This is a genomic window from Streptomyces sp. SID13031 (assembly GCF_010548305.1).
GTDB lineage: Bacteria > Actinomycetota > Actinomycetes > Propionibacteriales > Kribbellaceae > Kribbella.
The window spans coordinates 1-57215 of sequence record NZ_JAAGLV010000001.1; the positions used below are offsets into that span (position 1 = coordinate 1).

The following is a 57215-nucleotide window of genomic DNA, read 5'->3' on the forward strand; positions in this document are numbered from 1 at the left end:
GTCAGGGAAACACCCAGTCTCCATTCCGAACCTGGAAGTTAAGCCTGACAGCGCCGATGGTACTGCGACCGGTAGGTCGTGGGAGAGTAGGACGTCGCCGGACATTCACACTGTTAAGGGCCACCCAGCAATGGGTGGCCCTTAATGCATTTACCGGCCCTTGCCCGGGAGCGCTCTTAGTGGCTCAAGCGTCGCGTGAGCGCATCCGCAGCCTGACGGGCTCTGCGCGGGCAGAGGGGACTACAGGTCGTCGGGGGAGATTCCTACCAGGGCTGCGGCGGCGCAGATGTGGATAGGGGTCAGGTCCGCGGGGGCTACCGGGGCCTGGAGCAGCGTGCCTCGTTCGAACGGAGTCAGGCCGATGTCTATTCCGTGGGCGCCGGCTACGAGGCCGCGGACATAGGTCAGCCAGCCCATCATCGGGATACCGCGGCGGAAGACGCCGGCGGCTGCGGCCAGTTCGGTGTCGGCGATGCTGGCCCATTCGGGTTCCCAGATCGTGACGACCGCTCGGAGAACCTGAGCGAAGCGCTCTGACTGGATCAGGGCGTCCTCGTCGCTCCAGTGCAGGGTGAGCTGGTCAGAGACCGTCGTAAGGGTGCCGCCCATGGAGAGGTCGAACAGCCAGGGGAGTTCACCGGCGCTCTGCAGGTGCAGGCGGGTGGTGCTCGAACCGTTGGAGAGGACCTTGGTGGTCGCCTCGACCATTTCCTGAAGCGGTGTGGAGGCGTCGGCCTCGAGCACGTGGAAGCCCCAGCGCTCGTCCTGCGTCCACAGGTGGACTTCCGGGAACGCCACGGCGACTGCGGTCAGGGTGCGCCCAACGCGAAGCGCCCGGTGTTCGACCGTTTCGTCGCGGTGAGCCCACTGGGCGCGTAGTAGCCAAGATGCCATCTCACGCCCTCCGCTCAGCTGCCGGCTGGACCTGTCCAACGGACGGTACGCCGAACGATGAGGGCTTGGCCAGAGCTCCGCCTACTCCGTGTGAACAGCGGGAGTGGGCCGGAACGCCCATCTGCTGACACCTCACCACTCCAGTGTGAAGCAGCCGTAGGTCATTCCCTACCACCGGGGTCCCTTTTCCGCAGACTCCTGCCCAAAACCGGTCCCTCGCCGGCACGTCCCGGCGACGGTTCCCGCTGTGAGCGCGCTCAGTCTGCGGCTCCTGCCGCTGTGGCACCTTCGTCCGGCTCGTCGGAGGCGTTGGCGGTGGGCTGCTTGACCGCTTTAGCGGACTTGCGTCGGGTGGCCGGCTTGGTGGCCTTGGCCGAGGTCTCGTCGGCGCCGCCAGCGGTCGAACTGGCGCTGGTATCACCGTTGTCGGAGGCTGCTGAATCGGTTGAGCCCGCGGGGGATGCTTGGGAGTCGGTCGACGGTGGGTCCGTGAGGTCCGTGAGGTCTGCGGTGTCGAGCGTTTGTTCTGCCAATTCGAGGGTGGGGCGGGGGCCTCGGTAGGAGTCGAGCCAGTTTCGGAGGAGCTCGACTCGGGCGGTGTACTCCTCGTTGCCCTTGACGACCGGCGCCTGGTTGTAGGCCATGGTGTCGGAGGAACGACGGAGCTTCACATAGAGACGGGACGAGGACAGGGCGTAGCGCTCCATGTCGTCCTGGAGCGCGCCGATGACCGTGATGTTGCGGTCGCGGCCGATCTGCTCGAACAGGGCCACGGCTTCGCGCCGGTGCTGGGAGCCGAGGTTGCGGCCGAGCTCGTCGAGGATCAGCAGCAGCGGTCGATCGCTACCCCCGGCGAGGGCAGCCGCGCACACGAGCTTGACCGCCTTCTCGTCCATCTGCGCAGTGTTGCCCTTGACGTTGAACGCCGAGAACGGCCCACCCTCAGATCGCCGCCACTTCGGTGTGACGGTCCAGCGCCACGGCTTGTCCGGCTCGGCCGGCGGGTCGGGCTCCGGGTACTCGAGCTTGGCCCCATAACCGCCGTACTGCTGGTCGAGCCGGTCGAACTCCGCCGACACCAGTCGCAGCCGGGCCTTGATGCCATCGGCGAGGGACGAGCGGTGAGCGCGTGCAGTGCTTTCCGACTCGCCGAGCCCCTCTCGGGCGCGCTCCAGAGCGGCGTTGCGCTCGGCGCGCTGGCTGGCGATCTGCTGTTGTTGCAGGCTGTCGAAGGTCTCGTGCTGGGCCAGATGGCTCGCGAGCGTCCGCTGCAAGGCGGGCACCAGGGTCACACGCGCGCCCAGAGTCCCGCTCGACCAGCCGTCGGCGCCGTTGAGGATCTCCCACAGCTCCGACGGGATCTCCTCCCGCGAGCGTGCGTTCGGGAAGCATCGGCGGATGACATCGTCGAGCTGGGTGCAGGCCTGGTGGTTCCAGTCGGCCGTCGTACGGCGCTGGGCCGCGTCGTCCGGCAAGGCGACCAGGAACTCGGAGGCCTCTGCAGCGCTCCCGCCCCAAGCGGTCGTCCTGGTGACCAGGTCGAGGCCGGTCTGCTCCTCCAGGAGCACGAGTCGCCGGCCGGCGAGTTCGTCGAGGATGCGGTCGTGATCCCGGCGAGTGGCTTCGAGGTTCTTCAACCGCTCATCTCGGACAAGCTGCTGCCCGGCCGCGGCCTCGGCTGACTCCTTGGCCGTTTGGAGAGTGGGTGCGAGCGAATCGCGATCGGTCTCATGTTGGTCGTTCGCCTCACGGAGGGCAAGGATCTGCTCCTGTACGTCCGCAGCGGTCCCAAGTGCGCGGGCGGCCGCGGTACGGCGCTCGGCCTGGCCCACGCGAGCGCGAGCCTGCTCAAGCGCGGCCGACGCGGCGGAACGAGCCTCGACGGCTGCCTCGAGTCGGCGACGAGCTGCCTCGATCCGGGCGGTGCGACCGGTGATCGGCTCCTCGAACTGCCCGACAGCAACCACACCGGCCGGATCATCGATGACCTCTTTGGCCGAGCGAGCAGCCAGAGCCGCGAAGAACCCATCCAGCTTGAAGCGCTTGTCCGCCGACGCCGGCCCACCCTTGAACGCGGCAGCATCCGGCCGGTTGGCCAGCACGAGCATGAAGCCCGCGTAGCCGGCATCACTCAGAGCCGACGTAGCGATCGCGACATCCGAGAAGTCGACGACAACCGCTTCCCGGTACGGCGCCAACCGCGGCTCCCACTCGGCACGGTCAGACGACGCGAGCTCGGTGATATCCGTGAGCGCGCCACACTCGATACCCGCGTTCGCGAGCACCTGCTGCTGGGGAGCCGAAACGGTCTGGCCGCTCTCGGCTTCGCGCAGCTCGCCAGTTGCCTGGTCCACGAAGGAACGCGCCGCGTGATCCCGCCCGATGTGCTCCTCGAGCACAGCGCGGGCCTCTTCTTGTTCCTCCGCGGCGGCGGAGAGGTCGCGTCCGTCGGCCGAGCGCCCGGCGTCGAGAAGTCGCCGGTGCTCCTGGCCGAGCCGCTCGAGCTGCTCACGGACCGAACGCTGCGCAAGATCCAGCTCGCGGTCACGGGCGTCGAGCTTGTCGCGCTCCTGCCGGGTCAGCTGGACGTCGCGGAGCAGGTTCTCCTCGCTGCCGAACGCCTCGATCTCGGTGTCGACCGTCTCGCGGCGAGCCTCCTGCTCGGCCACGCGCTCGTCGAGCACGCCAAGCTCCTGCACGATCTCGCTGTTGCGCGCATCGCCGTCGACCAGGTGTCGTGCGCAGCGAGCGCGCCAGGACTCGCGCGCTGCCGCGAGAGCTTCGCGAGCAGCTGCGCGCTGCAGGATGCCCGCCTCGACCGTGGCCATCTCCTGCTCCCAGCGCTGCAGGTCTGCGGCCGCCTGCTTGGTCGCTTCGCGCTGGGTGTGCTCGGCGGAGCGGTGTGCCTGCTCCTGCTCCAGCTCGTGGTCGAGCCCGGTGAGCGTGGCGATCGCGTTGAAGATGCGGGCCGGGCCAAGCTCGTTCAGCGGCTCGGCGAGCAGGTTCGCGGTCGGTGACGACCTGACGGAGGTCGACAGGAACGACACGCAACGGACCTGGCCGCCGTACAGGACTGACGAGAGCTTGTTGGCGTGGAAATCGGTGCGGCCGTTGGAGTGGGGGAGCGCGGCCCAGAGCGCGTCGGCGCCGGCGGCCCGCTCGGCCTCGGTGACGCCGTACGGGACGTGCAGGCCCTGCTTCCAGCGGAGATCCAGGTACGACGCTTTGCGGTTGATCCTGATCCAGACCGTGATGGCGGCCGCTTCGATGTCGGCCAGCTCGGTCAGGTCGGGGTCGGAGAAGACGCCGACGATGTACCCGCGGTCGACGTTGGACCAGGTGCCTTCCTGGCCGGCCGCTTCGGCGGTGAAGAGCAACTCGGCGGCACCGGGGGCACCGCTGGTCAGCCGCCATTGCTCGTCGGCGTGCAGGAGGGACAGCGCGGCGATCCAGGAGGACTTGCCGGCGCCGTTGGAGTCGACCGGGCCCTGGCCGGCGACGGTGACGAGACCCTGGCCGACCATCGGGATCGGGTGCGTCGACAGCCGGGACAGGTCGACGACCTGGACGCCGAGCAGCACCTTCGAGCCGAGGATGTCGAACGGTCCGTCCTCAGCCGGGGTGGGGGTGCTCATGCCGCTCCTTCTTCTGGGGTGCTGCCTTTGCGAGCGCGGATGGCCTCCGCGATCGGGCTCGACGGCGCGGCCGCGAGGATCAGCTGATCCTGCAACCGGCGCCGCGCGGCCGGGGTGAGTCGCTGGAGTTGCGGGCCCGGGATGTAGCTCGGCCCGCCGGAGTGGTCGCCGGACAGCTGGATCAGGCCGGCGGCGCGGAGTCGCTGGAGAGCCAGCCGGCGTTCTTCGGCGCTGATCTTGGTCGTCCGCAGCTCGTCGACCGTCGTCGGGCGGGCGGATTTCCAGCTGTCGCCGGTCAGAATGCCTTCGCTGCGAGGGATCGCGACCGAGTGGACCAGAACAAGGACGAGGACCGCGCGGTCGACGACGGACAACGGCTGCCAACCCTGCGAAGTCAGCGTTTCGGCGATGTCGTCCGCGTAGCCCGCGGTCCAGTGAGTGCCGTCGACGTGAACGAGGGTCCGGCCGATCAGCTTCAGCATCTTCTGGACCTGGCGGCGCAAGGTGACATCGCGGAGACCGGCCAGCTGCACTTCAGCCACCGGGTGAGCGGCGTACTGAACAGCACTGAAGGCTGCCAGTACTTCGTCACGGCTACGGTCGCTCAGGTCCTGCAGTAGAGAGTCGAAGAGAGCATGCTGCTCGGTCATGCGTCCTCCTCGTTCGCAGATTCGGAGGGGAGCGGGTCCGGCTCGACCTCAGGGTCGTGCTTGGGAGCCAGTACTGCGGCAGGCGGGTCGGGCAGGATCCGGCAGACCTCGCGGAGGCCGGTCAATTGGGACGGTCCCCAGGTGATGACTCGGGGGCCCAGCCGGACCTCGCCGGCCTTCTCGTTCCAGATCAGCCAACTGGTGGCGTGGAGGCGACGGAGGCTGCCGATGATGAGAGTCAGGTCGCTCGACTGCTCAGGGCGACCGCGCAGACCCGCGTACACGGCCTTGACCTGAGTCAGCGTCCCGACAACGCCAGGCCAGGCGGTGCCGCTGCGGTCCGGCCAGCAGCAGGCGGCGCAGATCGCGAGCACCCGGGCCGTCTCGTTGGGCATCTCGACCGCCACCGGAGGCATGCCGAGCTCCTCCAGAACGCCATGGCCAGCTCCGTCAGGCAGCGTCGGCAGCATCCACACCGACGAGCCGTCAGGCTCGGCTGCGCGCGTCAACCCCGAGACGGCAGGCGTGTCGGGTGAGACCTGCAGCGGCCCGGCCGACTGCACCTTCGCCCACCACAGCGCGTTGTAGCTGCGCCCGTTCTCCACAACCTCCGTGCTCATCGCGTCACCCGCCGGAAAGAGCCCTCAGTCGCCCACGGCGTCCCGGCCGACGGATCGATCCGCATCCCGTCGCCCCACACCAACTCGTAGTCGAGCTCATCGTGCAGATGAGCCGCGGTCAACTCGGCCAGCACCCGCCGAGCCGTGACCCAGTCACCCGCGTCGTCCACCACGTCCACGATGCTCACCGAAGAACGCCCGGCCAGGATCCGCTCGGCCTCAGCGCGCAGGTCCTCGCGATCCGTCGCGGCGGCTGATTCCGGGGCGTCCATCTCCGATGAAGGCCGAGGCGGCGCCATCCGCGCAGTACCGGTTCGTCGACCGGACTCGACCGCCTCCAGCAGCCCCTCCGGCGAGAAGTCGGGCGCGGCCGCATCAAAGAGCAACCCGTCCAACACGCCGGCCAATACTTCGGTATCGCTGCTGCGCGTGAACGTCAGCCAGGTCTCGATCGGCAGCAACCCCAGCGCCCGCGTCGTACCGGCGCGTTCCACCAACCGCCCGGCCGCAAGCTGAACGGCATCCGCATAAGCAGCCAGCGACATCCGCAGCTGCGTGCACACCTGGTGCAACCCGGGCCACCGCTCGAGCACGATCCGGTGCACCTTCTCGGCCTGCTCGATCAGCCGCTCGTTACCCCAGGCGAGCTGCGCGTTCTCCCGCAGTTGCGCGGTCGTGCTGGTCGACACCAGGATGGACAGCTCGTTCCCCAGCAGCCGGAAGACCTTCGTCAGCCGTTGGATCGACGCCTGCCCTTGCTCGGCAACAGCGCGCGGATCGCTCACGCTGTGTGCCTCGAGCGTCAGCAGCTGGTGCAGCTCGGCCTGCCCGCCCTGCACCGACATCCGCTTGAGGAACATCAACATCACGTACGGCGCGAAGGCCGCCCGGTGCCGTAACTCGTTCGGCCGGTCGACCAGTTTCGTGATCGCGCCGTACTGCCGGAGCACGTCGAAGCGCCGCACGATCACGTCGTGCGGATAGCCGCGACAGGCCAGCGTCGCCTGCTCGACGGTCAGCCCGTCGCTGCCCGCCTCGGCGAACGCGTCCAGGATCGCCTGGTCCACATCCAGCAACTCCGGGTCGACGATCATCGCGCCGGCCTCGCGGGCGAGCACGGCGAAGACCTGCCGGTAGACGCGCAGCACAGCCGCTTCGGCCTCCGCGTCCAGCAATGTCGCATCCATCGTGCTTCTCCTCCCGTGACCTGGCCGCCCCCGAAGACAACCAGACAACGGACTGTATCGACGCGGGCCGACGGATCGAAATCGGCTCTCGACCGACCTGTGGACAAACTGTCCAGGCAGGCCGGTCAAGACAGAAATCGAGCAGACTAGTCCCGCGAGCGGCGGCGGAAGGCCACCAGGGCGAGGGGCGCGAAGACGGCTGTGAAGATGAGCGACCAGGCGATGGACGCGATCACCGGGTGCTGGAGCGGCCACTGGGCGTCCGGTGAGGGTGCGAGGCCGTTGCCCCACAGTTCGCGGCACGCCGCGGTCAGTGCCGAGACCGGGTTCCACTCAGCGATGAGTCGCAGCCAGTTGGGCATGTCCTGGGTCGGCGCGAAAGTGTTGGCGACGAAGGTGAGCGGGAACATCACGGTGAACATGAAGCCGTTCACTGCCTCCACCGAGCGCATCAGCGACCCGACCCAGATGCCCAGCCAGATCATCGAGAAGCCGAAGAGCAGCAGTAGCAGGTAGCCCAGCACGCCGTTGACCAGGCCGTCGCGGATCCGCCAGCCGATCAGCAGGCCGGTCACACTCATCACCACGATGCCGATGCCGGAATGGATCAGGCTCGACAGGCTCCGCCCGACGAGCACGGACGATCGTGAGATCGGCAGCGACTTCAGCCGGTCGACGATCCCCTTCTCCAGGTCGCTGGTGAGCCCGAGGGCCACGATGGCGGAGGAGAAGATGATGGTCTGCGCCATGATGCCCGGCAGAAGGAACTCCCGGTACGACGTACCGGGCACGTCGATCGAGCCGCCGAAGACGTAGGCGAACAGCAGGACGAACATCACCGGCTGGATCGTCACGTCCAGCAGCATCTCCGGCATCCGCCTGATGTGCAGGAGATTCCGCCAGACGACGGTCAGTGACTGCTGCAGCAGGGTGCGCTGGTGGATCGGTGGCCTGGTCATCACGGCGGTCATCGGACGGCCTCCTGCTCGGTCGGAGTCTCGGTGGTGTCTTCCTGTTCGGCCCGGTGACCGGTCAGGTGCAGGAAGACGTCGTCAAGACTCGGCCGTTTCAGGCCGAGATCGTCGATGTCGATCCCACTGCCGGCGAAGACCCCCGCGATCCGGGTCATGTCGGCCAGGCCGCTCGCGGGCGCCGTGAGCCGCCGGCTCACTTCCTCGACGTGCACCTCGGGCGCGTGCTGTCGCAGGAGTTCGGCGGCGCGCGGCAGATCGGTCACCGCCGACACCGTGACGACCACGCTGGCCCGGCCGGCCTCGTCCTTGAGCTGGGTCGGCGTACCAGCCGCGATCACTTTGCCCTTGTCGATCACGACGATCTCGTCGGCCAGATGGTCGGCCTCTTCCAGATACTGAGTCGTCAGCAGCAAAGTGGTGCCGTCCTTGACCAGGCCGCGCAGTACCTCCCACAGGTCCGCGCGGCTGCGAGGGTCGAGTCCGGTGGTTGGTTCATCGAGGAACAACACCGGGGGAGAGGCGACCAGGCTGACCGCGAGATCCAGCCGTCGCCGCATTCCACCCGAGTAGGTCTTGGCTATCCGGTCGGCCGCATCCGTCAGCAGGAACCGTTCGAGCAGTTCGTCGGACAGTTTGTGCAGATACTTGGTCGGCAAGCCGTAGAGCCTGCCGATCAGCCGGATGTTCTCCCTGCCGGTCAGCAGTTCGTCGATAGTGGCGGACTGGCCGGTCAGGCCCATGCTGCGCCGCACCGCCGCGGGTTCCTTGAGTACGTCGTAGCCGGCAACCCGGCCGGTTCCGCTGGTGGGCACACTGAGCGTCGTCAGCATCCGCACCGTAGTGGTCTTGCCGGCGCCGTTGGGACCGAGCAGGCCCAGCACCGTTCCTTCGGGGACGACGAAACTCACCCCGTCGACGGCACGGTTCGTGCCGAACTGTTTCACCAGATCGATCGCTTCGACTGCGGGTCCGTTGGACATGGGTCAAACCCTAGATCGCCGGACCGACAATCTGCCGAGCCTTTTTCGGCGCAGCGGAAAAGCTGATGACGCCGGGCGCCGCGTTCCCTACTATCCGAAGCATGATGAGACTGCTCGGCTAGTGCGTCCCCAAACGCCCTAGCCGACCCCCAGCCAACCAAACCGGTGCGGACGCCCAGACGGCGATCCCCGGAACGGTTCGCTGTTCTCATTCACCGGAGTCACCCCATGGCACCGTCACTTCTCGACGCCTTGGCAGTCGGAGCGCAACACCCACGGGGCCGCGCCCTGCTCGCCGTCCGCAAGGATTCCGTCCCGGGCCGGATCCTGATCGAGGGTAGCTGGGAGCATAGCCAACTGCTCAGCACCCTGACCCGTATCGACACCTTCTACTACTGCCCCGAGGCCTGCGATCAACCTGACACGGCAGAAAAGATCGCTGCTCGGGCCGCGGAGGTGCACCGCATCTCACCGAAGCTGCTGGCGCGAGTCAGCCGCAAGAACAGGTCGGACGGGCTGATCTCGATCGCCCGCCTCCCGAGCTGGCAGCCGAACCAATTGCAACTCACCGACAACGCACTGATCCTGGTCGCTGACGGAGTCGAGTACGCCGGCAACCTCGGCACCCTGATCCGTACGGTCGACGCGGCCAGCGCCGACTGCCTCATCCTGACCAGCCGCAGAGCAAAGCTCACCAACCCCGCCGTGTACGCCGCCAGTCGCGGCATGGTCCTGACGACGCCGGTGCTCGAGTTCCAGGCCATCGGCCAGGCGGCGAGCTGGCTCAAGCAGCACCATTTCGACGTCCACCTGGCCGACCCCGCAGCGACGGGCAGCTACAAGACACCGGAGTACAGGGGAAGAACCGCCTTCGTGGTCGGCTCCGAAGGCGAAGGACTGCATCGAACCTGGCACGAGCAGGGATTCGCCAAGGTCTCGATCCCGATGCTCGGGAAGGCTGATTCGCTCAACGTCGCGCTGTCAGCCGGCATCCTGCTCTTCGAGGCCCGCGCCCGCAAGGAGGGGTGGTGAAGCCGTCGAACCACGCTCGATCAGACGAACGTCCAGCGTGATCGGGTCCGCCGGGTGCTCCTTGCCCTCGACCGTGCCCAGCAGGAGCTGGACGGCGATCGCCGCCTTCCGCGGGATGTCCTGCGCGATCGTCGTCAGCTTCGGCGTCACGTAAGCACTCAGGTCGAGGTCGTCGAAGCCGAGCACGGACACATCGCCAGGAACGGAGAAGCCGCTCTCACCCAAACCCTCCATGATCCCGATCGCCAGGATGTCGGCGGTCGCGAAAACGGCCGTCGCCCCAGGATGCTCGTCCTTCAGCCGCCGCCCGAGCTCGCGACCACCGGCATGGGTCGTGTTCGCGGTGACAAGACGTTCCCGCCAGGACAACCCGGCCTCCGCAAAGGCTGCCCGGAAACCTTCGTATCTCTGGTGCACCACACCGACATCGGAGAACGACGGACCGGCGAAGACGATCTCGCGATGCCCGAGCTCCAGCAGATGCCGAGCGGCCAGCAGGGCACCGGTGAAGTCGTCGGACCGTACGCCGGTGGTCAACGGATTCGCCGAATAGCTGTCGATCGCCAGCAGTGACACCTTGCCGACCGCCCGCGGCGTGAGCCGGTCGATCTCCTCGTCGAGGAACCCGAGCAGCACGGCGCCGTCCAGGCTCCACGACTGCAACGCCTCGGCGACTTCGGCCGGCTGGGCGATCCCGCGCAGCAGTAGGTGGTACCCGCCCTTGCGCAGCTCGCGCTCGATCTGCCCGACGATCGCCACGTTGTGCGGGCTGATCATCAAGCTGTCCTCGTCGGCGGCCGGGACCAGCAGGCCGATCAGCCGCGACGACTTCGCGGCCAGGCTGCGGGCCGACGCGCTCGGCACGTAACCACGCTCGGCGACGATCCGCTGGATCCGCTCGATCGTGTCCTCCGACACCCGGGCGCGCTTGCCGTTCACCACGTTCGAGACCGTCATCATGCTGACCCCGGCCTCGTCGGCGATGTCCTTCAGCGTGACCCGCACAGCGGCTCCTCTCGATTGTCGCGGCCAGGATACGAGGGCGATCCGCCCCGTGACAGCCCATTGACACCTACCCGGAAACAGCCTTACGGTCCCACCAAGGTGGAGCGCTAAACCTACCATGATCGAACGGAGTCCGGGTGAGTACAGAGCAGTGGTGGCGCGACGCGGTGATCTACCAGATCTACCCGCGCAGCTTCGCCGACGGGAACGGCGACGGGACCGGTGACCTGGCCGGTGTCCGGGCACGGCTGCCCTACCTGAGCAGCCTCGGGATCGACGCCATCTGGTTCACCCCGTGGTACCTGTCGCCGCTGGCCGACGGCGGGTACGACGTGGCCGACTACCGGGTGATCGACCCGGCCTTCGGGACCGTCGAAGAGGCCGAGCAGCTGATCGCGGAAGCAGCAGCCCTGAACATCCGGACGATCATCGATGTCGTCCCCAACCACATCTCCAGCGAGCACGAGTGGTTCAAGGCCGCGCTGGAACAAGGCCCGGGATCGCCGGCCCGGGAGCGATTCTGGTTCCGCGGTGGTGAGGAGATGCCGACCGACTGGGTGTCGAGCTTCTCCGGCGACACCTGGACCAGGACGAAGAACCCGGACGGTACGCCGGGGGAGTGGTACCTGCACCTGTTCACGCCCGACCAGCCCGACCTCAACTGGAACCACCCCGACGTCCGCCGCGAACACGAGGAGATCCTCAGGTTCTGGTTCGACCGGGGCGTCGCCGGGATCCGGATCGACTCGGCCACGATGCCGGTCAAGGACCCGAGCTTCCCGCAGTACGGGCAGACCGACGAGCACCCGTACGTCGACCGCGACGAGCTGCACGACATCTACCGATCCTGGCGAGCGGTCGCCGACTCGTACGCCGAACCGCGCGTGCTGGTCGGCGAGATCTGGCTGGCCGACCCCGAGCGGTTCGCCCGCTATCTCAGGCCGGACGAGATGCACACGGCGTTCAACTTCGACCTGATGGGCCGGCCCTGGAAAGCTTCCGAGCTGCGCGAGTCGATCGAGTCCACCCTGGCCGCGCACAAACCGGTCGACGCGCCTGCCACCTGGGTGCTGTCCAACCATGATGTGACCCGGCCGGCCACCCGGTACGGGCGTGAAGACAGCTCGTTCTCGTTCCAGACCAAGCGGTTCGGAGTACCGACCGATCTGGCCATGGCACAGCGGCGAGCGCGGGCGGCGGCGTTGCTGACGGCGGCGTTGCCGGGGTCGCTGTATGTCTACCAAGGCGACGAGCTCGGCCTGCCCGAGGTCGAGGATCTTCCGCTCGCCGCGCTCCAGGACCCGATCTTCCACCGCTCCGAAGGCGCCGACCCCGGACGCGACGGCTGCCGCGTACCGTTGCCCTGGACAACTACCGGTCCAAGCTTCGGCTTCAACTCACAAGGTTTCACGCCCTGGCTGCCGCAGCCGGCGGACTGGGGATCCCACTCCGTCGAGGTGCAGGAACGCGATCCGGACTCGATGCTCGCCCTGTACCGCGCGGCGCTCGCGGATCGCCGCCGGCTCGCCAAGGACTTCGCTTGGCACGAACTGAACACCGCGGACGTCATCGCCTTCAGCCGCGGACCGAACTTCGTCTGCCTGGTCAACCTCGGCGCAGAACCGGCGAAGCTCCCGCAGTACGACGAAATCCTGCTCGCCAGCGCCGCCCTAGTTGGCGATCGCCTTTCCACCGACGCAGCCGTCTGGCTGTCCACAAACACAACCACCACGAACCCGACCACGAAGTTGTAGGAGAACCACGCATGAAGATCACTCCCATCGCCCTCGTGGTCGCCCTGGCCGCGAGCCTCACCGCCTGCTCGGGATCAGCGGAGAAGGCCGCCACCCCCGACGGGCCGGTCACTCTCAAGGTCGCCCGCGACCCCGGTCTCGACAAGGGCGCGATCGCCGCCTTCGACGCGCGGGTCGCGCAGTTCGAGAAGGACAACCCGAAGATCGACGTCGTCCCGCAGGAGTACAACTGGACCGCGACGACGTTCACCGCGCAGCTTGCTGGTGGCACGCTGCCCGATGTCTTCACCGTCCCGTTCACCGACGGCCGCGGCCTGATCGAGCGCAAGCAGATCGCCGACATCAGCGGCCTGGTCTCCGCCCTGCCGTACGCGAGCAAGTTCAGCGAGAACGTCGCCAAGGCGGGCAAGGCCGAGGACGGCAAGATGTGGGCCGTCCCGATCGCGGCGTACGGGCAGGCGCTGCACTACAACCGGTCCCTGTTCAAGCAGGCCGGCCTCGACCCTGACAAGCCGCCGGCGACCTGGGACGAGGTCCGTGCGGACGCCAAGCAGATCGCGGAGAAGACAGGCAAGGCCGGGTACGCCGAACTGACCACCGACAACACAGGTGGCTGGATCCTCACCACACTCGACTACGCCTTCGGTGGCCGCACTGAGAAGCTCGACGGCGACACTGCGACGGCACAGCTCGATACACCCGAGATGACCTCGGTACTGCAGCTCCTGAAGGACATGCGCTGGTCGGACAACAGCATGGGCTCCAACTTCCTCTACGACTGGGGCGGCATCAACCAGGCCTTCGCCTCCGGCCAGATCGGGATGTATGTATCCGGTGGCGGCAACTACGGCTCCCTGGTCACGCAGAACGCGCTCAAGCCTGCTGACTACGGTGTTGCCACCATTCCGCTGGCGTCCGGTGGAGAGGCCGGAGTACTGGGCGGCGGGACGCTGGCAACGGTCAGCGCCAAGTCCAACGAGGCGGTGAAGGCTGCTGCCGTGAAGTGGATCGACTACTTCTACATGAAGAAGCTGGCCGACAAGGACGCCGCAGTACTGGATGCGAAGACTATTGCCGCCTCCAAGCAGCCAGTGGGTGCTCCGCAGTTGCCGGTGTTCGACAAGGCGACCTACGACGAGTCGCTGGGCTGGGTGAAGGAGTACGTGAACGTCCCGCTCGACCAGATGAAGCCGTACACCGACAAGATGTTCGACCAGCCGCTGGTCACCGAGCCGGTCCGGTCGACCCAGGAGGTCTACAAGCTGCTCGACCCGGTGGTACAGGCGGTGCTCACCAACAAGAACGCGGACATCGCAGACCTGCTCAAGAAGGCCGACGCCGAGGCGCAGGCCCTCCTCGACCGGAAGTAACGCCGATGACACGAGGTCGCGGGAGTGGCCCGAGCACGCTGGTCTTCCTGCTACCGCTGTTACTGGTCTTCGGGGTCTTCTCCTGGATCCCGATCCTCAGGGCCGTGGTGATGAGCTTCCAGGAGACCAACCTGGTCACCCCTGCGACCTTCGTCGGCCTGGAGAACTTCCGGGACGTCCTAGCCGACACCCTGCTCTGGACAGCGGTCAAGAACACCCTGTACTTCGCTCTGCTGGCCTTGCTGTTCGGGTACCCGGTACCGCTCATCGCCGCCGTGCTGATGAGCGAGGTACGCCGCTTCAAGGGGCTCTACAGCGCACTGGCGTACCTGCCGGTCGTGATCCCGCCGGTGGTCGCAGTGCTGCTCTGGAAGTTCTTCTACGACGCCAGCCCCAACGGCGTCTTCAACACGATCCTCGGGGCAGTAGGCCTCGGCCCGGTGTCCTGGCTGCAGGACTCGGGCAGTGCGATGCCGGCACTGGTCATAGAGGCGACCTGGGCCGCTGCCGGCGGCACGGTCATCATCTACCTCGCTGCTCTGACCGGTGTCGCCACCGACCTCTACGAAGCAGCCGAGATCGACAGGGCGTCGATCTGGCGCAAGATCTGGCACGTGACGCTGCCGCAGCTCCGAGGCGTCCTGCTGATCACCTTCATCCTCCAGATCGTCGGGACGTCACAGGTCTTCCTGGAGCCGTTCCTGTTCACCGGCGGCGGCCCGGCGAACTCCACGATCACGATCCTGCTGCTCATCTACGACTACGCGTTCGCGAACAGCCTCGGCGGCGAGTACGGCGCCGCCACCGCGCTGAGCATCATGTTGGCCGTTGCCCTGGGCATCCTGTCGGCCATCTACTTCCGCCTCACCCGATCCTGGAGCCGCTCATGAGCAGGGGCATCCTCTCGTCGTCGGACTGGCGCCGCCCCGGCGTCCGGCGTACCGCTCGCTCTGTGCACGTAGTGCTCCTAGGACTGCTGTTCCTGGTCGGCATGGGTCCCATGCTCTGGCTGGCCAAGGCAGCGGTCACCCCGACCCAGGACACCCTGCGCGCGCCGCTGGCGTTGTGGCCGAACGGGATCGACTGGGCCAACCTCTCCACCGCCTGGTCGCGGGTGGAGATCGACAAGTATTTCCTCAACACCGTCGTGCTGGCAGCCGGCTCCTGGTTCGTCCAGTTGCTGGTGGCAACGACGGCCGGTTACGCCTTGTCCGTACTACGCCCGCGCTACGGCAAGGCGCTGACCGGGATCGTGCTCGCCACTCTGTTCGTGCCGTCGGTCGTACTGCTCGTCCCGCTCTACCTCACGATCGTGAACCCGCCGTTGCTGAAGGCATCGTTGATCAACACGTTCTGGGCGGTCTGGTTGCCGGCCGGTGCGAACGCCTTCAACATCCTGATCGTCCAGCGGTTCTTCGACAACCTGCCCCGGGAGGTGTTCGAGGCCGCCCGGGTCGACGGCGCCGGGCCGTACCGGATGTTCTGGTCCGTCGTCCTGCCGATGTCACGCCCGATCGTGGGCGTCGTCTCGGTGTTCGCGATCATCGCGGCCTGGAAGGACTTCCTCTGGCCGCTGCTGGTGCTCCCCGACCCCGATCTGCAACCCCTGTCCGTCCGTCTCCCCGCGCTGCAGCGGTACGTCGAACTCGATGTGTTCCTGGCGGCACTCGCGATCTCGACGGTGTTACCGGTGGCGCTCTTCCTGATCTTCCAGCGACTGTTCCTGAAGTCCAACGCGCTTGGTGGCGCAGTCAAAGGATAGGTAGTTCCCGCCCCGCAATACCCTGACAGAAGGGCTCCACAACCATGCCCAAGAAGAGGTACGCGACCGCCTTGCTGGCCTTCGCGCTGGCCACCACTTTCCTCCGACCGGCGACCGCGGCCGCGTTCACCGCGGCCGCGTTCACCGCGACCGTGCAGGCCGAGAGTGCGACCCTGGCCGGAGGTGCGGTCGTCCAGACCGACCACACCGGCTTCACCGGCTCCGGTTTCGTCGGTGGATTCACCGACGGGAACAAGGGGACCGCAGCCGTCACGGCCGCGGTCAGCATCCCGACCGCCGCTAGCTACGACCTGTCCCTCAGGTATGCGAACGGCACCGGCTCAGACAAGACGCTGTCGCTCTACCGGGCCGGGACGAAGATCCAGCAGGTCACCCTGCCGGCGTCGGCCAACTGGGACACGTGGTCCGATCTTCACACCACGCTGTCCCTGCCCGCCGGGTCGAACCAGCTCAGCTACCGCTTCGACTCGACCGACTCCGGCAACGTCAACCTCGACAAGCTGACCGTGACCGATGTCCCCGGCTCGCCGTCGCCCGTCGGAGCCCTGGAGGCCGAGAGCGCGACGCTGTCCGGGGGAGTGGTCGTTGCCTCTGACCACCCGGGCTACACCGGCGCGGGTTTCGTCGGCGGCTACACCGACGCCAACAAGGGGAATGCGGCAACGACCTTCTCGGTCTCGGCTGCCAAGACGGGGACCAGCACGGTCACCCTGCGCTATGCGAACGGCACCGGTGTCGCGATGACGCTGTCCCTGTACGCCAACAGTGTCAAGGTGAGGCAGATCAGCCTTCCTGCCACGGCCAACTGGGACACCTGGGGCACTGCGGAGGAGGCGGTCCCGGTCACGGCAGGCATCAACTCCGTCGCCTACAAGTTCGACACCACGGATACCGGCAACGTGAACCTCGACCACATCACGGTCTCCGCTCCGACCGACCCGCCACCGGCGTCCGGTGGACCGGAACTGGAGAGCTCCTTCCTGTCCGGCGGCGCCACCACTGGTACGTCGATCTCCGGGTACGCCGGAGCCGGGTACGTCACCGGCTTCACCGCAGTGGGCGCTCGCGCGATCCGCACGGTCAACCTCACCGCCGCAGGCGCCGCCACGACCACTCTCCGGTACAACAACTCGACGGGCAGCACCAAGACGCTGAGCGTCTACGCGAACGGCGTCAAGGCAGGCCAGGTGTCGTTGGCTGCGGGAAGCGGTTGGGGGACGGTCACCCAAACGCTGACGCTGCGAGCCGGACTCAACCTGATCGGCTACCAGTACGACGCAGGTGACAGCGGCAACGTCGCGCTCGACGACCTCGCAGTCGCCGGATCGACCGCTCTCGCAACCCGTGGCGCAACGGTGCCCTACACGGAGTACGAGGCGGAGAACAGCAGTACCAACGGCGTCGTGATCGGCCCCGACCGTACCTACCGCACGGTCGCGTCGGAGTCGTCCGGCCGGCGCGCGGTACGGCTCGACAACGCGGGCAAGTACACGCAGTTCACGCTGACCAAGCCAGCCAACTCGATCGTCGTCCGCTACTCGATTCCCGACAACGCGGGCGGTACCGGAATCACCGCGCCGCTCGGCGTCTATGTCGGCGGCTCGAAGGTCAAGGACCTCACGCTGACGTCGGCGTACAGCTGGGTCTACGGCCTCTACCCCTTCCCCAACGATCCGGGACTGGGCGGCGGCCATCGCTTCTACGACGAGGTCCGCTCCACGCTCCCGTCGTACCCGGCGGGCACAGTCATCAAGCTGCAGAACGACACCTCCACGCCGATCACCGTCGACCTGATCGACACCGAGGTGGTCGCACCGGCGTACACGATCCCGGCGAACTCGGTCGACCTGACGGCGTACGGCGCTGTGTCGGGTTCTGGTGATGACACAGCGGCGTTCAACTCGGCGGTCAGCGCGGCCAAGGCGGCCGGCAAGACGCTCTGGATCCCCACCGGCACCTTCGACCTGACCGCGCGGATCAACATCGACAACGTGACGATCCGCGGCGCGGGCATGTGGTACTCCACGATCCGCGGCAACGCCGGCCGCGGCGGCTTCTTCGCCAACGGCGGCGCCGTGCAACTCGCCGACTTCTACTTCGCCGGCGACGTGCGCTACCGCGACCCGGACGGCTCGGTCACCACCGACGCCGCCCTGGAAGGCAAGTTCGGCCCCGGCTCGCTGATCCACAACGTGTGGCTCGAGCACTCGAAGGTCGGCCTCTGGGCCAGCAGCGGTACCAGCGGCCTGTACGTCGCCGGCGTACGGATCCGCGACATGTTCGCGGACGGGCTCAACCTCAACACCTTCAGCGGCGACGGCAGCCCGGTCAGCAACAGCCGGGTCGACCAGAGCGTCTTCCGCAACACCGGTGACGACGCGATGGCGATGTGGTCGTTCAACAGCGCGGTGGCCAACTGCGCCTTCACGTTCAACACCGCCACCCTGCCCGCGCTGGCCAACGGCGGCGCGATCTACGGCGGCAACGGCAACCGGATCGAGGACAACCTGTTCTCCGACACGGTCTACACGGCGGCCGGGATCACGGTCAGCACCTGGCACTCGTCCCAGCCGTTCAGCGGTAACACGGTCGTCCAGCGCAACACGATCACCCGGGCGGGCGGTTTCAACACCGACTGGAACAGCAGCCAGGGCGCTCTGTGGATCTACGCCGAAGGCCGGGAGATCACCTCGCCGGTGCTGATCAAGGACATCGACATCATCGACAGCTCCTACCAGGGCATCTCGATGAGCTGGCAGAAGAACGTCACCAACCTGACCTTCGACCACGTGAAGGTCCAGAACACCGGTACCTACGGGATCGACATCCAGGTCGCCGGCAGCGCCACCTTCAACTACGTCACCGTCTCCGGCACCCCGTCCGGCGGCCTCAACAACGCCTTCGGCTTCACCCTCATCCGAGGCCCCGGCAACTCTGGCTTCTAACCCACCACCCACTCCAGCCTCCCGCGCCCTGCCCGCCGCGGGAGGCTGGCCCACGCCTCCCAAGGCCGACTTTGTGCACGGCCTGAGTGTTTCAAGGCCGCCCAGACGCTCAGGCCGCGCACAAAGTGGACCAGAGGCCCGGGCCGGGCGGCGGGGGGGTGGGGGTGGGTTGGGAGAATGGGTGGGGTTGCCGGGAGTTGGGAGTGGAGCGGTGGGGTTTGTGGCGGGTGAAGTGGTTGCGCCGGGGGATCCCCGGATCGTGCTGGAGGGGCAGTGGGGGTATCAGCCGGGGCTGGCGATCACGGTGAACTCGGGGTCGCGGATCTCGTTCACGTTCAACGGCACGGCCGCGCAGGCCTTGTTCGACGTCGGCGGGCTGGAGACGCCGCCGCATCTGTGGGTCTCCGTCGACGAGGCTGAGCCCGAATTGCACGTGGTCGACCAGCCGGTCATCGAGTTGACCGCTGAGAAGGCCGGCCCGCACAAGGTCGAGATCGTGGTCAAGGACGTCAACGAGCACGTGAACCGGTGGAATCCGCCGTTCGGGTGTGCCGTCGTCTTCGCCGGGCTGGTGCTCGACAGCGGCACTCGGCTGCGGTTGAGCGGCCGGCCTAGCGGGCCACGACTGGAGTTCTACGGCGACTCGATCACGCAGGGCGTTCGCGCGCTCAGCGCGCACCTCGAGTCGGAGGGTGTCGACGGCAGCAAGTCGTACGCGTACCTGACAGCGCGAGCGCTCGGCGCATCGGCGTACCAGGTCGGGTTCGGCAGTCAGGGCATCATCAAGGCGGGGAACGGTGAGGTGCCGCCCGGGACGGAGTCGTTCGGCTGGAACTTCGCCGGCTCACCCGCCGAACGGGTCGAGCAGCCCGACGTGGTCGTGCTGAACCTGGGAGTCAACGACGAGACGCTCAGCGCTGCGCAGTACGGCGGCTACCTCTCGCTGGTGCGCGCGCAGTACGAGGCCGCGGAGATCGTTGCCCTGAGCCCCTTCAACGGCAAGCACGCGAGCGAGATCGAGGCGGCGGTCAAAGCGGTCACCGCGGCCGGCGATCCGAAGATCCGGTACGTCGGTACGGACGGCTGGATCACCGAGGCCGACTGCACCGACGCCGTCCACCCCTCCGTCGACGGCCACGCCAAGATCGCGGCCCACCTGACCGAAGAGCTCAGCAAGCTCTTGCCTTCGCGGAAGTGAATCGGCGGTCGGCCGCCGATGGTGGCGGGTCTGCTCCCGGCTCCTGGGCGCCCGTCAAACGCGGCCGACCTATTCGCCCCTGGTCGAATGTCTGGTGATTGCCGTGCCGCCCGCCGCCCGGCACGATGGGGTGATGGCGACCAGCGATTTCCAGAGCGTCGACGAGTACATCGCGTCGTTCCCGGCCGAGGTCCAGGTGATTCTGGAGCAGGTACGCCAGACGATCCACGGCGTCGTGCCGGCCGCGGGGGAGAAGATCAGCTACCAGATCCCGACGATCACGCTGGACGGGAAGCAGTTGATGTACTTCAGCGGCTGGAAGAAGCACATCTCGGTGTACCCGATCCCGCCGGTCGAGGGCGAGCTGGCGGCCGCGCTCGAGCCGTATCTGGCCGGCAAGGGCACGCTCAAGTTCCCGCTCGCGGAGCCGATCCCGTACGACCTGATCGCGCGCCTGGCCGAGGCGTTCGTCGCGTCACGGGCGGCCGAGTAGCTCCGCGGGATCCGGCGACGGTGGGGCGCTCAGCATCCAGTCGTTGAACTGTTTGGTGAACAAGTACCAGAGCCCGTCGGGTGCGAGTCTCAGTTGGGCCCGGTCGGCGGTGATCCGGTTGCCGTCCACTACTCCGTCAAGCACCTCCAGCCCTTCCGCCAGGGCGCTTGGGTCGATGTCGTCAGGCAGCTCGGCAGCCGCGGCGAGTCCACCGGCTCCGCCCTCGCGCCAGGCAACCGCCCAACTCGTCAACTGCCTCGCAGTGAGCCCGGCCCGATGTGCCAGGTCGGCCAGGCCCGGCGTACCGAGCAGGCCTGCTGCTCTCCGCGCCAGATCCTGATCGCGGGTGAGGGCCAGCCCGCCATCGCCGTCGCCCGCCGCCAACTCCCAGGCCCGTCGCGCCGCATCGGTCGCCAGCGCGACCAGATCCTTGCCATCGACCCCCGATTGTCGCGGTGGCTCCAGTACCAGTACTGCGGTAGGCGCGCCCGGCTGGTTGAGCGGACGCACCGGGAGCGGGATTGGTCCTAGCGTCCGCGCGAAAGCCGTCTTGGCCACGAGCCCAACTGGTTGCGGCTTGATGGCGAGCGGCTCTGCGCTCACCGAACGGCGGGCTCGGAGTGCCGACAGCAGCTCATCCTTCTGCTTGCCGCGGAGCAACAACAACTCGAACGGATCCTCATCCAACGCGTCTGCGATCAAGTAGCAGACGGCCGCCGAATGCTTGCAGGGAACGGCGAAGTCCGGGCAGTTGCAGTCCGTCCGCACCTCACCCGCGTCGGGCAGCAGCTCAAGACCAACCGCCTGCGCGTCATCTACCAACTCCGGCGGCAACTCTCCGTCGAGCAACGCGGCGACCCGCCCGATCTGCGCCGACACGACGTCGAGCACCGCATCCCACTCGGCATCGTTGAACGCACGGATCTTGACCGTCACCTCGTACGGCGCCACGCGGCTGCCCTGCACACTCGCGCGCACGACACCGGGGTCGACGTTCAGCGCCAGCACGCTGCCCCGCCGCGCATACGACCGCCCACGCCCGAGCCGATTCGGATCAAGCCGAGCCCGATGCTCCAACGCCTCCAGCCATGCCTTCCCCCACCAGGTAGCCCCGAACGGCCGCCGACTCCCCGCCCCCTTCGCCGCCGGCAACCCAGCATTCTCAGCCTCTCGCTCCCGCCACCCCTGCCAGGGCGTCCGCTCATTCATCAGCCATCCCAGGTGCGGGTGCGGGGGTACGGCCAACGGTTGACGGGTTGTAGGCACTGGCGGCGCCCGACTTAGCGGGCGTTGTCGACAGCTCGACCAGCTCTGTCAGTTGGTGGTCCGACAGCTCGCTCAGCCAGGCCTCGCCGGAGCCCACCACGGCATCGGCCAGTTGCCGTTTGGCGGCGATCACGGCGGAGATGCGATCTTCGAGGGTGTTTTCGGTGACCAGGCGATGCACTTGAACTGGGCGGTCCTGGCCGATTCGGTAGGCGCGGTCTGTTGCCTGGTCTTCGACGGCTGGGTTCCACCAGCGGTCGTAGTGCACGACATGTGTCGCCTTCGTCAGCGTCAGCCCGACACCGCCGGCCTTCAGCGACAGCAGGAACACCTGCGCCTCACCCGCCTGGAACTGCTCGACCAACTGCTCCCGCTTCCGCACCCCGACACCACCGTGCAGGAACAACGTCCGCACCTGCCGCGCGGCCAGATGCGACTCGATCAACCGGCACATCTCGACGTACTGGCTGAAGATCAGCACCGACTCGCCCTCGGCCAGGATCACGTCGAGCAGCTCATCCAGCGCCGCCAGCTTCCCTGACCGTCGGGGGAGCGGACCGGGCTCGTGCAGGAACTGCGCCGGATGGTTGCAGACCTGCTTCAGCTGCGTGAGCAGACTCAGCACCAGCCCCCGCCGCGCCATCCCTTCCGCTTCCTCGATCTTGGCGAGCGTCTCCTTCGCCACCGCCTGATAAAGCGTGGCCTGCTCCGAGGTCAGCGGTACGACGACGTCGTGCTCGGTCTTCTGCGGCAACTCCGGCGCGATCCCCGGATCACTCTTCTTCCGTCGCAACAGGAACGGCCGGGTCACCCGCGCCAGCCGGGCCGTCGCCTCCTCATCGTGATACCGCTCTACCGGTACTGCGACGTCGTGCCGGAACCGATCCAGCGTCCCGAGCAACCCCGGCGCAGCCCAGTCCAGGATCGACCAGAGCTCCGACAACCGGTTCTCCACCGGCGTACCGGTCAACGCCAACCTGGTTGCTGCAGGCAACGTCCGCAACGCGCGAGCCGTCCGGGACAAGGGATTCTTCGCATGTTGCGCCTCATCCGCGACCGCGAGCCCCCAGAAGATCTCGCCCAGCACCCGATGGTCCTGACGCACCACTCCGTATGTCGTCAGCACCACCTCGTCGGGAGCGATCTCCGACAAGGACCGCCCAGCCCCGTGGTACCGCCGTACCGGAACGTCAGGCGCGAACTTCATCAGCTCCCGCTCCCACGTCCCGAGCAAGGTCGACGGGCAGACCACCAGCGTCGGCCCCCGACCGCGCTGCGACAGCTGGAGATGCAGCGCGATCACCTGGATCGTCTTGCCCAACCCCATGTCATCCGCCAGGCACCCGCCGAACCCGAGCTCGGCCAGTTGCGCCATCCACGCGACTCCTCGGCGCTGGTAGTCGCGCAACGTCGCGCGCAATCCCACCGGCTCGGCCATCGGCTCCGGCTGCTCGGCGGCGCGGAGTCGCTCGACCATCAGCTGCAACGAACCGTCCGCGTCGAAGGCGACCGGCTCACCGTCGACCTCCAGCGACCCCGTCAACGCAGCCCCGAGCGCCTCGGCACCACTGAGCTTCCGCGATCCACCGCGGCGCAACTTGCGGACCAGCTCCTGATCGATCCGCACCCACCGCCCGCGCATTCGGATCATCGGCCGCTTCGCCTCGGCCAGCGCAGCGACCTCCGCCTCGGTCAGCTCCTGCCCATCGAGCGTCGGCCGCCAGCGGAAAGCCAGCAGATCGGTCAGGCTGAAGTCAGGACCGGTCACCGCACCCGGCGTCGGCGTCGCCTGCACAGCACCGCGCAGCGCGAGCTCACCCGCGAACAACTCAGCCGGCCACAACACCTCGATCCCAGCCCCGTCGAGCGCGTCACTGTCGCCGGCCAACTCGTCCAGCGCCTCATCGCCGACCGGCACCTCAGCCGGAGCGGCATCCCTCAGCGCAGCCCCGAGCGGTGGCCAAACCCGAGCCCCGCGACGCAAAGCCAGCAAGAGATCCGTCTCGGCTCGCTCACCCAACGCGGCCAGTACTGCGGGCGGCGCGTTCCACACGTCGGCGACATCGACTAGCAGACTCGGATCCACGCCGCTGCGCAGTTGCAGCACGGCCCTGAACTCGGAGTCATCCTCAGGTGGCTCGATCCGCAGCACCAGTCGCGCGCCGGCCTGCTCGCTCCGCGCAGTCTCCTCGAGCCATGCCGTCGACCCGGTCAACTCGATCGGCTCGACATCGGCAAAAGCAGCCGCACCACCCCGTACTGCGACTGCCGCGGCGGGCGTTCGCACCAACGTGTCGGCCAGCGCGTCCCAGAAGGCACGGACGAGTTGCTCCGGGTCGACCAACCGGAGCGGCCGTGACCCTTCGATCGCCAGTGCGTGCCCGTGCGCAGGCATCGCCGCCGCCAGATTCCGCAACCAGCCATGGTCAGCCGGATCCAGCGGCGCCACCCGCCAAGCGCCGTAACCAGCCGGGCTCTTGTCCGGCACCAACCGCCCACGCCCGATCAATCCCACGCCGGCCAACGCAGCGGCCGCCCAGGCCCGCAAACTGGGCGACTCCCCACCAGGTAGTCCGTCGGCCGACCGCAGCAGGAAGGCCAGCCCTTCCTCCACATTGAGGGTCAGCGCCGGCACCTGCGCCCGGCGAATTTGCTCGCCGCGCGGAAGTACCAACTCGACCTTCTCCTGCGCGACCAGGCCGGCGGCGGCGAGGTCGCCGTACAGCACCAAGCGGCCCGCTCGCGGCGGGTCGGCGGGTGAGAACGTGACCTCCAACACCCCACGAACCCTACCGACCACCGCCGACATCGCAGATTCCGTCATCCACAGGCCGCCCAGCCCCCTTCCTCCGCAGAACTTTGTGCACGACTTGAGCATCTGGCCGCCCCCGATTTGCTCAGCTGGAGCACAGAGTGGATCCAAGGGGTGAGAGGGGCCGAGCTTGACCTGAACCTTCGTTGAGGTTGCAGGGTCGATTGCAACATCGGCGACGACGAAGGGATGCGGACCCATGCGGGCAGCAGTAGTGACGAAGTTCGGCGGCGCGGACGTCATCGAAGTACAGGATTGGCCGGAACCGGTCGCCGGCCCTGGGCAGGTGCTCGTCGACATCGAGCTGACCGACCTCATCTTCGTCGAGACGGCGATCCGGAAGGGGCTGCACGGCGGCTTCTTCGACGTGAAACCGCCGTATGTGCCGGGCAACTCGTTCGGCGGCGTAGTGCGGTCGGTCGGCCCGGACGTCGACGAGAAGTGGATCGGCCGGACGGTGATCGGCCGGACCGTCGACTTCGGCGCGCATGCGGAAGTAGGAGTCGCGGCCGTCGAGAAGCTCGTCGAAATACCGGCAGACCTGAATCTGGAAGTGGCGGTGGCGGCCGTCGTTGACGGCACCACCACGCTCCTCCTCGAACGGCTGGCGCCGGCCCTGCAAGGCAAAGAGGTCCTGATCACCGCCGCGGCTGGTGGCATGGGCGTCCTGCTGGTCCAGGTCGCGCACAAGGCCGGCGCCCACGTGATCGCCGCGGCGCGCGGCCAGGCCAAGCTCGATCTAGTCAAGGCCCAGGGCGCCGACGTCGTGATCGACTACTCGGTCGAGGGCTGGGAGAAACTGGTGCTAGAGGCAACGAATGACGAGGGCATCAACATCGCGTTCGACGGCGCCGGCGGCGAGCTCGGGGCGACCGCGTTCGGCGTCTTGAAGGATGGCGGCTGGTTCTCCGCGCACGGTGCGCCGAGCGGCGGTTTCGCGGCGTACGACCCGGCAGACGCCGAGCGCCGCGGCATCACCGTGAAGGGGATCGCGGACCTGCGCGTCGACAGGAACAACCTCGCCATCAGCGGCGAGGACGTGCTGGAGCGGGTACTGCGAGGCGACCTCATCCCGGTGATCGACCGGACCTTCGCCCTCGATCAGCTCGGCGAGGCGCACACCGCGGTCGAGTCGCGGTCACTGCTTGGTAAGGCTTTGATCAGGATCCGATGACCTTCGGTTAGACCGATCCCTCCTTGGGGCAGTGGTTCCAGTAATGGCAACCAGCGCCTCGAGGAGGGCTGACCCATGTCGCTCAGTGAGGCAGTACCACGGTCAGTTGTCGCCGACGGGCTGGTCGGCGCGCTCGCCCACGGCCGGCGGGAGCGGTCGCGCGGTGACGATCGTGTTCCGCCCGGTCCGCTTCGCGGTGAGCAGCGCGTTGTCGGCGGCCAGGATCAACTGGTCCATCGTCGCCGCCACCTCTGGGTAGACCGCGGCACCGAACGACGCCGGTACGCCGGTGATGGTCGTCTTCGACGTCCCCGTCGTACTGACCGAGACGGTCAGGGCGGCCAGTCGGTCCCTGATCCGCTCCGCGACCTCCAGCACCTCGGTCTCCGAGGCACCGGGCAGCAGCACGGCCAGCTCGTCGCCGCCTACGCGCGCGACCAGGTCACCCTGGCGCACCTCGGCCCGGACGCTCTCACCGACCGCCTTCAGCGCCTGGTCACCCGCCGGGTGCCCGTAGGTGTCGTTGATCTCCTTGAACTTGTCCAGGTCGAGCATCAGCAGCCCGACCGTACTGCGCAGCGTCTCGGCGCGGGCGAGCTCCACCGGCACCGCGCTGGCCCAGTACGACGAGGTGGCGAGCCCGGTCTTCACATCCGTCGCGGCCGCCCGCTGGTACTGCGGGAGCAGCAGGTCTCGGTGCAGCGCGAGCACGGTCACCATCAGCACGGGGACGACCCATGGGTATGACGTCTGCATCGCGGCGATCGCCACCCCCAGGCCCAGGCCGGCGCAGACGACCAGTTGGTCGGACAGTTCGCCCAGCGCTTGGCGGGCGGTCGCCTCCGGGGAGGCGAGCAGGATCGCGCCGATCACGAGCGCGTAGTTGACCAGCCACCAGGTCGCCGCGGCGGCGATCACGACGAGCAGGGACCAGAGGCCTGTCGGTACGCGCGGCTCGGTGAGCAGGCCGCCGGCGCGCAGTACGGCAGCAGTAGCGGCGCTGGCCAGGACGTAGGTGGCCGTGGAGAAGATCTTGCGGTGGGCAACTGTCCGTCCGTACACGCGGAACCACGAGTACAGGTACGACATGACGATCAGCGGGATCACCAGGGACAGCGGCAGGAGCAGCAGGCTGGCGAAGACCCACAGGCACTTCAGGTTCGTGTGGGGCGAGGTGTTGGCGGCCATCTCCCGGCGCCGCTCGATCCCGCGGGCCGACTCCAGGTGCAGCGTCGAGGCGACGGCCAGGACGGCGAACGCGGCCCACTCCGAGGAGCTGACGCCGGCGTTGGGTCCGGTCAGTGTCGAGCGCACGGCCAGTGTGGTAATTGTGACCGCGATCAAATCAATCGCAATCACATATCCGAGCGCCGCGGGCGGTAACGACCAGAGCTTCCATTGCCGGGGTGGCACGAAGGCACTCCGACCGATCAGAATCATCATGAGCCTCACACAAGTCGACCTGAGCGGTTATGCGTACATCGTAACGGCCTGTTCACGTCAGGTCACCCCTGTGTCCGGATTCATTGAACGGACGAAACCTCCATCGAAGGGTCGAGATCATGAGCAAGGCAGCGCGTCAGACCAGTACCGGCAACGACTGGTTCAGCGGCGGCAACGACTGGTTCCACGGGGGAAATGACTGGTTCACGGGCGGTAACGACTGGTTCACCGGGGGTGGGAACGACTGGTTCACCGGTGGCAACGACTGGTTCGTCCCGGCCGCCGGCGGCGGTAACGACTGGTGACGAAAAGTAAATCTTTACTCTTCCTTTACGGTTGGCCGGGCTGATTTCCCGGCCGAGCTTTCAGGATTCGATTTACCGGGACTTTACGGACCCGACCGGAATTCGGCGGGCGCGCCGCCAGGCAGCGCCCGCCGCGACCGCCACCAATGCGCCGGCAGCGCCCATGACGGCCAATGCCAGCGATGGTTTGAATCGCTCGGCCAGCACCCCGGCGAGCAGGATGCCGAGGCCCTGACTGCTCTTCAGCGCCGTACTCGCGACGCCGAACGCCTGGCCCCGCTGATGGTCGGGCACTGCCTGGACGAAGCTCGCGCTGGCCGGCAGGTGGTAGGCCGAGGCGGCGCCGGACAGCCCCCAGAGCAGCACTGTGATGGGCAAACCTGGCTGGAGGGCGCAAAACACCAACGGAACGCAGGCGGCGACGGCCAGCGGCCCCAGGAATCGCATCCGCCGTTCGGGTGACCACAGGGTGATAAGCCACATGCCGAGGACGGCGCCGGCGGGCTGGGCGGCCAGCAGTAGCCCGGCTGCCTTCGGCCCGCCACCGATCTCGGCGGCGTAGGGGACCGCCAGGCCCTCCACGGTGACGTAGAACCCGGCGACGGTTGCCAGAACCACCAGAGCCCGCAGGCGCGGAGTACGGGCTACTAGGGACGCTCCTGCGACCAGGTCCTTGAAGTAGCTGCGTCTGGGCTCGTCCTCGGCCGCCTGTGCCTGTGCTGGTGCTGGGCGGCTGCGCACGCCGAAAGCGATGAACGCGGCGGACAGCAGGAAGGTCACCGAATCCAGCAATAGGCCACCGGAGGTCCCTACTGCGACCACTACGAGCCCGCCGGTACCGAAGCCGAGCACCTGGCTGAACTGGACGACCATGTCGTTCGCGGCCTTGCCCAGGACGTAATGGTCGCCTGGCAGTACCACCGGGAGGGTGGCGGCTCGTGCGGCGTTGAACGGGGAGCCGAAGGCCTGCAGCGCGACCAGCAGCAGGATGACCGCCAGCAGCGGCAACGCGTTGATCGCCATCGCGGCTACCAGTACTGCCCGCGCCAGGTCCGTGACGATCATTACGCGGCGCCGCGGGTAGCGGTCGGCGAACCCGGCCAGCAGCGGCCCGAAGACCAGATCGGGAACGTAGGTGAGGGCGTAGGTGAGCGCGGTCAGGCCGGCCGACTGGGTTCGATCGAACACCAGCACGGACAGCGCGACCCGGGCGAGCTGGTCGCCGATCACAGACAGCACACCGGCCATGAACAGAGCGCGGAACTCGGCATGCCCGAAGACATCCCGCCAGCGCGCTTTCGCCACCACTCCCACCATGTCGGAGACCATAACCACTATCCGTGGCCTGACACCTCCAGCCCGTGATACCGAGGGTTTCCCTGCACGGGGGATCAGCGCCGGTGTGATCGATCGCACGGTGGTTGGTCAGTACCAGCAATGGCACTGGTGTGCTGCATACAAGGGTTTGAAGGGGCAAATCAGTGCCAAAAGTGGCAACCGGTGAGGCGTCGCTTGTCCGACGCCTCTATCCTGGAGTTGTCTGGTACCGGGGTCTGGGCGGGGCGGCCCCGACCCTGGTGCCGGACTTCTTTTGCGCCCGGGCAATCTGCCCCGGCGGCCTACCGGATCGACGGCCGAACTGACCGGCTGGATCTGTAGCGAAACTGTCGGTGGGGCCCGGTAGCGTTCTTCTTGCCAGGGGCGGCTCCTGGGCGTGCTTCCTTCTCCTTCACCAAGGCATGTAGCGCGTCCGCTCCCCGCCCCTGGCAGCTCTGTCCATGACGGCTTTCGCCCGCGCGCCGGGCAGCTGTCGCCTTCGGGGAGGCCGCGATGCCTGACTTGCTTGCCGCCGTGCTGTTGCGACGCCGGCGCTTGGTCGACGCAAGTCGCCTAACCCCGCCCGTACGCCGCTCCGCCTGGCAATGGTTGCGCCGACCGCTGACGACTCAGGCCGGGCTGGCCGCGTTGCAGGCCGACCTGATCCAGCGTGGACTGCTGCTGTCGGCCGGCCTCTATCGCCACTGCTCCGGGTTGAGCCCATTAGCTCTGGCAGGGCTGGGCAACGCGATGCTCGACCTGCTCGATCAGGAGTCGGGGGCGGACGCTTCGCACGTGCCCCTCTTCCGCGGCTTCCCCGAAAGCGTGCCGGGCAATACCGAGACCTTCTACATCGATCGTGTGTTCGCCCGGCTGCTGCAAGAGCCCGAGCAGCCGTGCGTGCTGTGTGGCGAGGCGAAGACGGTTCATCCGGTATCGCCTTGTGCGCATCTGGTCTGCCGGTCGTGCTGGGACGGCTCCGACTTCAGTGCCTGCCCGCTGTGCTTGCGTCGGATCGATCCCGACGATCCGTTCCTGCAGCCGTCGTTCGACGAGGTGCCGCCGGCGGGTGCTGCAGATCGCTTGCGGTTGCTGGCATTGGCGCCCGCTGACGCTGCGCGGAGTACGGCGACTGATTTGCTCGCTCGACGTGCGGCGTTGTCGGCCGCCGACCGCTCGGATCTCGTCGTCCTGCTGGCCGAGGCGGATCCGAGCTGGCTTCCCCCGAGCATCCCGGTGCGCGAGACTCGTGCGCTGGTGCTCGCCGAGTTGATGCCGCGCTTTCCTGCCCTGGTTGACGAGCTCGTCCAGACAGCGGCCGACGCGCTGCGCCTGCTCTACGCGTTGATGGGCGCCGATCCAGGGCTCCGGACCCCGCCGGTACGACGCCAATCGTTGCCGCGGGCGACTCGGCGTACGGTGCTGGCCAGGCTCGATCGCCTGCCGGTCGAGTTGCTCGTCGAGGACATGTTGCGGCACGAGCGCGAGTGGAAGCGGATCGCGGAAAACCTGCACCCGTTCGAGTTCGCGACCCGCTACCCGGTGGCGGCGTTGGCCTTTGTTGTACTGCGCCGGACCCGGGTGGATGCGACGAGTGCTGTCGGGCGCGCTGTGCTGAGCGAGGCGGCTCGTCAGCCGCTGATCCGGGTGGAGGACGGCCGGCTCAGGATGAACACGTTCGCGAGCCGGGTCGAGGGTGCGTTCACCTATGGCCGGCCGGAGTTGGCGCTCGACCTGTTGCGAGGGCGGCCGGGGGAGTTGCTGCGCCGGCTCGTCCAGCTGGTTCGCGCGTTGCCACCGGAGGCGCACACCACGCTGGTCGACGCTGTCACGACAGCCGTGTCTGACGTGTCGCCCGTCGTGCTGACCGCGGCGCTCGGCCAGGTGCGTACGCCACCAGGGGATCTGCGACTGTTCTTCCCGCGCGGAGGGACAACTCGGATCTGGACCACCGTGGACGAGCGAGACCCGTTGCCAGTCGAGCTGGCCGCGGCGCTGGGCGCAGTACTGGTGGGGGAGTTGTTGCGCCGGGCAACGGCTTTGCCGCGGGTCCGGCGGGCGTTCCTGGACGAGGAGTTGTCCCGGCTGGCGGCGCCCGGGTCGGAGCGGAGTGCGTCCTCGTCGCTGCTGCGGATGACGCGCGGCAGCTCGCAACCGATCCCGCCGGACGACTTGTTGCGGCTGTTCCTGCACTGGGTCGAGCCCGAGGGGCGGCGGGTGGATCTCGATCTGTCCGTTGCAGTGTTCGACGAGGAGTGGCGGTTCGTCGGGCTCTGCGACTACACGCGATACCGGTTCGACCAGGACGCGCTGGTGCACTCAGGCGATCTCACGTCGGCGCCCGGCCCGCTGGGTGCGACCGAGTTCGTCGACCTGGATCTCGTCGCGGTGGCGCGCGTCGGCGGGCGGTACGTGCTGCCAGTGGTGTTCAGCTACAACGATGTCGCTTTCGAGCATCTCGAGCGCGGGTTCGCCGGGGTGATGCGGAAGCCGTCGGGGCTGTTCGATCCGGCGTCGGTCGAGGAGCGGTTCGACCTGACCGGGCCGGCGAAGATCCTGCTGCCGTTCGGCATCGACCTGCGCACGAAGGAGCTGCGCTGGTACGACGTGAACCTCAGCGCCGCCGGGTACGGGCACAACATCGCGCGGTACGGCGGCCACATCGCGCTGATGGCGGCGGCGACGGAAGAGGTCCACGGCGCCGGCGATCGGGTGAGCCTGTGGGAGCTGTCCTGCTGGCACGCGGCCGCTCGTACCAACGAGGTGGTCGTCCGCTGTGCCGACGATTCGATCGTCGGCTACCTACGCGGCGAGACCGAAGATATAGCCGATTTCGCCCGCCGACTGACGGCCCGCCTGGAGCCAGACCGCGACTGGGACCTCGACGCCGCCAACCGCGCCGACTTCGTCGCAGTCATCAACGGCGACATAGACCCCAAATCAGGCGCCGAGGTCTACGCCCTCCACCCCCACCTACTAGACCCATCCAACCTGAACCTCGTAGACGCCCCCCACCTCCTATCAACCCTCACCCCAGACACCCGAGCCCCCCTCCCCACCCACTGACTCAGGCCCCCGACCCGCGGATGGCGCCACGCGGCGTACCGGTCGGTCTAGCTGGCTTGGCGGATCTGCTCGATCAGGGCTGAGGCGACCAGCTCGAACGGTGCCAGGTCTTGTTCGGCGCGGGCCATGACGACTGCTCCTTCGGAGGCGGCGAGTAGCGCGGCTGCGTACTTCGCGCCGTCCTCGGCACTCAACCCGCCTTGCACCAGCAGGTCGGCGAGCCCGGAACGCCAACGGCGGAAGGCATTTGCGGCATGTTCGCGCAGCTCAGGCGAGTCGGTCGCGACAGTCACGGCCAGCAGCGAACACCCCGCCCGAAGCTCCGACCTCACCAGCAACGCCCGCCACCCACCGATGAACAACTCGGCCACCTCCACAGCCGACGCCCCCGCCTTCGTCTGCAGCAGCTCGAGCGCCCGCGTCGTCGCCAGGTCCAGCGCCTCGGCGACCAACTGATCCTTGCCGCCGGGGAAGTGGTGATAAACCGACCCGCGCGGCGCGCCGGTCAGCTCAAGCACCTCCGAGAAGGACGCACCCTGCAGCCCGCGCTGAGCGAGCAGCACGATCGCGCCCTCGATCATCCGGGTCCGGACCTCGTTCGCCATGCCACCTCGTTCCTTGACTATGACGGCCATCATAATCTACCGTCCGCTATGACGATCGTCATAATCCTCCGAAGGAGCCCGCCATGCCCATGATCGACGTCTACGCCCCCGCCGACCTGCTCTCCGCCGACGCGGACAGTCCCCTCGGCGACGAACTGACCCACGCCGTACTCCGCGCCGAAGGCGTCGCAAAGCCGGGCGCCTTCCACCTGGACAACACAGCCGCCTTCATCCACCGACTCCCGAGCGCAGCGGTCTCCGTCGCGAGTTCCGCGTCCGCCCGCGTCGTCCGGGTGCAGATCATCACGCCCCCCGGCTCGCTGAACCGCGACGGCCAGAAGCAGATCGTCCGCGAGGCGACCGAGATCGTCGCCAAATTCGTCACCGACCCCGCAACCCGCACCTGGGTCATCCTCACCGAGGCGGCCGAAGGCGGCTGGGGCATGGGCGGCACTGCCTTCGGCGTCGAGGAGTTCACCGCCCTGGCAACCAAAGCTGCCAGTGCCTGACGCTGCTCCGGCAGTGACCAAGACACCGCCAAGATTCGGACGCACTCCAGAACGCGCCGGCGCCGGGCACGACGAAGTGTGGGTCAGACCCGCTCAGGTTCGGGCGCACCCCTCCAACGGAGCGAGTACCCGCCGCTGCCCCCTCCGCACCGCCGCCTCGCAAACGTCTCGGGGGTTAACCCCCCAGAGGGTGGGTTGCCCCCTCGGAATCTGGCCGGGCAACCCACCGTCTGAGGGGTTAACCCCCGATAGGCGCTGGGGTGGAAGGGCGCACCCCTCCGGCCGGTTTCCGGCCGGCGCGCGCAAGTGCTGCGGTCGGGAGCGCCGTCGTGAGGAGGCGGGGAGGCTTAACATCCCTGCGACCTCAGCGAAATGTGGCGGCGTACATGTCGTGACATAAAAAGTCTGCAGATTCCGCCGCAGACCTGAGGAGTACTCCGGTGACGTTGAGCCAACCCACGGACGCCGAGCTGGACGTGATGATCCGCGCGCGTCTCGCCTCGATCGGTATCGATCTCGACCAGCTCCCACCCGGCACCCAACCGGATCCGGAGACGGGCAGCCCCGGCCGCGACACCGCGCTGGCCGGCCTGCGCAGTTTCGTCCGGACGACGGTCGTCCCGCTCGGCGCCTACCAGTTCGCAGTACCGGGGGTAGAAGGCGACGAGGACCGCGCTGCTCTGGCGCAACAACTCTCGCCGCCGTCGCTCTACCCGTCCATCGACGTCAAGCGGCAGGCACGATGACGAGCCCGGCAAGCCGCGCGGACGCCCCCGCAGACGGCCCCATGGACACCCGCGTCGACCGGCGGTCCTTCCTCCACCGAGCCAGCGCACTGGCAGCGGTCGCGACCGTCGGCACCGTCGCCCTGCCGTCGGTCGCGTACGCAGGCCCAGCCACCGCCCCGACGCTCGACAACCTCACCGCCCCCGTACGGCCGGAAGCCCAACTCGACGTCACCGAACTGACGATCGCCGAAGCCGCAACGCTCATCCGCAACGGACGGCTGAAGCCCGAGGCGCTGCTGGAGGCCTACCTCGCCCGCATCAGCAAGTTCGACGGCATCTACCAGGCGTTCAACCTGGTCCTCGCCGACGAAGCGCTCGCCCGCGCGAAATCGCTCGGCCGGTCGCGTGGCGGCGCACTGCACGGCATCCCGCTCGCGATCAAGGACAACTACTACACGCGCGGCATCCCGACGACGGCGAACTCCTTCCTGTTCGAGAAGTTCGTCCCGCCCTTCGACGCGACCGCGGTACGCCGACTGACGGCGGCCGGCGGCATCGTCCTCGGCAAGACCCAGATGGGCCCGCTGGCCACGACCCGCGCGACCACACCGGACGGCCGGATCACCACGGTCAACGCTTGGACGCCCGCGGATCCGAGTACCGACCCGGGCGGCTCCTCCTCCGGATCAGCAACCGCCGTCGCGTCGCGGATGGCGACCTCAAGCGTCGGCACGCAAACCGGTGGCTCGATCACCGCGCCGTCGAACGCGCAGAACCTGACCGGCCTGAAACCCACGATGGGCCGCGTCTCCCTGTACGGCATCGTGCCGCTCAGCTACACCCGCGACCACCCCGGCCCGCTCGCCCGGGACGCCAAAGACGCCGCGATCATGCTGACCGCGATGGCCGGCGAAGACCCGAACGACCCCCGCACGCAAGGCCTGCCACCCGTCCCCGACCTGATCACCGCCGCAACCCCGGTACTACGAGGTCGCAAAGTCCGCGTCCGTTGGAAGACCAGGGTCGGCGTGATCCCCGGCTTCACGAGCGGGACAACTGAGGTGGCGGCTGCCCGTCGAGCGGCCCTGGACACGCTGGCCGGCGTGCAGGACCTCCGCGTCGTCGACGTGACGCTGCCCGACGAGTGGGACGTCCTGACCAATGCCGCCTTCAACAACGTGCGGCTGCCCGAGCGCAGCGAGCCATTCATGCCGATGTTGCGCGCCGACCTTCGCGGCTTCGGCGTCTCGGTGACGGGCTGGCTGCAGGGCGCGCTGCTCGGCGCCGACGAGTACCTGACCGGCCAGCGCGCGAAGGTGCTGTTGCTGCGACGGGTGCTGGACGACTTGTTCGAGCAGTGTGACGTCGTGGTGCAGATCAGTCCCACCCCGTTCGACGCGATCGGGCTTCCGGAGCTGGCCCTGCCGATCGGGTTCAGCGCGGCAGGAATCCCGATCGGGACGATTCTGGGTGGCAAACCCTTCGGCGAGGATCGGTTGCTGGCCGTCGCGGCTGCCTATCAGGCGGTGACCGACTGGCATCAGCGGCGGCCGGTCGACCCGGAGGGCGTAGTACGGGCGAGGGCGGCCGGGCAGGATCGCGGGCGGATCCGGGCGGAGGACGTTCCTGAGCTCATGCAATGAGCTTTGTGAGAGTTCGATGACTTTTGTGCCGCGAGTTCGGCGATCATGCCTGCGGATCCTGGTGTACGGGGTTACAAAGGAAGTGTCGGCGAAGGGAGCCACGAATGACGTACGACGTGGTGGTGCTCATCGAACGGGAGATGAGCGAGGGCGACGCGCGAAGGGTCGCCGCCCTGCATGCAAGGCACGAGGAGACGGTGGACTACCACCTGCTGGTCTCCAGTCACCCCACCGAGGGTCTCGGCGGACCGATGGCGTTGCTGGGTTCCAGCTTCGCAGCGGTCGCCGGCTTGCCCCCCGGGCTCAGTCCGGGCAGGACGACGACTGCGACGGCCCTGGCCGATCCGCAGTTCGACCTGGCCTCGGTGATCGAGCACAGCTCACGAAGACTCCGCGGCCGCAACGACTGCCGGGTCAACGTCTCCATCACCCACGGCGAGATCCTGCTGGCCCTGAGAACCATGGTCACCAGCACCAAGAGCCAGGAGGTGGTAGTTGTCGCCTGGCCCGAAACAGTAGCCCGCTTCCTGTGCTCCGACTGGGCCCACAACGCCCGCCGGGAACTCAACATCCCCCGAATCCGAGTCCTGGAACACGCCGACTAGCGCCTTGTTGTACCGCTGGCGTGATCTAGCAAGCCAGCGGTACAACAAACAGCGTTCGTCCACAGGTTTCAACCGCCGCGCCTGCGGGCCAGGTGACGACGGCATGTTCTCCGGTATGAACAGAAATCTGGCGACGACGGCCGCTGAGCGAGGCGGCTGGTTCGAGCGCGCGGACGCCCACGCGGCCGGCTACGACGACAACGACCTCCGGGCCCGCGTTCGCGCCGGGCGATGGGTCCGATTGTGCCGCGGCGCGTATGCCGAGTTGCGCGAGGACCACCAATCCCGCCCCGAGTGGGACCAGGCGAGGTGGTTGCATCTCCGTGCGGCAAAGGCGTTCTATCACCGCCTCGGCGGTCGCGCGGTGGTCAGCCATCAGTCCGCCGCGCTACTGCATGGGATCGAGGTGACCGACCTCGACCTGGGCCGCGTTCACCTGACCAGGCTGTCCGGCCTCGGCAGATCCGGTACTGCGGTATGCCAGCACGCGCCTCGCCCTCCTGTACTGGAGTCGGTCGTGTTGGGTGGCGTGCGGTTGACCCCGGCCCCGCGCGCAGTGGTGGAGGCGATCCTCCTGACCACCTACCCGGTCGCAGTATCAGTGGTCGACGAAGCCCTCCGAAGAGGGCTGGCGACACCGGCGGGGCTCGTCGATGCGCTTGAGCTGTTCAGGAATCGCACCGGCATCGGCCCGGCGACCCGAGCGGTGCTGTTCGGCGACGGCCGCTCCGAGTCCGTCGGCGAGTCCCGCTTGAGGGTGCTGATGGCAGATCTCGGTCTGCCCGCTCCGCTTCCGCAGGCCGAGATCCGGGATGAGCTGGGTGGGTTGGTAGGGCGAGTCGACTTCTTGCTTGCGGACAGTGGGGTGATCGTCGAGTTCGACGGCGCCCTCAAGTACGCGGGCACGAGTGCCCTGCCGCTCGTACGGGAGAAGCAACGCGAGGATGCCCTCCGCGATCTCGGCTACGAGGTAGTCCGCGCCACCTGGGCCGACCTCGCCCGCCCTGATGGGTTTGCCCGGCGCATCCGGTCGGCGACCCGGCGCGCGGCGGACCGGCGTACGCCGATGGCAGGTTCTGTTACCGCTAGCGGGAAGTAGCGCGCCAGCGGTACGACAAGCCGCTAGTGGGCCGTCGGTCAGTCGTCGATCAGAGCCCGGAGGGGGTCTCGCTCTGGGGCGGGGACGTAGGTGGCGTAGTAGTCGTAGAGGTTTTGGCGGGCTAGGCGGGCGGCGGCGTGGCCGTTGCCCGTGCGGATCGCCTCGACCACCTCGGCGTGGTGCTGGAGGGATTCGAGCATCAGGGCGCGGCTGTTCGTCGCGTGGGCGATCTTGTCCGAGATCAGACTCAGTACTACGCCGCGCACGACCTCGTTGCAGGTCTGCAGCAGGGAGTTGCGGCTGACTCGCGCGACTGCCTCGTGGAACGCGACGTCGGCTTCGCTGAAGGCGGTGAAATCGACGTCGATCGCCGCGCGCATTGCGACGAGCGTTTCGTCCATCTCGGCGAGCTGCTCGTCGGTGCGCAGGCGCGAGGCGAGCTGGATCGCCGCGCCGTCCATGATCATCCGGAAGGCGATCAGCTCGCTCAGCGTCAACTCGTCGACCCGGGCGAGCCGTGTCATCTGCTTGCGCAGCGGGCCCTGGGAGAACGGCAGGATCTCCGGGCCGTTCGGATCGCCCGGCCGGGAGCGGACGATGCCGTTGCTCTCGAGGACCCTGAGTGCCTCCCGCACGGTCGACCGGCTGACGGCGAACTGGGTCACCAGTTCACGCTCGCTGGGCAGCCGCTGACCGGGGGAGAGGTCGCCGCGGACGAGCGCGTCCTCGATCTGCTCGACGATCCGCTGGTACGCGCGAACCGTCTGCACCGGCTGGAACCGCGGCGGCTGATCCTGCGCCTGTTTTGCCATCCCACACCTTCCCGCACCTCTTTTGCCTTGACAGTCCGCCCGGCAGCGATAAACCTAGTGGCCTATTGGTACCTAGTCCACTGGTCCGACCAGTTACGGCTGCGCTGGCATCGCGAGTTCACCGGCGATCCGCCGCAGTCCGTACGCCGGCGGGCAGGCAAAATGCGCGCATGATGGTCAGAGGAGTTCGCGTGAAGTCGTATTCCCCCCGCGTGGTCGCGCTGCTCGGCGCCGCCCTGCTGGCCGTCACGGCCGCCGCCTGCTCCGCGGGCTCCGGTACTTCGTCCGGCTCATCGCCTGGTGGCGACCAGTCGCTCGTCGTCGGCCTGGTCGCCGAGCCGGCCAGCCTCGACTTCACCACCACGGACGGTGCGGCGATTCCGCAGGTGCTGCTCGGCAACGTCTACAACGGGCTCGTCAAGCAGGACGAGGCCGGCAAGATCGTGCCGGACCTGGCCAAGTCGTGGACCGTCTCCCCGGATCGCAAGACCTACACCTTCGAGCTGGTGGACAACGCCAAGTTCACCAACGGCGCCGGCTTCACCGCAGCCGATGCCGCGTTCAGCATCAACCGCGTGAAGACAGCGTGGACGACCTCGCTCAAGGCCGCGATGGATGTCGTCGCCGACGCCAAGGCGGTCTCGCCGACCCAGTTGCAGGTGACGCTGAGCAATCCGAGCAACGGCTGGCTCTTCCGGATGACGACCCGCGTCGGCGCGATGTTCTCCCAGAGCGGCGTCGACAAGCTCGCCACCGATCCGGTCGGCACCGGACCGTACAAGTTCGGCAGCTGGAAGCGCGGCGACTCGATCGTGCTGCAGCGCAACGACGCCTACTGGGGGACGAAGCCGTTCTTCAACCAGGTCACGCTCAAGTACTTCAAGGACCCGACGGCGCTCAACAACGCGCTGCTCACCGGCACGATCAACGTCGTCGGCACGGTCCAGGCGCCGGAGGCTCTGACCCAGTTCACCAGCAACAGCAAGTACCAGGTGATCGAAGGGACGACCAACGGCGAGGTTGTCCTTTCGTTCAACAATTCACGCCCGGTCTTCAAGGATCTCGCGGTCCGGCAGGCGATCCGCCAGGCGATCGACCACAAGGCGCTGCTCGACACCTGCTTCGCGGGCCGCGGCAAACTGATCGGCAGCATGGTCCCGCCGACCGACCCGTGGTACGAGGACCTGACCGGCGTCGCACCGTACGACAAGGCGAAGGCGACCGCCGCCCTGAAGGCAGTGGCCGGTACGACGCTCCGGCTCCGGCTCCCGACGTTGCCCTATGCAACGTCTTGCGGCCAGGTGGTGAAGAGCCAGCTGGAGCAGGTCGGACTGAAGGTCACGATCGACCAGCTCGAGTTCCCGGCGGCCTGGCTGACCACGGTCTTCAAGAACGCCGACTACGACATGTCGATCATCGCGCACGTCGAGCCGCGCGACCTGGGCGCCGTCTTCAACGCGAAGTACTACACCCGGTACGACGACCCGACCCTGGTCGGCCTGCTGGCCGCGGCGGACTCCGGTGACGAGGCGGCCCAGGTCGACAACATGAAGAAGGCCGCGCGGCGACTCTCGGAGCAGGCCGCGGCCGACTGGCTGTTCCTGCTGCCGAACCTCGTCATCGCCGACAAGAACCTGACCGGCCTGCCCACCAACGCGATCACCGAATCCTTCGACCTGTCCCGCCTCGCCCGATCCTGATGGTTCTGCCCTGATGATCCTTCGCCTGGCCGAGCGCACCGCGGTGCTGGTGATCAGCCTCGCGGTCGCCTCGGTGCTCGTCTTCGGCTTCATGGCAGTACTCCCGGGCGACCCGGCCCGGGTCGCGCTGGGCGTGAACGCGTCCGACGACGCCGTCGCGCAACTGCGCCAGCAATTCGGACTCGACCGGCCACTGACCACGCAGTACGTCGACTGGCTGGGCGGGTTGCTGCACGGCGACTTCGGTACGTCGTACGTGTCGAAGGTTGCCATCGGCCCGCAAGTCGCCGACCGGTTCCAGGTGACGCTGTGGCTGGTGGTGGTCGGCATGGTCGTCGCGCTGGTACTGGCCGCTCCCGCCGGAACGGTGATGGCCGCGCGGCATCGCCGGCTCTCGGGTCTTGCTCTCTCCGCTCTCTCACAACTCGGAGTCGCGATCCCGGCGTTTCTCGCGGGGATCTTGCTGATCATGCTGTTCGCGGTGAAGCTCGGCTGGCTCCCGGCCAACGGCTGGACGCCCCCAGCTGAGGATCCCGGGATGTTCTTGAAACAGCTGATCCTGCCGGCGCTGTCTCTCGGGATCGTCCAGGGAGCCGTGCTGACTCGCTACGTGCGTAGCGCCGTGCTCGAGGTGCTGCGCGAGGACTACCTTCGGACAGCGCGGGCCAAAGGATTGCGGCCGTTTCCCGCTTTGTGGCGACACGGTCTGCGCAATGCGGCGGTGCCGGTGGTGACCGTACTCGGGTTGCAGTTGGCGACCTTGCTGATCGGGGCGGTCGTGGTCGAGCGCGTCTTCGTCATCCCCGGCCTCGGCAGCCTGCTCCTCGACGGCGTCTCCAACCGCGATCTGCTGCTCGTCCAGGACGTGGTGATGGTCCTCGTCGTCGCAGTACTGGTCGTCAACTTCCTCGTCGATCTCCTGTACGTCGCCTTGGACCCCCGGTTGCGGGTGACGCGATGAGGCGCTGGAACCCGAGTCTCGTCGTCGGCCTGGCGATCGTCGGTTTGATCGTGCTGACCGCCCTACTGTCGTTCGTCTGGACCCCGTACGACGCCACGCTGGTCGACCCGGCTGTCAGGCTGGCGTCGCCGTCATGGGCGCACTGGTTCGGGACGGACAAATTTGGGCGGGACGTGTTGAGCCAGCTCATGGTCGGCTCCCGGACGACGCTGTTCGTCGGGTTGGTGGCGGTCGGGGTCGCGGCGGTCATCGGCGTACCGGTCGGGATCCTCGCGGCGATGACCCGGCGCTGGGCGAGCGAGGTCGTCATGCGCGCCAACGACCTGTTGCTGGCGTTCCCGGCGTTGCTGTTGGCAATCATGTTCGGAGCGGTGTTCGGCGCAAGCACGTTGACAGCAATGGTTGCCATCGGCATCGCTACCGTGCCGTCGTTCGCCCGGGTCATCCGCAGTGGAGCGTTGCAGGTGATGCGGACGGAGTACGTACTGGCGGCTCGAGCTGCTGGTCGGCGGCCGTTTCCGATTGCTCTGCGACACGTGTTGCCGAACGTGACGAGTCTGGTCACCGTCCAGGCTTCGGTGTCGTTCGCGATCGCAGTACTGGCCGAGGCTGCGCTGTCGTTCCTCGGCTATGGGACGCCACCGCCGACACCTTCGTGGGGACGGATGCTGCAGGAGAGCCAGGAGTTCCTCTTCAGTGCACCGCGATTGGCGGTCTTCCCCGGCGTAGCGATCGCGATCGCAGTACTGGGCTTCAATCTGCTGGGCGATGGCCTACGCGACCGGTTCGATCCGAAGCTGGAGGACCGGCGATGAGCGACGTACTTCGGGTGCAGGGGCTGACCGTCACCGTGCGGGACAAGACGCTCGTGCAGGACGTGGACCTGACCGTCGGGCCGGGGGAGCGGGTCGGGCTGATCGGGGAGTCCGGGTCCGGCAAGTCGCTGACCGCGTTGAGCATCATCGGCCTGTTGCCGGAGGACGTCCACGCTGCCGGCTCTGTGCGGTTGGCCGGCGTCTCGCACGAGCTACTCGGCGCCGACGAGCGCCGGATGTCACGCGTACGGGGACTCCAACTGGCGATGGTCTTCCAAGAGCCGATGACCGCGCTCAACCCGACGATGCGAGTCGGCGACCAGGTCGCCGAGGCAATGCTCATCCACCGAACGGTCCCCGGCCGCCGAGCCGCCCGCGTTGCCGCTCGCGAACTCCTGGCGCGAGTCGGGTTGGCCGAAGCCGCGAGGACCTACCCGCACCAACTCTCCGGTGGCCAACGGCAACGAGTGGTCGTAGCGCTTGCCCTGGCCAACGACCCCGCCTTGCTCATCTGCGACGAGCCGACCACCGCACTGGACGTCACAGTGCAGGCGATGATCCTCGACCTGATCATGAAGGGCGTCGCCGCTCGTGAGTCTGCGTTGTTGTTCATCACCCACGATCTAGCGGTTGTCGCCACCGTCTGCCAACGAGTCCTGGTCATGTACGGCGGCCGAGTAGTGGAGTCAGGCCCGGTGGGTGAGGTCTTCACGAACCCCCGCCACCGCTACACCCAAGGCCTACTAGCCGCCTCCGACCTGGACTCAGCCGACGCCCGCCTCCCCACCATCCCCGGCAATGTCCCCGCCGCGGGCCACTTCCCATCGGGTTGCGTCTTCCGAACCCGCTGTACCTATGCCACGGACACGTGCGCCGAGGTCCCACTGTGGGAGGGCACCCCGTCCCACGGCTTCGCCTGCCACCACCCAGCTCCAGCCCTGGAGCCCACCCATGCCTAACCCCCCGCACCCCACCGACCCGCTGCCGGACGACTCTGCCGAGCGACCGCAGGACCACGCGGCTTCCGCAGGCGCCAAGGACCGCGTCGTAGGCGCCCCCCGTCCCGAGCCCAGCTCCGGCGAGCCCGCGATCCGCGTAGTCGACGTCCGGCGCGACTACCCCCGCCCGCGCACCTCTCTGCTCAAAGCAGCACCCACCGTCCACGCACTGCGCGGCGTCAGCCTCGAAGTACAGGCGGGGGAGCGATTCGGAATCGTAGGTGAGTCCGGCTGCGGCAAGTCCACCCTGCTCCGGATCATCGCCGCCCTGGACCGCGCCACCTCCGGCCAGGTAGTTGTCGAAGGCACCGACATCACCCGCCTCCCGGAACGCCGCCTGAAGTTCCTCCGCGAGAACCTCCAGCTCGTCTTCCAGGATCCGATGAGCTCCCTCGACCCGCGCATGCGAGTCCGCGACATCATCGCCGAACCCCTCGTAGTACAAGGCCATCCAGCCTCCGGAGAGCGCGTTCGCGAACTCCTGGACGCAGTCGGCCTCTCCGCCGACGCAGGCGACCGCTATCCCCACCAATTCTCCGGCGGCCAACGCCAACGCATCTCCATCGCCCGAGCCCTGGCCCCGCGCCCACGCATCCTCATCGCCGACGAACCGGTAAGCGCTCTCGACGTCTCCGTCCGGGCCCAGGTCCTCAACCTCATCTCTGACCTGGTCGACGAACTCAACCTCACCCTCGTCTTCGTCTCCCACGACCTCTCCGTCATCAAGCACGTTTGCGACCGAGTAGCCGTCATGCACGCCGGCGAGATCGTCGAAACCGGCCCCACCGGCCAGGTCTACGCAACCCCCACCCACCCGTACACCCGCCGCCTGGTCTCCGCCATCCCCACCCTCCCGCGAGCTTTGGCCGGCGCCACCACCACAGACCTCCTGAGAGGAGCCGCCGAATGAACTTCCCCGAAGGTCTACCGATCGGCTCCGACTGGCTGCCCACCTTGACCACTGCTCCAGTACATTTCCCGTACGACGGAAGCGTGGTGGCCCAGGTGCCGATCGGCACCGTCGATCTCGCGCGCCAAGCACTCGAGAACGCGCTCTCCGTCCGAGCCGAGGTTGGCCGCCTGCCCTCCCACATCCGCCGCAAAGCCTTGCAGGGAGCGCTCTCCGCCGTCGCCGAACAACGCGATGCCTTCGTAGACCTCCTGGTCCTGGAAACCGGCAAGCCCTTGGTCGACTGCAGAGTGGAGGTAGAGCGCACCCTCCTGACTCTGGAAACCTCAGCCGAAGAAGTAGCCCGCCTCCACGGTGAAACCGTGCCACTCGACCTCCTGCCGAGCGGCGAAGGATTGCAGGGCTTCTGGGTCCGCAAACCGATCGGCGTGGTGGTCGGCATCACCGGCTTCAACTATCCACTCCTACTCGCCGCCCACAAGCTCGCCCCCGCCCTGGCCGCCGGCTGCCCCATCATCGTCAAGCCCGCACCGCAGACCCCATTGGCGACGCTCTGGCTGGTCCACCTCGTACGAGAAGCCTTGGTCGCCGCCGACGCGCCCGCTACCGCCGTGCAGTTGGTGACCGGCGGCGCAGACGTAGGCGCCACCCTCACCACCGACCGTCGAATCGGCGCCGTCTCTTTCACCGGCTCGGCCGCAGTCGGCCACCAGATCGCCCGAGACGCCGCCCCAATCAAGGTGCTACTCGAACTCGGCTCCAACTCCGCTCTGGTGGTAGCGGAAGACGCAGACCTGGCCGCGGCCGCGGACGCCGTAGTACGGGGTGGCTATTACGCCTCCGGGCAAGCCTGCATCAGCGTCCAACGAGTAATCGTCGTCGAGTCGGTCCGAGCAGCCTTCCTAGCCGAACTAGCTCCCCGCCTGGACCAGGTAGTCGTCGGCGACCCCCGCGACCCAGCCACCCGAGTCTCGGCCCTGATCGACGTCCGCTCCACCACCCGAGTTCGCACCTGGATAGCCGAGGCAGTCACCGCCGGCGCCACCCTCGCCCACCCCAAACCCAACTCTTCGGCCCCTGCATCGGCACCGCCTGCGCCCGCCTCGGTCGGAGGTCCCGCGCCGGCCTCCGCGCCCGGCAGCGACACCGCCACCGTCCGCGTCCCGGCTCCCGCGTTCACGGGCGACGGGGTCATCCGGCCGACCGTCCTCCTCGACCTTCCGCCCGGCCAGCTGGTCTGGGACGAGGAGATCTTCGGCCCGGTGATCGCGATCCGCTCGGTACCCGACATCGCCACCGCCTTCGAGACCGTCAACGCCTCGCGCTACGGCCTGCACGCGAGCGTTTTCACCAGCTCGCTCGAGACCGCGTTCGCCGCGATCGACCAACTCGACGTCGGGGGAGTGGTCGTCAACGAGGTCCCCGGCTTCCGCTCCGACGTGATGCCGTACGGCGGCGTGAAGGACTCCGGTACCGGCCGCGAAGGCCCCCGCTTCGCCATCGAGGAACTGACCACCACCCGAATGGCAATCATCCGCCCGAAGCCTTGACCGACACCTCGAGGAAGGATCCACGATGACCGACTATGCGAACCTGTTCCGGCTGGACGGCAAGCACGCGGTCGTCGTTGGTGCAGGCAGCGGGATCGGCCGCGAGTCCGCCCTGGCCCTGGCCGCCCACGGTGCCCGCGTCACCGCCGCCGACCGCGACCTAACCTCCGCCGAGCAGACCGTTGCGCTCGGCAACGACCTAACGCCGTACCAGCTGGACGTCCTCGACGAAGCAGCAGTCATCCAATCGGCCCAAGACCTCGGCGACGTCGACGTACTCGTATTCACCGCCGCGACCAACGTCCGCAAACGCATCCTCGACTACACCGGCGAAGAGTTCGACCGCGTCGTGGCACTCAACCTCCGCGCGTCGTTCGACCTCATCCGCGCCTTTGGCGGACCCATGGCAACCCGCGGCCGCGGCAGCATCATGGGCTTCAGCTCGATCCGCGCAACCACCGTCGAGCCCGGCCAATCGGTGTACGCGGCAACCAAAGCCGGCCTCGTCCAGCTCTTGAGGACGGCCGCCGCCGAACTCGGCCCCAACGGTGTACGCGTCAACGCCATCGCCCCCGGCGTGGTCGAAACCCCCCTCACCGCCCAAATCAAGGCCGACCCAGCCTGGTACGACGCCTACGCCCAGAAGAGCGCCCTGGGCCGCTGGGCCACCCCGAACGAACTCGCTGGCGCAGTCGTCTACCTCGCCTCCGACGCCTCCTCCTTCGTCACCGGCAGCGTCCTCCACGTCGACGGCGGCTGGACCGCTGTCGACGGCCGCTTCACCCCTCCGAACTGACTCGCCTGGAGCCCAAGATGACTGAGAGCCTGGCCGACCTATCTGCCGTCGAACTCATTTCCCGTTACCAGGAAGGCTCTCTGTCGCCCGTCGAGGTACTAGAGGACGTGCTCGCCCGAGTCGACTCCCTCGAGCCAAAGCTCTGCGCCCTCTACGCGCCGGACCCCACCTCGGCCCGCGCCGCAGCCCGCGATTCGGAGTACAGATGGCGTACAGGCGACCCAGTCGGCCCACTGGACGGCGTACCGATCACCATCAAGGAAAACATCGCCACCCGCGGCACCCCAGTACCGCAAGGAACAGCAGCAACCGACCTGACCCCGGCCACCGAAGACGCACCCGCAGCAGCCCGCCTCAGAGCAGCCGGTGCGCTCATCTTCAGCAAGACCACCATGCCGGAGTACGGCATGCTCTCCTCCGGCGTCTCCACCTTCCACCACCTCTCCCGCAACCCGTGGGACCTCACCCGTACTCCGGGAGGCTCCAGTGCAGGCGCTGGCGCAGCAGCCGCCGCCGGCTACGGCCCCATCCACCTGGGTACCGACATCGGCGGCTCCATCCGCCTCCCTGCCGGCTGGTGCGGAGTAGTAGGGCTCAAACCAACCCACGGCCGAGTAGCAGTCGGCAACCCCTACCCGGGCAGAGCAATCGGCCCCCTAGCCCGTACTGCCGCCGATGCCGCGCTAGCGCTGACCGTCATGTCCGGCCCCGACCGCCGCGATTACACCTCCCTGCCACACCTCGCCGACAGCTACAACCCAGCCCCAGACCTGCCACACACTGCCGGCGACCACAGCTCAGCCCTAGACCCGCGTGGCGTCCGCATCGCTCTACTACTCGACGCGGGCCTAGGCCTCCCGGTAGACCCCGAGGTAGCTGCAGCAGTCTCCGTCGCCGCAGCCCTGCTGGAGAAGGCCGGTGCCATCGTCGAACCGATCCCGCCGATCATCACCCGCGAAATGCTCGATGGCCTCGACCACTTCTGGCGCGTCCGGTCGGCGTATGACATCAACGCTCTCCCCGAAGACCGCCGCGCCAAGGTACTCCCAGAAATTCGCCGCTGGGTCTCGACCGCCACCGACCTGACCGCCTTCGACGTCTTCCACGGTCACACACAGATGCACGCCATGGCCGTGGCTGTCGACAAGGCCTTCGCCGACTACGACTTCATCCTGTCCCCGGTCGCCCCGATCACAGCCTTCGCCGCCGATCTCGCCTACCCGACCGACGACCCCCTGAAGCCCTTCGAACACATCGCCTTCACCGTCCCGTACAACATGTCCACCCATCCCGCCGCCACCATCAACTGCGGCTTCTCCACAACAGGCCTCCCCATCGGCCTACAAATCGCCGCCCCCCGCTTCAACGATCTGGCGGCACTCGGACTGGCCGCCTTCGTCGACTCCGCTCAGCCAGATCACCGCCCTTGGCCGAGCACCTGATCAGGCGAGCCTGAGCTGTGGGCGGTGATCGCTGCCGGCCTTCAAAATCTCCACGAGCACAGGCTCGGGAAGATGCAGCTCATCAGCCAGCTGGTCCGACCCGAAGCCAGACTTCTCCAACAACTCAAACGTGAGCTGCAGCAAGGTCGGTGCCTCGATCGCCGTCAGCGGCCCTGGCTCCGGAAACCCCCACTCGTTGAGCTGTTGCATGCCCCGTCGATACGCATTGGGCGTCAGCACACCAAGGTGATGCGCCCGATAGACGAGCGCCTTCAACGAGACACCCCACCGCTGCTTGAGATGATGCAGCTTCTCCCAATCAAGCCGCCGGGGGAGCTCCTCGACGATCTCGTCCGCCGGCATCAGGAACTCCGCCGCAAACGAGTCCGCCTCCTTCTCCACGATCCGCGACCCCGGCGCGGCATCGAAATGCATCACCAGATGAGCAAGCTCGTGCGCCGAATCAAACCGCGCGCGGGCAGCATCAGCCTTAGCCGGATTGAGCAGCACGACCGGCCGAGTAGGCAGATGCGCCGAGAACGCATCGACCGATTGCGAGATCTCCGGCAGGCGCAGTACCAGAACCCCCGCCGCCTCGAGCATCCTGACGACGTGCGGCACAGGTCCGGCCCTGAGCTCGAAATGCGCGCGGGCCTCGGCCGCCAACTTCGCGATGTCCGCAAGATCAGGAGCCTCCGGCGCCCGCAGATCAGGCAGCAACAGATGCGGCAACTCAACATGCTGCTCAAGAGCAGTCAGTACATCGGCCGCCAACTCGGCGAACGCAAGCGCCCGATCCCGCTGAAGCTGACTAGTCGTCCGCAGACTCCTGAAATGCGGACTCGAAGCCGACCCCGGCTGCAACGACCGCCCCAACGTGAAGAACTCACCCGGCACCCCGAGCGCCAACGCCATCGCCGCTACCAACGGCAAAGTGGGCCTCGTCTGCCCGCGCTCGAACTGACTGACCGCCGCCGGAGTAACCCGAATCAGATCAGCCAACTCAGTACGCCGAAGCCCCCTGAGCCGCCGAGCCAACGCAAGCCGAAGCGGATCAAACCGCACCGCAACCCCCACGGCTCGCCGCTCCTTCGCACCCGACTCGACGCGCACAGCAACCTTCGCGGTGCGGCGCTCCGCAGGATCTGACTCGAGGCGTACGGCGACATCCGCGGACGGGCGACCCTCAGGATCCGGGTCGAGGCGTGCGGCAGTGTCCTCGGACCGGGATTTCTTCGGGTCCGAGGTTGGCTCAGGCGCCATCGTTTCCGGCCGCCTGCTGCTCGGTACCACGGAGACGGACGGCGATCGGCGGTACCGGACGTTGGTCGAACCGGTCAGCGTCGTACCCAACCGCCGGCACGATGGGGAGCTGATCACCGGGCAGATCCCGATGCACCAACTGCACAGCGAACCACGGCCCGGCGCCATCCTTGGTGTCCCGCGGAAAGCCCAGGTGCGCGGCAACTTCGCCCGTCTCGGCGTCACCAGCCCAGGCGAGATGCAGATACCGCGGCGACCCCGACGCCGCGTTCGCCGCCAACTCGACATCCGGCGACTCGAACCCTTCGAACAGCTGGAGCTGTTGGCTGTTCGCCGCCGGCCCCTGATGCCTGGTCGCGGAGGAGTCCCAGTCGATGGAGTACGGGTCCGCAAGTACGGTCTTCCCCGGCAACTTCGAGGCGCGTAGTACCCGCCCGAGATGGACAACCCGCAGCGAGTTGCCCTGCAGATCGGCGAGCACGTCCCTGCGTTGAGCAAACTCCTGGACGGTCCTGTTCGCGTAGTTGCGCGCCGACCCCATCCCCAGCGTCACGGCATCATCGCCGAGCGCCGGTTCGTGCCGATCGAGGTTGGTACGCCAGACGTCGCGCAGCAACCCGATCAGCTCGGGCAGCACACCACTGGCAGTCCAGTCGGACGCCACCTCAGCGAGCAGCTCTTCATGCATGCGACCAGTTATAGCGGAACCCCCGGACAGTTGCCGGGAAATCAAGTGGGAGTGTCGCCAGATCCTCGGGGAGATCGCACTTTCGTCGAGGCTCAGTACTTCCCGTAGACCTGGACTTTCGTACCGATCGGGGTCTCGGCGAAGATCTCGTGGATCTGTGGGCGCATGACTCGGACGCAGCGATGGCTGGCCGGGTAGGTCTTGATCAACGAGTTGACCCGGCTGCCGTGCAGTGCGATCCCCGGCCGGTCCTTGAGGAAGTAGATCGAGTCATACATGTACGCGTCGTCATACAGGCTGCTCTCATGCGCCCCGGCCCACTTGCGCCAGACCGTACCGGTGCGGTTGGGCGTCTCGTACCCCGGCCCGCCGGTGGACACCCAGACGATCCGGCGAATCTCCTTGCCGACGATCTGGTAGAGCACCAGGCAGGTCTTGTTGACATAGATCCCCGGCGCCTTGTTCGCTGCCGGCCGCTTAGTTGCCGTCAGCACCGATCGCACATCCTCAGCAGTCAGCCCACCGCGACTGACGGGCATCCCATTCGTCTCCCGCCACGCACACAACGCCTGCTTGGCCCGCTTGGTGATGTCACCGTCGACATCTCCCACGGGATACCCAAGTGCATCGAGCTTGGCCTCCACCTGCTTCGCGTACGCCGCCACGGGCCGCGGCTTCGGCCTGACCGTCGGCTTCACGGTCGGAGTCGCGGTCGGCGCCGACGTGGGCTGGCCGGTCGGCGTACCCGGCGTACCCGGAGTACTGGGCGTGCCCGAAGTACTCGGTGTGCTTGACGTGCTGGGCGTACTCGAGGTGCTCGGCGTGCCGCTAGGCGTGGTACTGGGTTCCGCCGTCGGGCTACTGGACGACGGCGCGGAAGCGCTCGGCGTACCGGAAGAACCCGAATCGGCCGCCACATCCGCGCATCCCGTCAACGTGATGGCAAGCAGGGCGGTACAAGCAACGAGACCACGTCCTCGAGACACGATTCCCCTTTCCGTCGGCACTTCTCAGACTCGCAGAGGGGCAGCGCCATCAGCCGAAGACCCGCCGTACGCAACCGCCGCCCGCCGAGGCTAGTACCAACACCGGTTCCCGCACTCACCCTTCCCCACACCCGTCACCGAACCGTTGCCATCGGCCTCATCCCGCTCCCACAACCAAAAGGCAGGCCGAACCCCAAGGGGTCGGCCTGCCTTTCGGAAAGCTCGATTCAGAGCCCGAGATCCCTGAGGAACTCCGGCTTGTAGGCCTGCATCACCACGTACCGCGGATCGGGCGTCTCCACACCCTCATAGCTCGGCTCAGGCGCACCCGCCTCATCCACCGGCGTACTGGGGTCGACCCACTCCTGCTTGGCATGACTCCACCGTGTCAACGTGAAATCCGCACTCAGCCGATCATCAGCGACAAGCTCGCGCACAGTCTTCTCAGCCTCACGCGCATCGCCCTCGGTGTTGGCATAGATCAGCAACCGAGACCCATCCCGAGTCACCGTCACCTGCCCGCCAAGCCGCTTCTCCGCCGCATGATCAAGATCAACCGCCCGCAACCGCTCCAAGAACGACAACCCATGCTCAGCGTCATCCAACTCAACCTCAACACGGTACTCATCAGCCATAACCCCTACCCTACCGACCACAGGACCAGGATCCGCGCAGCCCTCAACCTGGCGGCCAGCCACAGCACTTCTTGTACTTCACCCCAGACCCACACCAACACGGCTCGTTGCGCTTGGGTGGCCACTCGACCCTCGCGCCCCCGTCATGCCCGCTGACGATGGTCTGGAGATCCTCGAGGTGTCTGGCGTCGTCGGTGAGTCCTTGGAGCCGCTTCCAGTCGGCGAGGCTCATCCTGTTCGCGACGATCCGCCCTCCGCCCCTGGCTCGAAGTACTGCTTCGATTTCGAGGTAGTAGGCGTCGGGTTGCTCCGGGAAGGTTCCTCGTGGTCGAGACTGGGTCAGCGCCGCCAGCGCTCCACGATCCCAGAAACGAGGTTGCTCGTCGGCCACCTGGCTCTCGGCCACTAGGTCGAGCAGTCTCCAGCTCTTGGCCATGCCTTCGGCGGAGTCGATCCCGATGAGCAGATCGGCGTCGGAGAGTGGGATGTCGAGTTCCCATTTCAGCCTGCGGCGGGCTGCCGCCAGGTGAAGGTACCCGGCTGCATGTACTGGGCTCCGAAGGCCTTCGGGTGTGATGGTTTCCATCGCCAGCAGATACATGCCGAGAGCCAGTGCCGGCTTGTGGTCCTCGACTATCTCGATGGCGCGCAGCCACGGCTCGCTCAAGAATGTTGCACTGGACAGCACGGCGTTCAGCTCGGCATAGGCATCAGCATCCTCGTTTTCATCGAAGAGATACTCGGCGTGGTCGAGGTGAGCCTGATCGGCGTCCTCACCTCGATCGTCGGACAGGGCGGGGGCACAGCAGGCGCGGAGCTTCTCCGCGATCGAATCGTCCATGCCAGAGAAAATATGGACTTCCCACCTCAGCCGCGGACCTCTTCCAAACCTGTGGACAACAGACCTGGTCAGCCCGCATTTCGCCTCGCGTGTACCGAAGGACAGGCAGTAGTCGTCAACTAACCGGTCTGCCTCGCCTGACTGAGCGGCGCCATGTCTCTGATGGACGACTACTGCCTGTTCTTCGGTACGCACCCATCCCGCCAACATCTGCCACCGAAGAATCAATGGATTTCCATCACCTATACTTCTGAGTCATGGAGCTGAGGCATCTCGAGCACTTCGTCGCCGTCGCCGAGCAGAAGCACTTCACCCGCGCCGCCGAGGCGATGTCGATCTCGCAATCCGGCCTGTCGGCGTCGATCCGCGCCTTGGAACGCGAACTCCACGCTTCCCTCTTCGTCCGCAACACCCGCAGCGTCGAGCTGACCGAAGCCGGCCGGGCCCTCCTCTGCGAAGGCCGCCGAACCCTAGCCGCCGCCGAGGCAGCCAAGGACGCGGTAGCCGCAGTACAGGGCCTCCTCCGCGGCCACCTAACCGTGGGCCTCGAACAATGCCTAGGCGTAGTAGACGTCCCCGCCCTGCTCGCAAAGTTCCGCTCGGCGTACCCAGCCGTCGAGATCGAGGTCCGCCAAGGCGGCTCCACTCCCATGCTCGACGAACTAGCCTCAGGCCGCCTCGACGTCGCGTTCGTGGCCACCGCCGGCCACCCCATCGACGGTCTTGACCTGCGCCCCCTCTCCAGAGAAGACATGGTCATGGTCTGTTCGGCAGAACACCGCCTAGCTTCGGCCCCGACAGTCACTCTCCAGGACCTAGCGGGGGAGTCCTTCGTGGACTTCGACCCCAGCTGGGGCGCCCGCGCGATCGCCGACCACGCCTTCGCTGCAGCAGGCGTCAGCCACCCCGTAACCATCGAGGTCAACGACGTCCACACCCTCCTGGCCCTGGTCAGCCACAACCTAGGCGTAGCCCTGGTCCCAGAACGCATAGCCGCCAAACGAGGCGACCACATCACGGTGCCACTAACCCCCAACTCAGCCGACTCCTGGCAAGTCTCAGTAGCCATCCCCACCGGCTCCGCAGCAAGCCTCGCCGCCGACGCGCTAATAGGCATGCTCCCCACCACGGCAGGCGAAAGATAGCCTTGCCCGCATGGCGCGCAAGCACAATCCTCAGCTGTCCTCGGCCGATCAGGAGCTGTTGAAGCAGTTCCAGACGAGTCTTGTCGGCCTGAGCGCCGACCAGTTGGGCAAACTGCTTCCGCAGGTACTAGGCGCCATGCCAGGGATTGTGATGCCAGGGCTGGATCCGTTCGCCCGAACGGCACCCCCGTCGAGACGGCGAGCTCGCCGTAAGAAGGTGACCACCTACCGGGTCCGCGTCGATCTCGCCGAGACCAAGCCTCCGGTGTGGCGGCGGCTGGAGCTCGCCTCGGACCTGTTTCTGAACGAGGTCCACGACATCCTCCAGACCGCGTTCGGCTGGACCGACAGCCACTTGCACGAGTTCGCCTCGGGCAAGGACTACTACGACCGCTCGGCCGAGCACTACCTTTGTCCGTTCCAAGCCGACGAGGGCGAGATCGGCGTACCGGAAGAGGACGTTCGCCTCGACGAGGTCCTCGCCAAGCCGGGCGACAAACTCATGTACCTGTACGACTTCGGCGACGGCTGGATGCACGTCATCAAACTCGAAGCCGAGCTGCCGCGGGACGATTCCGCTCCCAACGCCGTCTGCATCGGCGGCCGCCGTCCTAGCCCGAGCGAGGACTGCGGCGGTGTAGGCGGCTTCGAGCTGATTAGCGCTGCCCTCGATCCCGGCCATCCGGAGCATGCCGAGGCCGTCGCCGAGTTCGCCCACCGGTACGGCGAGGACGTCAACCCCGCGGATTGGGCGCCTACCCCGTTCGACCTCGAGCGGATCAACAGAATCCTGGCCGATCCCAGTGACAAAGGCCTGACCGGTCTCAACGGTGACCAGTCGGATCTTCCCGGACCGCTAGGCGAACTCGCTGACGCGATCCGCTCCAGAACCCAGCAAGACCTGTTCCAGCAGCTGATCGAAGCCGCGGACCTGGATGCCCCTGTTGAGATCGACGCCGGCACCGCGGCCCGGATGGTCTCGCCGTACAACTGGTTGCTGGACCGCGTCGGGGATGACGGCATCAAGTTGACCGGCGCCGGGTACTTACCGCCCGTCCACGTAGAAGCCGCCATGGCCGATCTCGGGCTGGGCGCAGAATGGTTCGGCAAGGGTAATCGTGAGGTCCAGACCATGCCCGTACTCCACCTCCGAGAGTCAGCACAGGCTATGGGTCTCCTGCGCAAGCACCGCGGAACACTCGTGCTCACAAAGCGTGGGCGTGCCGTCCGCACCGATCCGCTCGCACTGTGGTGGCACCTGGCCGAACAGATGCCACCAGCCTCCAGGGACGCTTGCGAGACCCAAGCCGGGCTCATCTTCCTGGCCACGCTTGCCGCAGGATCCACCGATGCTCGGAACAGGACGATCGCGGAGATTCTCACCGCGATCGGCTGGGCGCTCAGCGATGGAACGCCATTGACGCCCTCAGCTGCCAGCCGGGCAGCCTGGGACACCAGCACCGCCCTGCACCGCCTCGGCGCCTTCATCGAGGAGCGAGGCACCTACGGCCGGCCCGACAAAGTCACACCGGAAGGCGTGACCTTCGCCAGGGCTGCCCTGCGCACCTGGCCCGGCCGTGCGTAGTCAATTGATCGTGTCGCGGCCAAGCTGATCGAGCTCGGCGGCGTATCGCTCGCTGTCGAAGGCCTTCTCACCCATCAAGCTTCCGTGTAGCTGCGTCATGGCCACATATCCGATGGCGTGCAGGATGTTGTGCCTGTCCTGGCCGAGGTCACGAAGTCTCCGCGCTGCTTGCCACGTCTCGGGCGGGTCGTTGTCCCACATTTGGTTCGCGACGATCTCGTGCATCACCAGGTGCAGTCGCGGATTCACACCGTCGACCTCACCCTCGAAGCCGGGGTCGGCGAGTGCGTCGTGGTACTCGGGATGTTCGCCTTCGATCAAGATGCCGCGTTCGTCCGGGTCGTTCGGATCCAGTTCCGGGAAGTCGTCGTCACCAACATGCGTACCGAAGTACGGCATCGCGAACATTCGCCGCTCGATCGCGTCCTGCAGGTCATCAATGCCTTCTACCTCTGAGAGGCCGGCCAGCAGAGCACGTCCGACCGGCACGTTCTCGTCATAGGTTTCGTCGAATTGTCCGGCGCACGTCCGGGCGACTTGGAGGACCTCGTCGAGTGCAGCAGACGACAGACCCTGTCGGGATCCGGCCCAGCTGATCCACGCCGGCATCATCCGCTGCATCATTGCCCGGTCCTCGGGGTCCAGGACTGCCTTCTTCGGAAGCCAGCCCAGCAGGAAGATCTCGATCTTGACGGGGCTCACTCGCAGTACTTTCGCGCCGTCATAGTCGGCGCCATAGTCGACGATCAGCCGGGCGCAATACTCAAGGCTATCGCCGGATGGAAGGTCAGCTGCTTCAGGCGAGGCGAGGAACTCGCGGACAACCTGCTCGCGTGCTCCTTCGCTGATCTCGGCCGGCTCCGCGAGTGGCGATGGCTCGGGAAGCGCCCGCAGCCGGGCCAGTGCGAGGGCCCGCAGCCCTGCAAAGTCCGGCGAGACCTCTGGCTGCCAGGTCTGGTCGGTAGCGCGAGCCAGCGCGAGCGCCGCGGCCGTCCCCGGCCTCCTGCGCGTCTGCTCGACCAGGGCTCCCAGCGGTTCGAGGTCCTCTTCACCGAGCTCACCCGCTTTCCACCCGTGACCGCAAAACATCGATACCAGCATTTCCGCGCCGAGTGGATCCGCGTCAGCGGCCGCCTGGCCGAACTGCTCGAATACCTCGCGCAGCACACTGGCCTGGTCCGGCACCGCATGGAGCCGCCCCCGAGGCTGCTTCTTGCTCGGCTTCTTGCGACCGCGACTCTTCGGCATAGCCCAACTTTCGCAAGGCGACGCCTCAATCGCCAACCTGGGTCACCCGGACGTTTCGCGAACCGCTGTCGGGTGTGGCTACACCGGGCCACACCCGACGTGCGGTGACTTACCAGGCGTAATCCTCGGGGGCGGTCTTGTACCCCGGGAAGATCTCGTCGAGCTTGGCGAGTGCCTTGTCGTCGAGCTTGAGGTCGACCGCACGAATCGCCGACTCGAGCTGCTCCATCGTGCGCGGCCCAACGATCGGCCCGGTTACGGCCGGCTGGTGCAGCAGCCACGCGAGAGCGACATCGCCAGGCGCATGCCCGAGCTCATCGGCAAACGCCTCGTACTCCTCGATCTGCGGCCGCATCTTCTCGACAGCTTCCTTGGCGCGCCCTTCGAGCCGGCGCACGCCCTCGACGTCCTTCCGCAGGACACCGCCCAGCAACCCACCCTGCAACGGCGACCACGGAATCACGCCGAGCCCAAACTCCTGCGCCGCTGGCAACACCTCGCGCTCCACGTCCCGCACGATGAGGTTGTAGATCGACTGCTCGCTGACGAGCCCGGTGTAGTTGCGCTTAGCTGCCTCGGCCTGAGCCTGAGCAATGTGCCAGCCCGCGAAGTTGCTGCTACCGGCGTACAGGATCTTCCCCTGCTGTACTGCGACCTCCATCGCCTGCCAAATCTCCTCCCAAGGAGTGGCCCGGTCGACGTGGTGGAACTGGTAGAGATCGATGTAGTCCGTCTGCAACCGCTTCAGGCTTGCGTCGAGCGCGCGGCGAATGTTGAGGGCGGAGAGTTTGCCCTCGTTCGGCCAGCCTTCGCCCATGTCGCCGTAGACCTTGGTGGCCAGCACCGTCTTGTGCCTGTTGGCGGGGTCCTTCGCGAACCACTCACCAACGATCTCCTCCGTCCGTCCCGGGTAGATAGACCGCCCGTACCCGTTCGCGGTGTCGAAGAAGTTGATCCCAGCCTCATGAGCCGCACTCATGATCGCGTGCGAGTCCTCCACGCTCGTATGCGGCCCGAAGTTCATCGTCCCCAACACGATCCGACTAACCGACAACCCCGTACGCCCAAGCTGAGTGAATTCCATACTCCCAACCTCCCTCGCCCGCGCCGAGATTTCCAACAGTAGAATCCACTCAGTTCGATCACTCAGTCTTCTAAGTCGAGCGCAGACCCCGGTACGCCGTACTGCGTGTCTGCCCCGAAATCCTGGGTCCAACGTGGCGTCGGCGGGGATGGGTGCAGGAGACTGCTTCGATGGCTGCTGAGTATGTTCAGAGTGATCAGTTCCGTGGCGCGCGTATCCACCTGTGCGACCTTGCCGGCCTCGAGATCCGCGATTGCGAGGTCAGCGGTCTGAAGATCGTCGACTGCTACGGGAGCGACGTCTCCCTCGGTGGCGACTTCGAGCGTCTTGTCGTGAACGACGTCGACGTGACCGCGTACGTCGAGGCCGAGCTCGACCGGCGGCACCCCATCCGGGCCCTGGCGCGTGACGCCGCGTCCGCCGACGACTACCGGGCTGCTTGGGATGCCATCGAGACGCTCTGGGCCGCGACGCTCGACCGCGCCAGGCTGTTGCCCGAGGCCAAGCTGCACGAGCAGGTCGACGGCGAGTGGTCGTTGGTCGAGACTCAAAGGCACTTGCTGTTCGCCAGCGACGCCTGGCTCGGCAGCGCCGTGCTCGAGGAAGAAGCGCCGTACCACCCGTTGGGCTTCCCGGCCGGCGGGATGCCGCCCGACGATGCGGC

The 57215-nt window shown here is 67.2% G+C and carries 49 protein-coding genes and 1 rRNA gene (1 of these 50 running past the window's edge); 29 read left to right on the top strand and 21 right to left on the bottom strand.

Features of this window, described 5'->3' with window-relative positions:
- Nucleotides 1–103 (top strand): 5S ribosomal RNA (rrf, locus tag G3I17_RS00005); the annotation flags it as partial.
- A gap of 137 nt (nt 104–240) precedes the next feature.
- Here the strand turns inward: rrf and G3I17_RS00010 are convergent.
- The 7 genes from G3I17_RS00010 to G3I17_RS00040 form a co-directional block, all read right to left on the bottom strand.
- Nucleotides 241–894, bottom strand: coding sequence for a hypothetical protein (locus G3I17_RS00010; RefSeq protein ID WP_164592599.1), 654 nt, complete (start codon nt 892–894; stop codon nt 241–243).
- Nucleotides 895–1151: 257 nt separating this feature from the next.
- A complete protein-coding gene (locus tag G3I17_RS00015) occupies nt 1152–4529 on the bottom strand; it encodes a chromosome segregation ATPase (protein ID WP_164592601.1) in 3378 nt (1125 codons plus the stop codon).
- Nucleotides 4526–5179, bottom strand: a complete 654-nt coding sequence (locus G3I17_RS00020; protein ID WP_164592612.1) for a hypothetical protein — start codon at nt 5177–5179, stop codon at nt 4526–4528. The genes G3I17_RS00015 and G3I17_RS00020 overlap by 4 nt, the downstream gene beginning before the upstream one ends.
- On the bottom strand, nt 5176–5799 hold the full coding sequence (locus tag G3I17_RS00025) for a hypothetical protein (RefSeq protein ID WP_203589553.1): 624 nt from the start codon (nt 5797–5799) through the stop codon (nt 5176–5178). Before G3I17_RS00025 ends, G3I17_RS00020 begins: the two co-directional genes overlap by 4 nt.
- The gene (locus G3I17_RS00030; RefSeq protein ID WP_164592614.1) at nt 5796–6986 is read right to left on the bottom strand and encodes a hypothetical protein; all 1191 of its coding nucleotides are present in this window, start codon (nt 6984–6986) and stop codon (nt 5796–5798) included. Before G3I17_RS00030 ends, G3I17_RS00025 begins: the two co-directional genes overlap by 4 nt.
- A 146-nt stretch (nt 6987–7132) precedes the next feature.
- Nucleotides 7133–7957: an ABC transporter permease gene (locus G3I17_RS00035; protein ID WP_164592616.1), complete on the bottom strand. Its 825-nt coding sequence runs from the start codon at nt 7955–7957 to the stop codon at nt 7133–7135.
- Nucleotides 7954–8940: an ATP-binding cassette domain-containing protein gene (locus G3I17_RS00040; protein ID WP_164592617.1), complete on the bottom strand. Its 987-nt coding sequence runs from the start codon at nt 8938–8940 to the stop codon at nt 7954–7956. Before G3I17_RS00040 ends, G3I17_RS00035 begins: the two co-directional genes overlap by 4 nt.
- Nucleotides 8941–9168: 228 nt before the next feature.
- On the opposite strand from G3I17_RS00040, the gene G3I17_RS00045 reads away from it, so the two are divergent.
- Nucleotides 9169–9972: a TrmH family RNA methyltransferase gene (locus G3I17_RS00045; RefSeq protein WP_164592619.1), complete on the top strand. Its 804-nt coding sequence runs from the start codon at nt 9169–9171 to the stop codon at nt 9970–9972.
- Here the strand turns inward: G3I17_RS00045 and G3I17_RS00050 are convergent.
- Nucleotides 9922–10977 carry a LacI family DNA-binding transcriptional regulator gene (locus G3I17_RS00050; RefSeq protein WP_164592621.1) on the bottom strand — a complete coding sequence of 352 codons (1056 nt, stop codon included), beginning with the start codon at nt 10975–10977 and terminating at the stop codon, nt 9922–9924. The genes G3I17_RS00045 and G3I17_RS00050 overlap by 51 nt on opposite strands.
- A gap of 137 nt (nt 10978–11114) precedes the next feature.
- Here G3I17_RS00050 and G3I17_RS00055 point away from each other — a divergent pair, with 137 nt between their 5' ends.
- The 7 genes from G3I17_RS00055 to G3I17_RS00085 all read left to right on the top strand — a co-directional run bounded on the left by G3I17_RS00055 (nt 11115) and on the right by G3I17_RS00085 (nt 20520).
- Nucleotides 11115–12731: a glycoside hydrolase family 13 protein gene (locus G3I17_RS00055; protein WP_164592623.1), complete on the top strand. Its 1617-nt coding sequence runs from the start codon at nt 11115–11117 to the stop codon at nt 12729–12731.
- Between the two features lie 11 nt (nt 12732–12742).
- The gene (locus G3I17_RS00060; protein ID WP_164592624.1) at nt 12743–14101 is read left to right on the top strand and encodes a sugar ABC transporter substrate-binding protein; all 1359 of its coding nucleotides are present in this window, start codon (nt 12743–12745) and stop codon (nt 14099–14101) included.
- A 5-nt stretch (nt 14102–14106) separates the two neighbouring features.
- The gene (locus tag G3I17_RS00065; protein ID WP_164592626.1) at nt 14107–14991 is read left to right on the top strand and encodes a sugar ABC transporter permease; all 885 of its coding nucleotides are present in this window, start codon (nt 14107–14109) and stop codon (nt 14989–14991) included.
- A complete protein-coding gene (locus tag G3I17_RS00070) occupies nt 14988–15863 on the top strand; it encodes a carbohydrate ABC transporter permease (RefSeq protein WP_164592628.1) in 876 nt (291 codons plus the stop codon). The genes G3I17_RS00065 and G3I17_RS00070 overlap by 4 nt, the downstream gene beginning before the upstream one ends.
- A 44-nt stretch (nt 15864–15907) precedes the next feature.
- Nucleotides 15908–18829 (top strand): CBM35 domain-containing protein, encoded by a 2922-nt coding sequence (locus G3I17_RS00075; protein WP_164592630.1) that lies wholly within the window; start codon nt 15908–15910, stop codon nt 18827–18829.
- A 220-nt stretch (nt 18830–19049) separates the two neighbouring features.
- Nucleotides 19050–20027 (top strand): GDSL-type esterase/lipase family protein, encoded by a 978-nt coding sequence (locus tag G3I17_RS41930; RefSeq protein ID WP_203589554.1) that lies wholly within the window; start codon nt 19050–19052, stop codon nt 20025–20027.
- Nucleotides 20028–20160: 133 nt separating this feature from the next.
- Nucleotides 20161–20520 carry a DUF1801 domain-containing protein gene (locus tag G3I17_RS00085; RefSeq protein ID WP_164592632.1) on the top strand — a complete coding sequence of 120 codons (360 nt, stop codon included), beginning with the start codon at nt 20161–20163 and terminating at the stop codon, nt 20518–20520.
- Here G3I17_RS00085 and G3I17_RS00090 read toward each other — a convergent pair.
- Together G3I17_RS00090 and G3I17_RS00095 are read right to left on the bottom strand one after the other, a co-directional pair.
- A complete protein-coding gene (locus G3I17_RS00090) occupies nt 20503–21729 on the bottom strand; it encodes an SWIM zinc finger family protein (RefSeq protein WP_203589555.1) in 1227 nt (408 codons plus the stop codon). The genes G3I17_RS00085 and G3I17_RS00090 overlap by 18 nt on opposite strands.
- Nucleotides 21722–24565, bottom strand: coding sequence for a DEAD/DEAH box helicase (locus tag G3I17_RS00095; RefSeq protein WP_343238173.1), 2844 nt, complete (start codon nt 24563–24565; stop codon nt 21722–21724). The genes G3I17_RS00090 and G3I17_RS00095 overlap by 8 nt, the downstream gene beginning before the upstream one ends.
- 232 nt (nt 24566–24797) lie before the next feature.
- Between G3I17_RS00095 and G3I17_RS00100 the strand changes: the two genes are divergently transcribed.
- Nucleotides 24798–25772: a zinc-binding dehydrogenase gene (locus tag G3I17_RS00100; protein ID WP_164592634.1), complete on the top strand. Its 975-nt coding sequence runs from the start codon at nt 24798–24800 to the stop codon at nt 25770–25772.
- A 102-nt stretch (nt 25773–25874) separates the two neighbouring features.
- Here the strand turns inward: G3I17_RS00100 and G3I17_RS41935 are convergent, their stop codons facing one another.
- Nucleotides 25875–27086: a GGDEF domain-containing protein gene (locus tag G3I17_RS41935; protein WP_203589556.1), complete on the bottom strand. Its 1212-nt coding sequence runs from the start codon at nt 27084–27086 to the stop codon at nt 25875–25877.
- A gap of 248 nt (nt 27087–27334) precedes the next feature.
- On the opposite strand from G3I17_RS41935, the gene G3I17_RS00110 reads away from it, so the two are divergent.
- Complete coding sequence (locus tag G3I17_RS00110; protein WP_164592639.1) at nt 27335–27520, top strand: DEAD/DEAH box helicase; 186 nt, start codon at nt 27335–27337, stop codon at nt 27518–27520.
- Between the two features lie 72 nt (nt 27521–27592).
- On the opposite strand, the gene G3I17_RS00115 is transcribed toward G3I17_RS00110, so the two are convergent.
- Entirely contained in the window at nt 27593–28837 is a 1245-nt protein-coding gene (locus tag G3I17_RS00115; RefSeq protein ID WP_164592641.1) for an MFS transporter, read from the bottom strand.
- A 513-nt stretch (nt 28838–29350) separates the two neighbouring features.
- Between G3I17_RS00115 and G3I17_RS00120 the strand changes: the two genes are divergently transcribed.
- Nucleotides 29351–31903: an MXAN_6230/SCO0854 family RING domain-containing protein gene (locus G3I17_RS00120; protein WP_164592643.1), complete on the top strand. Its 2553-nt coding sequence runs from the start codon at nt 29351–29353 to the stop codon at nt 31901–31903.
- A 47-nt stretch (nt 31904–31950) separates the two neighbouring features.
- On the opposite strand, the gene G3I17_RS00125 is transcribed toward G3I17_RS00120, so the two are convergent.
- Complete coding sequence (locus G3I17_RS00125) at nt 31951–32508, bottom strand: TetR/AcrR family transcriptional regulator (protein ID WP_164592645.1); 558 nt, start codon at nt 32506–32508, stop codon at nt 31951–31953.
- Nucleotides 32509–32591: 83 nt separating this feature from the next.
- Here G3I17_RS00125 and G3I17_RS00130 point away from each other — a divergent pair, with 83 nt between their 5' ends.
- The 5 genes from G3I17_RS00130 (at nt 32592) to G3I17_RS00150 (ending at nt 37092) form a co-directional block, all read left to right on the top strand.
- Nucleotides 32592–33017: a tautomerase family protein gene (locus G3I17_RS00130; RefSeq protein WP_164592648.1), complete on the top strand. Its 426-nt coding sequence runs from the start codon at nt 32592–32594 to the stop codon at nt 33015–33017.
- Between the two features lie 440 nt (nt 33018–33457).
- Nucleotides 33458–33763 carry a hypothetical protein gene (locus G3I17_RS00135; protein WP_164592650.1) on the top strand — a complete coding sequence of 102 codons (306 nt, stop codon included), beginning with the start codon at nt 33458–33460 and terminating at the stop codon, nt 33761–33763.
- Entirely contained in the window at nt 33760–35388 is a 1629-nt protein-coding gene (locus G3I17_RS00140) for an amidase (RefSeq protein WP_164592652.1), read from the top strand. The genes G3I17_RS00135 and G3I17_RS00140 overlap by 4 nt, the downstream gene beginning before the upstream one ends.
- 104 nt (nt 35389–35492) lie before the next feature.
- Nucleotides 35493–35993 (top strand): hypothetical protein, encoded by a 501-nt coding sequence (locus tag G3I17_RS00145; protein ID WP_164592655.1) that lies wholly within the window; start codon nt 35493–35495, stop codon nt 35991–35993.
- Nucleotides 35994–36108: 115 nt separating this feature from the next.
- A complete protein-coding gene (locus G3I17_RS00150; protein ID WP_164592657.1) occupies nt 36109–37092 on the top strand; it encodes a type IV toxin-antitoxin system AbiEi family antitoxin domain-containing protein in 984 nt (327 codons plus the stop codon).
- A 38-nt stretch (nt 37093–37130) separates the two neighbouring features.
- On the opposite strand, the gene G3I17_RS00155 is transcribed toward G3I17_RS00150, so the two are convergent.
- Nucleotides 37131–37904: a FadR/GntR family transcriptional regulator gene (locus G3I17_RS00155; protein ID WP_164592659.1), complete on the bottom strand. Its 774-nt coding sequence runs from the start codon at nt 37902–37904 to the stop codon at nt 37131–37133.
- 191 nt (nt 37905–38095) lie between these two features.
- Between G3I17_RS00155 and G3I17_RS00160 the strand changes: the two genes are divergently transcribed.
- From G3I17_RS00160 to G3I17_RS00195, 8 genes are read left to right on the top strand one after another with little or no spacing between them, the layout of a single operon-like run.
- Nucleotides 38096–39604: an ABC transporter substrate-binding protein gene (locus tag G3I17_RS00160; RefSeq protein ID WP_164592661.1), complete on the top strand. Its 1509-nt coding sequence runs from the start codon at nt 38096–38098 to the stop codon at nt 39602–39604.
- Between the two features lie 13 nt (nt 39605–39617).
- A complete protein-coding gene (locus G3I17_RS00165) occupies nt 39618–40565 on the top strand; it encodes an ABC transporter permease (RefSeq protein WP_164592663.1) in 948 nt (315 codons plus the stop codon).
- Nucleotides 40562–41380, top strand: coding sequence for an ABC transporter permease (locus G3I17_RS00170; RefSeq protein WP_164592665.1), 819 nt, complete (start codon nt 40562–40564; stop codon nt 41378–41380). Before G3I17_RS00165 ends, G3I17_RS00170 begins: the two co-directional genes overlap by 4 nt.
- A complete protein-coding gene (locus G3I17_RS00175) occupies nt 41377–42339 on the top strand; it encodes an ABC transporter ATP-binding protein (protein WP_164592668.1) in 963 nt (320 codons plus the stop codon). The genes G3I17_RS00170 and G3I17_RS00175 overlap by 4 nt, the downstream gene beginning before the upstream one ends.
- Nucleotides 42332–43288, top strand: coding sequence for an ATP-binding cassette domain-containing protein (locus tag G3I17_RS00180; protein ID WP_203589558.1), 957 nt, complete (start codon nt 42332–42334; stop codon nt 43286–43288). Before G3I17_RS00175 ends, G3I17_RS00180 begins: the two co-directional genes overlap by 8 nt.
- Nucleotides 43285–44838, top strand: coding sequence for an aldehyde dehydrogenase family protein (locus G3I17_RS00185; RefSeq protein ID WP_164592670.1), 1554 nt, complete (start codon nt 43285–43287; stop codon nt 44836–44838). The genes G3I17_RS00180 and G3I17_RS00185 overlap by 4 nt, the downstream gene beginning before the upstream one ends.
- Nucleotides 44839–44863: 25 nt before the next feature.
- Nucleotides 44864–45634 (top strand): SDR family oxidoreductase, encoded by a 771-nt coding sequence (locus G3I17_RS00190; protein ID WP_164592672.1) that lies wholly within the window; start codon nt 44864–44866, stop codon nt 45632–45634.
- Nucleotides 45635–45651: 17 nt separating this feature from the next.
- Nucleotides 45652–47076, top strand: coding sequence for an amidase (locus G3I17_RS00195; RefSeq protein WP_164592674.1), 1425 nt, complete (start codon nt 45652–45654; stop codon nt 47074–47076).
- On the opposite strand, the gene G3I17_RS00200 is transcribed toward G3I17_RS00195, so the two are convergent.
- From G3I17_RS00200 to G3I17_RS00210, 3 genes are all read right to left on the bottom strand, one after another.
- Nucleotides 47077–48153: an XRE family transcriptional regulator gene (locus G3I17_RS00200; RefSeq protein WP_203589559.1), complete on the bottom strand. Its 1077-nt coding sequence runs from the start codon at nt 48151–48153 to the stop codon at nt 47077–47079.
- A gap of 175 nt (nt 48154–48328) precedes the next feature.
- Complete coding sequence (locus G3I17_RS00205; RefSeq protein ID WP_164592676.1) at nt 48329–49027, bottom strand: hypothetical protein; 699 nt, start codon at nt 49025–49027, stop codon at nt 48329–48331.
- 92 nt (nt 49028–49119) lie between these two features.
- Entirely contained in the window at nt 49120–49671 is a 552-nt protein-coding gene (locus tag G3I17_RS00210) for a L,D-transpeptidase (protein WP_203589560.1), read from the bottom strand.
- Between G3I17_RS00210 and G3I17_RS39580 the strand changes: the two genes are divergently transcribed.
- Nucleotides 49661–50107, top strand: a complete 447-nt coding sequence (locus G3I17_RS39580; protein ID WP_203589561.1) for a hypothetical protein — start codon at nt 49661–49663, stop codon at nt 50105–50107. The two genes, G3I17_RS00210 and G3I17_RS39580, sit on opposite strands and share 11 nt — an antisense overlap.
- A 133-nt stretch (nt 50108–50240) precedes the next feature.
- Here G3I17_RS39580 and G3I17_RS00215 read toward each other — a convergent pair whose 3' ends face one another.
- Both G3I17_RS00215 and G3I17_RS39585 read right to left on the bottom strand, forming a co-directional pair.
- A complete protein-coding gene (locus tag G3I17_RS00215) occupies nt 50241–50648 on the bottom strand; it encodes a hypothetical protein (protein WP_164592680.1) in 408 nt (135 codons plus the stop codon).
- A 43-nt stretch (nt 50649–50691) separates the two neighbouring features.
- Nucleotides 50692–51489, bottom strand: coding sequence for an SEC-C domain-containing protein (locus G3I17_RS39585; RefSeq protein WP_203589562.1), 798 nt, complete (start codon nt 51487–51489; stop codon nt 50692–50694).
- A 257-nt stretch (nt 51490–51746) separates the two neighbouring features.
- Here G3I17_RS39585 and G3I17_RS00225 point away from each other — a divergent pair, with 257 nt between their 5' ends.
- Together G3I17_RS00225 and G3I17_RS00230 are read left to right on the top strand one after the other, a co-directional pair.
- On the top strand, nt 51747–52634 hold the full coding sequence (locus G3I17_RS00225) for a LysR family transcriptional regulator (protein ID WP_164592682.1): 888 nt from the start codon (nt 51747–51749) through the stop codon (nt 52632–52634).
- A 10-nt stretch (nt 52635–52644) separates the two neighbouring features.
- The gene (locus G3I17_RS00230) at nt 52645–54219 is read left to right on the top strand and encodes a plasmid pRiA4b ORF-3 family protein (protein ID WP_203589563.1); all 1575 of its coding nucleotides are present in this window, start codon (nt 52645–52647) and stop codon (nt 54217–54219) included.
- On the opposite strand, the gene G3I17_RS00235 is transcribed toward G3I17_RS00230, so the two are convergent.
- Both G3I17_RS00235 and G3I17_RS00240 read right to left on the bottom strand, forming a co-directional pair.
- Nucleotides 54220–55467, bottom strand: a complete 1248-nt coding sequence (locus G3I17_RS00235) for a DUF1841 family protein (RefSeq protein ID WP_164592684.1) — start codon at nt 55465–55467, stop codon at nt 54220–54222.
- A gap of 109 nt (nt 55468–55576) precedes the next feature.
- Nucleotides 55577–56551 carry an aldo/keto reductase gene (locus G3I17_RS00240; protein ID WP_164592686.1) on the bottom strand — a complete coding sequence of 325 codons (975 nt, stop codon included), beginning with the start codon at nt 56549–56551 and terminating at the stop codon, nt 55577–55579.
- Between the two features lie 170 nt (nt 56552–56721).
- Between G3I17_RS00240 and G3I17_RS00245 the strand changes: the two genes are divergently transcribed.
- Nucleotides 56722–57215 carry the 5' portion of a DinB family protein gene (locus G3I17_RS00245; protein WP_164592688.1) on the top strand. 256 nt of this gene lie beyond the right edge of the window, so only the first 494 of its 750 coding nucleotides appear in the window; its start codon is at nt 56722–56724; its stop codon lies beyond the right edge, outside the window.

Excerpts from the sequence above, each read along its gene's own strand:
- G3I17_RS39585 (WP_203589562.1), bottom strand. The coding sequence starts at position 51,489 with ATGGACGATTCGATCGCGGAGAAGCTCCGCGCCTGCTGTGCCCCCGCC.
- G3I17_RS00015 (WP_164592601.1), bottom strand. The coding sequence starts at position 4,529 with ATGAGCACCCCCACCCCGGCTGAGGACGGACCGTTCGACATCCTCGGC.
- G3I17_RS00130 (WP_164592648.1), top strand. The coding sequence starts at position 32,592 with ATGCCCATGATCGACGTCTACGCCCCCGCCGACCTGCTCTCCGCCGAC.
- G3I17_RS00020 (WP_164592612.1), bottom strand. The coding sequence starts at position 5,179 with ATGACCGAGCAGCATGCTCTCTTCGACTCTCTACTGCAGGACCTGAGC.
- G3I17_RS00175 (WP_164592668.1), top strand. The coding sequence starts at position 41,377 with ATGAGCGACGTACTTCGGGTGCAGGGGCTGACCGTCACCGTGCGGGAC.
- G3I17_RS00190 (WP_164592672.1), top strand. The coding sequence starts at position 44,864 with ATGACCGACTATGCGAACCTGTTCCGGCTGGACGGCAAGCACGCGGTC.
- G3I17_RS00240 (WP_164592686.1), bottom strand. The coding sequence starts at position 56,551 with ATGGAATTCACTCAGCTTGGGCGTACGGGGTTGTCGGTTAGTCGGATC.
- G3I17_RS00010 (WP_164592599.1), bottom strand. The coding sequence starts at position 894 with ATGGCATCTTGGCTACTACGCGCCCAGTGGGCTCACCGCGACGAAACG.
- G3I17_RS00060 (WP_164592624.1), top strand. The coding sequence starts at position 12,743 with ATGAAGATCACTCCCATCGCCCTCGTGGTCGCCCTGGCCGCGAGCCTC.
- G3I17_RS00045 (WP_164592619.1), top strand. The coding sequence starts at position 9,169 with ATGGCACCGTCACTTCTCGACGCCTTGGCAGTCGGAGCGCAACACCCA.
- G3I17_RS00065 (WP_164592626.1), top strand. The coding sequence starts at position 14,107 with ATGACACGAGGTCGCGGGAGTGGCCCGAGCACGCTGGTCTTCCTGCTA.
- G3I17_RS00225 (WP_164592682.1), top strand. The coding sequence starts at position 51,747 with ATGGAGCTGAGGCATCTCGAGCACTTCGTCGCCGTCGCCGAGCAGAAG.
- G3I17_RS00155 (WP_164592659.1), bottom strand. The coding sequence starts at position 37,904 with ATGGCAAAACAGGCGCAGGATCAGCCGCCGCGGTTCCAGCCGGTGCAG.
- G3I17_RS00090 (WP_203589555.1), bottom strand. The coding sequence starts at position 21,729 with ATGAATGAGCGGACGCCCTGGCAGGGGTGGCGGGAGCGAGAGGCTGAG.
- G3I17_RS00195 (WP_164592674.1), top strand. The coding sequence starts at position 45,652 with ATGACTGAGAGCCTGGCCGACCTATCTGCCGTCGAACTCATTTCCCGT.
- G3I17_RS00035 (WP_164592616.1), bottom strand. The coding sequence starts at position 7,957 with ATGACCGCCGTGATGACCAGGCCACCGATCCACCAGCGCACCCTGCTG.
- G3I17_RS00230 (WP_203589563.1), top strand. The coding sequence starts at position 52,645 with ATGGCGCGCAAGCACAATCCTCAGCTGTCCTCGGCCGATCAGGAGCTG.
- G3I17_RS00110 (WP_164592639.1), top strand. The coding sequence starts at position 27,335 with ATGAGCAAGGCAGCGCGTCAGACCAGTACCGGCAACGACTGGTTCAGC.
- G3I17_RS00140 (WP_164592652.1), top strand. The coding sequence starts at position 33,760 with ATGACGAGCCCGGCAAGCCGCGCGGACGCCCCCGCAGACGGCCCCATG.
- G3I17_RS00125 (WP_164592645.1), bottom strand. The coding sequence starts at position 32,508 with ATGGCGAACGAGGTCCGGACCCGGATGATCGAGGGCGCGATCGTGCTG.
- G3I17_RS00170 (WP_164592665.1), top strand. The coding sequence starts at position 40,562 with ATGAGGCGCTGGAACCCGAGTCTCGTCGTCGGCCTGGCGATCGTCGGT.
- G3I17_RS00145 (WP_164592655.1), top strand. The coding sequence starts at position 35,493 with ATGACGTACGACGTGGTGGTGCTCATCGAACGGGAGATGAGCGAGGGC.
- G3I17_RS00215 (WP_164592680.1), bottom strand. The coding sequence starts at position 50,648 with ATGGCTGATGAGTACCGTGTTGAGGTTGAGTTGGATGACGCTGAGCAT.
- G3I17_RS00120 (WP_164592643.1), top strand. The coding sequence starts at position 29,351 with ATGCCTGACTTGCTTGCCGCCGTGCTGTTGCGACGCCGGCGCTTGGTC.
- G3I17_RS00100 (WP_164592634.1), top strand. The coding sequence starts at position 24,798 with ATGCGGGCAGCAGTAGTGACGAAGTTCGGCGGCGCGGACGTCATCGAA.
- G3I17_RS00040 (WP_164592617.1), bottom strand. The coding sequence starts at position 8,940 with ATGTCCAACGGACCCGCAGTCGAAGCGATCGATCTGGTGAAACAGTTC.
- G3I17_RS00070 (WP_164592628.1), top strand. The coding sequence starts at position 14,988 with ATGAGCAGGGGCATCCTCTCGTCGTCGGACTGGCGCCGCCCCGGCGTC.
- G3I17_RS00165 (WP_164592663.1), top strand. The coding sequence starts at position 39,618 with ATGATCCTTCGCCTGGCCGAGCGCACCGCGGTGCTGGTGATCAGCCTC.
- G3I17_RS00150 (WP_164592657.1), top strand. The coding sequence starts at position 36,109 with ATGAACAGAAATCTGGCGACGACGGCCGCTGAGCGAGGCGGCTGGTTC.
- G3I17_RS00030 (WP_164592614.1), bottom strand. The coding sequence starts at position 6,986 with ATGGATGCGACATTGCTGGACGCGGAGGCCGAAGCGGCTGTGCTGCGC.
- G3I17_RS00205 (WP_164592676.1), bottom strand. The coding sequence starts at position 49,027 with ATGCATGAAGAGCTGCTCGCTGAGGTGGCGTCCGACTGGACTGCCAGT.
- G3I17_RS00025 (WP_203589553.1), bottom strand. The coding sequence starts at position 5,799 with ATGAGCACGGAGGTTGTGGAGAACGGGCGCAGCTACAACGCGCTGTGG.
- G3I17_RS00180 (WP_203589558.1), top strand. The coding sequence starts at position 42,332 with ATGCCTAACCCCCCGCACCCCACCGACCCGCTGCCGGACGACTCTGCC.
- G3I17_RS00235 (WP_164592684.1), bottom strand. The coding sequence starts at position 55,467 with ATGCCGAAGAGTCGCGGTCGCAAGAAGCCGAGCAAGAAGCAGCCTCGG.
- G3I17_RS00075 (WP_164592630.1), top strand. The coding sequence starts at position 15,908 with ATGCCCAAGAAGAGGTACGCGACCGCCTTGCTGGCCTTCGCGCTGGCC.
- G3I17_RS00185 (WP_164592670.1), top strand. The coding sequence starts at position 43,285 with ATGAACTTCCCCGAAGGTCTACCGATCGGCTCCGACTGGCTGCCCACC.
- G3I17_RS00085 (WP_164592632.1), top strand. The coding sequence starts at position 20,161 with ATGGCGACCAGCGATTTCCAGAGCGTCGACGAGTACATCGCGTCGTTC.
- G3I17_RS00115 (WP_164592641.1), bottom strand. The coding sequence starts at position 28,837 with ATGGTGGGAGTGGTGGCGAAAGCGCGCTGGCGGGATGTCTTCGGGCAT.